Below are 57,671 nucleotides of genomic sequence, written 5' to 3'. Positions count from 1 at the left end.
CGCGTCAAAATTATTCCAGCAATCGCCAAATCCGGCGGAGTGCCTGCCATGCTTAAGAAAATGATCATAATGGTTTCATAAACGCCCGTCCCTCCAGGCGTAAACACGACAATCGCTGCCAATCCCGCCACGCCATATCCAACCATCAGAATCGCCGGATTAACAAAAACACCCAGAGATAGAAACGCCACGGCAAACATCGCCACATCAAAAACAGTATAAACAGTTCCCCAAATCATCGGTTTTATTAGAAGTTTCGGATGATTGGACAAATCTTGAAAATCGTCCTGCATGTCAACAAAAAACTCTTCGACTTTCTTCGACTTCATCACTCGTCGCTTCTTGCCCAAGGTTGCAATTTTTACCAACGTATTGATGAATTTAGACAATTTAGCAGCAGTCATTTGCATACGTCGCTTTGACGAAAACACGAAAATCAGACCAAACGTCAGCGCCAAAACCACGATAATCAGCAAAAAGCTAGCGGCAACGATATAACGATTAACCTTACCGTCAATAGCCAGCGCCAACACAGCAATCACCAACAAAACCAAAAGCGACAAAAATCCCGTGACGTAACGAATCACCTGCGCAAATGTCGAACGCGCCGAACTCACGCCAAGCTTATGCATTCGCCACGTCGTATACGAAATCCCACTAACTCCACCCGACGGAAAAATATGATTGACCAAATTAAGCTCCAGCGCAATCCTCGTCTGCTCCAGCCTGGAAATATGATGAATCAGATTCTTCTCTCTTAAATACGAAAAAATCATCTCGCCGCCAGCGAAGTACACGATAATTTGGAATGGCAACAATAAGAATAATAGCCATAAATCCGCATGCAGAAACAAATTCCACGCCTTCACTAGCTCATGCCGAGATAGAAAAATTATTATTGCCAAAACCGCCAACGTCAAAACGCTCATAATGGCTCGTGGCGATTTCAACAGTTGCAACACCTTCGGTAACATAACCTTCATTATACCACGATAAATGTTATAATTACGATATGTTTATAGCTATTCTTGGCCGTCAACCAGAAATCTCTATCGCTGAATTAGAGGCGGTTTACGGTGCTAAAAATGTCCAAAAAATCTCCAACCAAGCCGCCACGGTTAATTGCGACAATTTTTCAATTGACAATCTCGGCGGAACGATTAAATGCGGACAAGTTATCACGAAGATAAAGTCGCAAAAATCGGACCGCAACACCCTGCTCCAGGCGTCAAAAATTATTGTTGAAAAATACACAAAAAACCTTTCAAATAGTCAAAAAAAAATAACCCTCGGAATAAGTTTTTATGGCAATAAAACAGATCCGAGAAACGTCCAAAAAATCGGAATCATCTTAAAAAACAACCTGAAAAAATCTGGCGTCAGTTTGCGCCTAATTCCTAATAAAACCGCTGCGCTGTCCACTGCGACCTCTCACAATAATAAACTCGGCAGGTCTGAGGCGAAAATTGAAATTATCATAGCTAAGAACGTGTACGGAGATTTGATAATCGCTGAAAGTCGTGGCGCTCAAAATATCAATTCGTATACTCAGCGCGACCGCGGACGACCAAAGCGCGACGCCTTCGTGGGAATGCTTCCGCCCAAGCTTGCACAAATTATGATTAACCTGTCTGGCGCAAAACCTGATGATTATCTCTGGGATCCGTTCTGTGGCACAGGAACAGTACTGCAAGAAGCTGCGCTTATCGGCGTGAATGCTTATGGCAGCGATTTGAGCGATAAGATGATATCTTACACGACTGAAAATATGAGCTGGGTGGAAAAAACTTTTTCGACAAACACTTTCTGGCAAGCGCATCAGGCCGATGCCACCTCTGTAAAATTAACAGGTGAACAGAAGAGACAGATTTATCGCGTTGTTTGCGAAACATATTTAGGTCAGCCGTTTTCCGCACCACCCAGCCCAGAAAAACTTCACGAAGTAGTCGGAAATTGTAATCACATAATTAGCGATTTTCTACAAAATATCCACTCGCAAATTCGCCCAGACACGACGCTTTGTATAGCCGTTCCAGCGTGGCAAAATCGCGAAGGTAAATTCACTCATTTGCCTCTGATAAAAAATCTTAAAAAACTTGGATATCAGCAAATTATCGATAAAAACCTCTTATATTACCGTGAAGATCAAGTTGTTGCCAGAGAAATATTGGTATTAAAACCCGCAGATATAGCCAAAACCGCTTGACAACTGGCTTTATTTTCGATAAACTAGAACAGATTGTTTTATAGAAACTATAAGGAGTAAAGAATGTCAAAGGTTAAAGCTGGTGGTTCTAGTAAGAATATCCACAACAATGCTGGTCAACGTCTTGGCGTTAAGCGATTTGGCGGTCAAAAAGTTTCCGCTGGAGAAGTTCTAGTTCGCCAAACTGGTGCCACAAAGATCGCTGGTGACGGCACATACGTTAGCCGCAATTTCACCATCCACGCTGCAAAAGATGGCGTAGTTGGCTTTAAGTCAGTTAAGAAAACTAAGTTTACCGGCAAATCAGAACGCCGAACACAAGTTGTTGTTCTTTAATCGGTAAAAACTTTTTATTAAAATAGCTCCGGTAAACACGGAGTTATTTTAATATTAATCACCTCTCTTGATAATATCCCTCACTCTTAATTCTCTTAATACCGTCTACGATATTCTGACGGTGCCCACTAGCTGTCGACAAATCACTAATAATTTCACCAATCACCTGAGATATATTACTTTTATAGCCGTCGGCTCCCCATCTGTCATTCTGCCACCCCTCAATATAACGTCTTATTCTTATTAATTTATCCAACAAGTTATTAGTTGTATCACCCAGAACTACATTATCCTTACCCATCTGACCTACATACTCAGTTATCTTAACCAGACGCCTACGCTCGTCATCATTTTCAATCTTACTTTTTAGACTCTCCAGAAGACTCTTTATGTTATTCTTAAATTCATTCGCATCCTCAGCCCTAGAATCTTCAAGATTTCTAATTCTATCCGGCTCAGATGTTATCATCTCTGAGATCACAGGATCATTCATTGCTGCTGTTGGATTATATTTAATTAGCCCCCTAAACCGATCCAGCTCTCCAGTTATATATTGAACCTTTGCAAAAAACTTACCATTATTCTCTTCTGTGTCTTTTTCAAAATCATTCATCACAGACTTAAAGTCCTCAAGTAACATGTCTGCATTGGCTTCATTCGTTTCCATCGACTTTTCAACCACTGGGTTTTCAACTGATTTAGCTGCTGGCAAATCTGCTGGAGCAGCGCTTGCCTTATCCGTCTCCACCGGCTTTTTAACTGGTTCGGTTGCTACCAAATCCGCTGGATTAATACCCACCTTATCTATCTCCGCTGGCTTTTTAGCTGACTCAACCGCTGGCGAACCTACTGAGTCATTGACTTTGATCGCCCCAATCGACTCCAGAACTTCTTTAGTCATCCTCAAGGCTGGTGAACCGACGCCAGTCTCATTCGTCTTCACTGGCCCTCTAACTGGCTCGTTGATTTCTACCTTATTCGTTATCGGCTTTTTAATTCCAGTAGCCTCAACAGCCACACTTCCCATTGCAGGACTAACTTCATCCACTAAAGGCTTCTCATGATCAGAGGTATTATCTTCAACCAAGCCATTACTTGGGGTTTCTGCGCCTGAGTCTGAGCCTACCCCTGGAGCCAAAGACTCAATCCTCATACTATCCGGATGTTTCTGCCGCCAAATCTGCTTAGCTTCTTCAATCATTTCCTTGGGAGTTTTTCCGTAAAGATACTTAATATAATCTTCATTTAGACCCTGAATGTCCTCCAACGGCACAAACTCAGTTTTAATATCAGTTCCAACCAGTTTATATGCTTCCATAAGCAGCTTAATTGGACCAATACCCTCCTCAGAATCAGTGTCACACACGACCGACATACCAATAGGATTCCAACCTCTGTCATACTTAACGCCCTCTCCGTCTTGACCACTGCGAATAACGGTTAGTGGACGCCTTGCATTATCTGGATCGGTATCAACAGGAAAAGTCTTAACTGCATAGTCTTCCAATGTTTTTGGTCGTTCTTGTTCGTGGTTCTGTGCTGGTTTTGGTTTTTCCATATATAACTACTTTATATCAAAAAACAAGCAAAAAGTCAACCCCCGTAGAGGATGACTTCTTTTACTCAGCTTAGCTTCTATTGAATGCCCAAATGATGCTTTACGCGAGCCACAACGTCGCCAATTACAACCTGGGATTTCACCAAATAATCATCAACGCCCAAGCTCTCAGCGCGCTCCTTATCCTTTGGTTGGCTAAGCGCCGTCAGCATAATAATCCTCACGTTAGCAGTTTCTGGCGTATTGCGAAGAATGTCCAGGACATCAAAGCCGCTAATTTTTGGCATCATCACATCCAAAAGAATCAAATCTGGACGATATTCAACAGTTGCAGACAGAGCGTCTTCTCCATTGTTGGCTTCCCTAACGTCAAACCCCTCAATCTCCAGCCGCGACCTGTAAACCGCAGACAGAGCCATATCATCCTCAACTAGTAAAATCTTCTTTTTTTGTCCGTTCATACTATCTCCATTTTATGTTGTCCAGCCCAAAAACACAAGCTTTATAACGACTTCGCCTTATCCATCTGCGGATCTACGTTATTATTGACATCGTCCGACGAAAGATCAACTTTTACATCAGGTTCTATACCAGTTTTATCTATATTTTTACCCTTTGGCGTATACCATCTAGCTTCCGTAACCTTCATTTGCGACCCGCCAGGCAGCCCAAGCACAATCTGCACGCTTCCCTTACCGTAACTCTTCTGCCCAACCAGCGTGGCTTTTCCGTATTCACGAAGCGCCCCAGCCGTAATTTCGCTAGCACTGGCGCTATTGCCATTAATAAGTACCACCGTCTTCATATTGCCCAGAATTGGTGTTCCAGTTGTACGCAGCGTTTTAACTATTTCAGAGCCACGACGCTCGGTCATAGCTATTTGATTGTCCAGCCAAATACCCAATAGCCCTTGAGCAGCCCCAACCGTTCCACCAGGATTATTCCGTAAGTCCAAAATTACCTTCTTAACGCCTTTTTCAACAAATTCCGAAGCGTATTTTCTGGACAAGCTTACTGTATCATCGCCAAATCGATTAACTTTCAAAATACCAATCTCTCCATCAATTTCCGACTCTACTGCCGGAGAAACTATATTCTGACGCACAACCGACACCTCGCGCGTTTGACCGCCACTTAATAACGTCAATTTAACAGATGTACCAACTTCTCCACGAATTTTACTCACAACTTTTTCCACTGACCAGTCAGAAGAAGCCTCATCATTCACCTTAACAATTACCTCGCCAGCCTTAATTCCCGCCTTCTGAGCTGGACTGTTTTCCAGAGGTTTTATGATAGTTAGCTTATTATTCCTAAGACCAATCTCCGCACCAATTCCGCCGCCAATTTGCCCACTTAATGACTTGTCAAACTCCTTCGTCTCATCAGGATCCATATACGCCGTATGAGGATCCCCAGCTGCTTCAACTAGCCCACGATTGGCGCCATAAATTAACTTTTGAGTATCCAATTTTCCGTCATAATTAGCAACCAGTTCTTGATATGTTTTTTGAACGCTAGATAAGTCAATCGTCTTATTTGAAGTTCTAACGCCAAATACCGACGCCACGTTAGCAAACAGCGCATCAGAGCGAGCTCCCGCCACAAAGCTAACAATAGCCACAATAACAAGCGTCAAAAACCAACTTAATTGCTGTCTTTTCTCTCCCGTAACCATATACTTATTATACTACAAAACGCCCGTTTAACACGAGCGTTTTTGTATATCACTTTATGCCGATTAGAAGTAAACGTATGTCAATCCTGAAGCTGAGCGTGTGTAATGCCTATATAAACCGTCCCAGGCAAAGTTGTAGTCACTAACAGTAATGGTTCCATCGCCATTGACAGATTCAACATACATAACGTGTCCGTAATATCCAATATTCATCACGGCTGCCGCGCCAGCTTTTGGCGTTGAGCCGCTAGAAATACCATAGCGCGCTGCAGTTGACGGCCACTGATTTGCGTTGCCTGCGCCACCAAAATGCGGGACGTATCGTCCAGTACTATGAATTTTCCAAGCCACGTAGCTCACACACTCACGCGTGTATAGTCCCCATGGATCGACATAAGCGTCAAGTGGAGCACTCGCCCAGGCGCCAGGATAACCGCCGCCGCCAGGTACGCCGCCTGGAATAGAGACATTGCCGCCACCAAGAGCTCGTCGGTTGGCTGCAGCCTGCTCTTCTCGCAACTTCGCCACCTCAGAATTACGTTTCTGAGCTAACGCCGCATAGTTATTCTGATCGTTCTTCGTATCAGTAATCAGTTTCGCCTTCTCAGATTGCTTAGCCGCCATTGCATTGCGCTGCAATTCTTGGTCGCGAAGCGTATTCTCGACAGACTTCTTATTCTCTTCCAACTTTTTCTGCAAAGACTTAATTTCTTTAATCTTATCATTCAATGAAGTTTTCAAAGAATTACGCTGTTCTTGCTTGTCAATGTAATCGCTAATATTTTTTGAGCTAGCAAGCATCTCCAGCGGCGAAATCTGATCATCAACATACAAATCTGCCAAAATCCGCCCCATCGCTTTACGATTGTGCTTAATTAGCTCTTCGTTCTTTTTTATCTGGTCATTAAGGCTATTTATCTTCTTTTGGCTATCAGAAATCTGTGTCTGAATAGCTGATATTTGTCCGTTTATCTTATCAAGTTCCGCCTGCAAACTATCAGCCATCTCACCCAAGCGCGAAGCCTCAGAATTATAGTTGTCTGCTTCTTGTTGCTTTGCCTGAATTTCGGCGTTATAGTCGCGAGCCAATACGTGTGATGCCAAGCCAAAAATGCCCGATCCAGCGAGCAATGCAGACATCGCCACCAGAGACGCTCTGCTGACTAATGACGCCGAAACTGGTGTGGTGGACCGTAGTTTCATACGTCTATGTTAGCATAAGCATAATCAGTATGTCAAGGACTTTTACAACTTAAGGTATTTGCGAGTTGCCACCCAGGATGACGCCACGCCAATTGCCGCACCAACCAGAATCATACTCAAGAAAACCAACACGCCGTACATTTTTAGATGATTCAAAAGATTATCAATAGGAATTCCGTATTTCACCATCGGATCATGCGCAAGGATTAACAGTCCATACCCAACCACCGTTGCGATAATTGCCGCGATAAATCCGTACATTATGGCCTCAACGATAAACGGACCCCTGATGAAACTGCGTTCTGCGCCGATCAACTTCATCATTTCAATCTCGTCCTTGCGGTTGAAAATTGCCATGCGAATGGTATTAAAGACCACAAGCGATGAAATCACCACGAAAACAACTGTAGCGATTGACCCGCCGATACTCGCCAATCTCACCCAATTGCCAACTGTTTTAATAGCCTGCTGGCGTTCACCCGAGAATGACGGCTCCCTGTTAGGGTCTTTATATTTTTTATATAAATCATCAGTTTTAACAAAATTGTTCAATGATTGCTGGTTGTTCAATTCTTTCACGGAAACACGAAGCGTTGCTGACATCTCATTACTAGACTCGCGAATCGCCTCAAGTGTATCTGGATTGTCCTTGTACTGTTCAGCTTGCTTTTCACGCGCTTCTTCCGCGGAAATATACTTAACACTATCGACATTATCTAATTTTTCAATTCGAGATTTAATCGTTTTAATCGTTTTTTCTGGCGTGTCACCCTTTAAGTAAATTGACATATCGGCACGTCTGGAAACGTTTGAAACGGTATCAACCAAAACCTGACGCGCTGATAATGTTATAAACACAATAATCAACGTGACGCTCATCACCGCAGTCGCAGCAATCGTTAGCCAGGCATTACGACTAAAATTATTGATGCCATATCGACACATTCTGACAAACGTCAACCAACCTCGTCGGCGCTGACGTATACGAATAGTTTCTTTATTTTTGTTAGACTTTGATGATTTCATTACTGTTTATAACTCCCTCTCGCCTGATCGGAGGTGATTTTACCATGATCAATTGTAATAACGCGTCGCTTCAATTTGTTGACAATCTCCACGTTGTGAGTCGTCAAAATAACCGTCGTGCCATACTTGTTAATCTTTTCTAGCAAGCGAACAATATCCCAGCTGTGCTTCGGATCCAAGTTTCCAGTCGGCTCATCTGCAATCAGAATCTTCGGCTGGCGCACCACCGCACGCGCAATCGCTACACGCTGACGCTCACCACCAGAAAGCTGATGAGGAAAATGTTTTTCCTTCCCCTTAAGACCAACCAGCTCAATCACCTTCGGCACAGTCGCCTTAATTTCCCGATTTGTCATTCCAGCAATTTCCAGCGCAAACGCCACATTTTCAAACACCGTTCGATTCGGAAGCAACTTAAAATCCTGAAAAACCACGCCAATTTTACGACGCAACAGCGGAATATGCTTGTCCTTCAAATTGTCATAATCAATTCCGCCAACCACAATTTTTCCAGAGCTCGGCTTTTCTTCGCGAGTCAAAAGCTTCAAAAGCGTCGATTTGCCAGCACCCGACGTACCAACAATAATCACAAATTCACCAGCGCCAACATGAATGCTTGCTCGATTCAACGCCGGCTTATTATTTTTTCCGTAGTTCTTCGTTACCCTATCTAACAGAATCATTACTAGTATTATACCATAAGCTAAATATTTTTAGAATTAGCATTTTGTTCTAAATATGCCGTGATAAATTCGTCAATATCGCCGTCCAGAACACCTTGAGCGTTACTGTTTTCATGCTTTGTACGAGTATCTTTAACTAACGTATACGGATGCAAAACGTAATTTCTAATTTGGCTACCCCAGTTTGCCGATTCGCCAGCCCTGAGGTCAGACAAAGTTTCGGCGTGTTGCTCTAATTTCATCGCTAGCAATTTTGACCGCAAAATCTTCAGCGCCGTTTCCTTATTCTGAATCTGCGAGCGCTCATTCTGAATAGCCACCGTAATCCCTGTCGGCTCATGCGTCACCCGAACCGCCGAATCCGTCGTATTTACACCTTGACCGCCCTTGCCACCCGAACGATAGACATCAATTCTTAAGTCATTCGGGTCAATTGATATTTCATCGGGCGCGTCAATTTTCGGCAAAACCTCGACAAGTGCAAAACTAGTCTGCCGCAAGTTGTCCGCATTAAACGGACTTAATCGCACCAAACGATGTACGCCATTTTCCGACCGCAATTTTCCATAAGCAAAAGATCCAGAAATCTCCAAAACGACCGTTTTAATTCCAGCGTCGTCATTTGTCGAGCGTTCCAGCGTATCAATCTTCATTCCAGACTTTTCCGCCCAGCGCAAATACATTCGCTCCAACATCGCCGCAAAATCCTGCGCGTCCAACCCGCCCACGCCAGCGGAAATGCGCATAATTGCCGAGCGATTGTCATATTCGCCAGAGAATAGCAAATCGGTTTTATGCCCATCAAAACTCTTCTCAATCGCCGCAACTTGCGCCTGAAACTCTGGCAATAAATCGTCATCGCCAAGCTCCATCAGCTCCACCATATCACCAACCTGCACCGTCAAAGTCTGCCAAGGCTCGACGGTCTGACGAAGACTGGCGGCCTGTTTCGTTAATTCTTGGGCGTAATCAGGATTATTCCAAATTTCTGGCTGGTTTAATTGATCGTCCAGTTCCGCCAATTTCTGCTCCAAATCAGAAAACTTCAGCGCTTTTTTAGCCTGTTCAATTTCTTTTTCTAATTCACCAATTTTCTTTTTTAGCGGTTGCATATATTTTATTGTACCATTTTTCAACACTCAATTCTCTGTTAAAATAAAAAGATGGATAAAGATATTGAGAAAATTCTATTTACGAACGAAGATATAAAAACGGCAGTTCAAAAACTTGGGAAAAAATTGACCGAGGATTATCAAGATAAAAATCCTGTTGTCGTGGGCATTTTACGCGGCGCGGCGCCGTTTATGATCGACTTGATACAAGCGATAGATTGCTATATGGAAATTGACTTCATGGCGGTTTCCAGCTACGGTGACGACACAAAATCTTCTGGATCTGTAAAAATCATCAAAGATTTGGATACCGACGTGACGGATAGACATGTGTTAATAGTTGAGGACATAATTGACAGCGGTCGAACCGCCCAGGCGCTAAGAGAATTATTTGCCGCAAAAAATGCCGCATCGGTAAAAATATGCTCACTATTAGACAAACCAGCGCGGCGCGAAGTTGACGCAAAAGCCGATTATGTCGGCATCGATACGCCGAATGAATTTGTCGTTGGCTATGGCCTGGATTTCCGCCAGCAATATCGCAACTTGCCATACATCGGCGTCTTAAAACCAGAAGTCTATCAAGATTAAAGCTCTTCTACGGCGGCGACAAATTGCTCGCCACGATCAGAATAACTCTTAAACATATCAAAGCTGGCAGCCGCTGGGCTAAGAATCACCACGTCGCCAGATTGCGCTTTATTTTTGGCTGATTTGGCAACTTCTTTCATTCCCGCCATATTCAATTGGACAATCTCGCAATCAACTTTTTCTTCCCTTAAAACTTCCCTAATTTCATCAGCGTTAGCACCATTGATAATTATCGATCGCACGTTTTGTCGGGCAATTTCTTTCGCTAATTCAGAGTAGTCTGCGCCCTTATCTGAGCCGCCCAAAATCAAAATTTTCGGCTCCGCAAAAGCTTTTAATGCCGCAATCGCACTGCCCGGAGTGGTCGAAATGCTGTCATCGTAATATTTCACACCGTATTTTTCAGCAACAAACTTCAGTCGATGCGGTAACCCTGTAAACTCGCTAAGCCCCCTCTTTATCTCATCATCCGACACGTTCGGCAAAATCGACTTTACCGCCGCTATCGCTGCGCACGCATTGTCGACATTATGCCTCCCTGGCAAGCGAATCGCAGAAATTATATCGTCCGAAAGAGCAAATGGATATTCCTTTTTCTGCGCCAAACTCGTATCTGCAATCGACGAACTAAACTCATTTTGAGAATTATAGACAACATAATCGTCCGTGGTTTGGAACTTGGCAATATTCGCTTTTGCCGCCAAATAATCATTAAAATCAGCGTGGACGTTCAAGTGGTCAGGCTCAATCATCAGCGCCACAGCAACGTGCGGAGATTTCTGCAAATCCCACAATTGAAAACTGGACAATTCGTAAACAACAATGTCATTTTTCTCAATTTTTGGCAAAATATCCAAAGCTGGCACGCCAATATTTCCCACCAAATGAACAGTTTTACCCGCCGCACGCAAAATCGACGAGATAAAACTACACGTCGTACCCTTGCCTTTTGTGCCAGTCACGCCAATTATAGTCGCTGGGCAATTGGCAAAAAATTCATTAGTAGATGACCAAATTCGACCGTTAGTCTTTATCTTTTTTGGCGGAAGACTTGGCGACCTAACGATTAAATCCGCGTCATCCAGCCCCGAAAATCCCGTCTGATAAGCCACATTTTCCGGCAAATTATCTACTTTTTCACGCTCGTCCGCCACCAAAAAATCAGCTTCCGGAAACTTCTCTCGAAAATACCGCAAATTAGATTGACCTTCAACACCAAAACCAGCAATGACAATTTTCATAACCTGATTATATCACGGGCAATTTACGATTACACCCTAAAACAGCTTGTCGAGCTTATCGTACAGCTTTGTTAATAGCTCTTTTTCTTCCGAAGTAACTGCCGCCAACGTCCACGTGTTGGATGCAAAAAATTGACGAGCCGTTTCAATCAACTGATCAGGAGTTACCGCCAAAATAGAATCTGGAACGGCGGCATAATCTCTCACGAAATCATCAGCAAAATATCGTCCTACGTAAAAATTACTTACTTGCCCAACAGTTTGAGCGCCCATTTGATAACGACCCAACGAATATGACTTCACACTTTCCAAATCCTCTTCGGAAATAGATCCAGCCAAAACTTTCTTCAATTCTCTCACGATAATATCAAAGAGCTTTTCTGCAGTTTCAACATTTACTTGTCCACCAAAATCCCAAGCCGAATCGTAAAAACCAATCGACGTATCACTAAAAATACCATACGCCAAGCCTTTTTTACGAGCCGCGCCAAAAATCCTCGAGCTCATCGTGCCGGTCAGAATGTGATTCAATGCGTTCATGGCCGTGACTTCTTCATCACTTAACTCGCGCGGAATCATCATTGACCAGCCAAACGTCAAATTCGTCGCCTCTTTTCGCTTAACTAAGACTGGGTTAGCCCTGCGTGGTTCATCGCGCGGAATAACGAACCGCTCGCCCGTCTCTAATTGCCATCCCTCAAGATGTTCTTTAATAGCCGCTTTTCGTCCAGCCATTTTTCCAGCCACCACAAACCGCATATTCTTCAAGGTATGCGTTCGCTTGTGATGATTTTTAATGTCTTTCAGCTCAATATTAGCAATTGTTTTTAAGCGCTGATTATACGTCAAAATATCTTCACCCAGCGCCTGCTGAATGCGCGGCCACATCACGCGGTTATGATTGTTGAGATAGCCAGTCAATTCAGAGCGAACATTGCCCTTTTCCGCCTCAAGCTCATCAGCGTTGAATCGCGGCGTTGTAATAGCCAATCTCTGAAGCTCCAAAATCCTGTCCCACTCAAAATCCGCACAAATCGCTTCATAAACCATTGAATAGTCAGAAGTGTAAGCGTTGTGATAGGCGCCGTTCTTGGTAAATTCCTGCTCGTAATTGTGCTCCGAACGAAACTTTTCATTCGCACCGAACGCCATATGCTCCATAATGTGAGCAGTTTCATAAATATCTTTATTCAGAACGTAGCGATTTCCCGCCCTGAACTGCACCTGAAAACTCATTACCGTAGCATCTGGAACGTCAATCAACAAGCCGCGCGCACCATTCTTCAGTCTAATTTCCTCAACTGTATGTTTCATTGCCTAGTTCTCTGATTATTTACGATTTTTCTTACGGTTCTGTCGCTGAGCCTTTTTCTTCTTTCGAGCTTGATTCTTCGCACGATTTGATTCCGCGCTAGTCTTACCCTTTTTCACAGAGAAGTCATCGTCACGATTTTCCTCGCCCGAACCAATTTCATTTACGCCACGCTCAACGGCATTTTCTGCCAACCTAGTTAGCTCAGTGTCATATTCGTCGTCTTGAGATTGACGAACTGTAGCGTCGGCTTTATGGATATTAAATATCGTTGCTAGAACTTCATCGCGGAGATTAGCTTGCAAACTCTCAAACAACTTCTGGGATTCTGATCGATATTCCACCAAAGGGTCACGCTGTCCAACACTTCGCCAGTGAATGCCCTCGCGCAAATGTTGCATATTTTCCAAATGCTGCATCCACAATGTATCCAACACCGCCATATAAACTTCGCGCTCAACTCCACGCAAATCATCAGCGCCAATCTCACGCTCTTTCTCTGCGTAAGCTTCTTCGACCAGCTCCAGCGCCTTCTCATAGCGCAAACGATCTTTCTTCTCCTTGCCAACCTTTTCAATTTTTTCCTTATCAACCGGGAAAATAACCGAGAAATCCTCGACAAACTTTGGATTATTCTTTGATGGAAGAGTTGTCAATTCGTGAACTTTAGCCTTCAGCAAACGCTCAATTTCTGGCTTGATATTATCGCCTTCCAAAATCCTGCGTCGCATAACATAAACGACGCGACGATGACGGTTAATCACATTGTCGTATTGAACAACATTTTTGCGCGTATCAAAATTGTAGCCTTCAACTCTCTTCTGTGCCGCTTCCAATGTTTTCGATACGGCGCGAGTTCTGATTGGCGTATCATCATCAACACCCAATCTATCCATCAACGACGCAATTCGCTCGCCCTGGAAAATTCGCATCAAATCATCTTCGGTCGAAACATAAAACTGAGTCTCGCCTGGATCACCCTGACGTCCGCCACGACCGCGCAACTGATTGTCAATTCGGCGTGATTCGTGTCGCTCCGAACCGATAACAACCAATCCGCCCAATTCCTTGACACCCTCGCCAAGCTTAATGTCAGTACCGCGACCAGCAATATTTGTAGCCAAAGTAATCGCACCTTTTTCACCGGCTTTCGCCACAATCGCAGCCTCACGCTCATTGTTCTTAGCGTTCAGAATCTCAAATTTAATGCCTTCTTTTTCCAAATATTTGGCAATTTGTTCATTCTTTTCAATAGAACCAGAACCAACCAGAACAGGACGACCCTGCTTGTGGTAATCCTTAATCGCCTCAGCTACAGCTTTAAGTTTGGCCTTTTCAGTCTTGAAAATCAGATCTTCCTTATCCTCGCGAATAACTGGTTTGTTCGGTGGAATTTGAATAACGTCAAGTGAATAAATTTGCTGGAACTCTTCGGCTTCAGTGAACGCCGTACCAGTCATGCCGCTCAATTTATTATACAAACGGAAATAATTCTGGAATGAAATTGTCGCCAAGGTCATGCTTTCTTCCAGCACAGGAACACCTTCTTTCGCCTCAATCGCCTGGTGTAAGCCTTCGTTATAGCGACGACCCTGCATCAGACGACCAGTATGCTCGTCAACGATAATTACTTCGCCGTCATTAGTTACAACATAATCCTTGTCGCGCTTGAATAATGTCTGTGCTCGCAAAGCCTGATCCATGTGATAAACACTGCGCACGTGATCTGGTGTGTACAAGTTTTTTATTCCCAACAATTTCTGAACTTTTTCAACGCCTTCGTCAGTCAAAGCAACGCTTCGACGCTTCTCATCCAAAACGTAATCTTCTGGAACCAACTTCGCAGCGATTTTAGCAAACGTGTAATAATTGTCAGGATTTTCAGCCGCTGGAGCAGAGATAATAAGTGGCGTACGAGCTTCGTCGATCAAAATTGAGTCGACCTCGTCAACGATTGCGAAGTTCAATTCACGCTGCCTGAGCAAATCAACGTCATTAACCATGTTGTCGCGCAAATAGTCAAAGCCAAACTCGTTATTCGTGCCGTACGTAATGTCCGCAGCGTAAGCCTCTTTACGTGAAACTGGGCGAAGCTTGCGCATTCGAGGGTCGTCGTGATGCTCATTGTCATAATCTTTATCATAGACAAATGACGCTTCGTTAATAATCACACCGGTGGTCAAGCCCAGAAAATCATACACTTGACCCATCCAGCCAGCGTCGCGCTGAGCCAAATAGTCATTAACCGTCACCACGTGAACACCCTTGCCTTCCAAAGCGTTCAGATAAGTTGGCAATGTCGCCACAAGAGTCTTACCTTCACCAGTTTTCATCTCGGCAACGTTACCCTCATGAAGAACCATACCGCCAATCAACTGCACGTCATACGGACGCTCGCCAATCACACGCTTAGCAGCTTCCCTTGCTACAGCAAACGCGTCTGGCAAAATCGTATCAAGCGTCACACTCTTCTTCGACAAACGCTTTTTCAGCTCATCAGTCTGCGCCCGAAGCTCCTTGTCGGACATCTTTTCATATTTGTCATTCAGACCGTTAATAACGTCAACTTGCTTACGCAATCGTTTCAAAATCTTCTTCTGTGGATCGCCAAAAATCTTACTCAGCGCTTTTTGTTGTGTAATTGCCATAAACCTTAAAACTCCCTCACTTTCAGGCATTTTCAAAAACTTCTTTTATTATAACTTTTTTCGGGCAATTTGAAAAGAAAAAGCGCCCAGAATCTGAACGCTTTCCTGCTAATTTCATCTATCAATTATTTTCGGCCGAAAGTTTGCTTTAGCTTCGCCAAAACCCCACGACTTCCGCCAACGTGAGCCAGCACATCGTCTTTGTACTTACGAACTTGACCATTCAACCTAGCTTCAACAATATCCACTGCAGCCAAAACGTTCATGGTTGAATCCTTAGCTATAATTTTCTTATCTGGCACATTGATGATAACTTCAACTTCGTACTTGTTGCCGCCAGGATTGTCAATCTGCTTAATCTTAACGTCTGCAGACGCACTTTTTCGCGCGTGGCGTGGCAAGTATTTTCCCAGAGAACCAATTTTTCGCTCAACGTATTTTTTTGTTGTGGCGTTCAGCTCATATTTAACGCCAGTAATTGTAATATCCTTAATCATTTCTCCTCCTACTAACTAGTATGCTCTCTATTATATCACGTCACGACCATTCATATATGGACGAAGTACCTCTGGGACAGTCAAAGTTCCATCTGGATTCTGGAAATTCTCCAAAATCACTACCAGAGAACGAGCCAGCGACACCGCAGTTCCGTTCAAAGTGTGAACAGATTCAATTGCGCCGTTTTCTCGGCGAACTCGAATATTCAAACCACGAGCTTGATAATCGGTACAATTCGAACAACTCGTCAGTTCACGGTAAGTTTGATCAACTGGCGACCAATATTCAATATCGTACTTCTTTGCAGCCGGCGCACCCAAATCGCCCGCCGCAATATTAACCACGTGATAAGAAATCCCAATTTGCTGCCAAAGCGCCTCCTCAACGCTAAGAATTTTCTCATGAATTTCTTTAGACTGCTCAGGCAAACAAAATGCGTACATTTCCAACTTATTAAATTGGTGAACTCGGAACAGACCACGCGTGTGCTTGCCGTATGTTCCCGCCTCTTTTCGATAGCAAGGACTATACCCAGCGTATAACAATGGCAAATCTTTTTCGTCCAAAATCTCATCCGCGTGATAGCCGGTTAATGGCATTTCCGCCGTACCAATTAGCGTCAAATCTTCGCCGTCAACTACATATTCGTTACTGCCCTCACCCTTTGGAGTAAAACCTGCGCCCTCAGCTGTTCGTAAATTAACCATATGAGGCACGGTCATAAATGTGAAGCCTTTCTTTGTTACGTAATCCAAGGCAAATTGAGTTACGGCATTTTCCAGCAAAGCCAAATCGCCCTTCAAATAATAAAACTTCGCACCAGCCACCTTAGCGCCGCGCTCAAAATCCACCCAACCGCGACTTACGGCGTAATCCAAATGGTCTTTTGCACCAGTTTTACAATCGCCATAAACTTTTACCTCAACAGAATCTTCTTCACCACCCAAAGGCACGTCGTCAAAAGTGATATTCGGGACGTTTTTAAGAATTGCCGCAACTTTTTCCTCGGTCGATTTCAAATAACTCTCACGCTCTGCTAGCTCAACTTTCAATTGCTTGCCCTGATCAATTAACTCTTGATCTGGTCGACCGCCCTTCATCTTCGCTGAAATAGCATTGCGCTGTTCGCGTAACGCTTCAACCTGCTTCTGCAAATCGCGGCGCTCATCGTCTAATTGCAACAACGCCGCAATATCAACTTTATAGCCTTTATCATTTGCCGACTTTTGCACTAAATCGGCATTTTCTCGGATGAACTTGATGTCTAACATGTCTCAATTATATAACAACACAGACTATATATAAATAAACCCCGCCGGATTTAACAGACGGGGTTTTAGATAAGTGTAAATAATTTACTTACATAGCTGTGCCAGGTAACGTTGTTGGCCATGGAACATTGTCGTTTGGCACATACGATACACTAACAATCGGGGGAAGTGTTGGCGTTGGATTCTGAGCGCTAGCTGCTTCAGCGTTAATCATCCCGAAAGTTTGAACGATCCAAGTCAAATACGAGCCACCCCATCGTCCAGCAGAAGGACCTTGCATCTGGTCACTAGGACGCAGCCCATCTGGCAACGCAGCACCACCACCGTTCCAGCTGTTGGCCCAGCCTGTAAGAGCTGCATATAGATAAACAGTATTGTTAATTCGTCGAACCTTAACCACGCTAGCTTTCATGGATGTTGAGAGAATTTGAGGAACACTTCTCCATCCAGTGTCACCATATACAACCTTCCAACCTGTTTTATCACTACCACGAGTTTTAATCCAGCGAACGGCACCGTTTGTAGCAGCTGTATCGGTATAGTACGTACCAACACTAGCCTTAACATTGCCTTCAGGCATACCAGTCCCGCGAATTTCATACGAATCTTTCCATTCTACGTCGCAGTCGTCATCAGTTTTCTTACCGAGTACTTGATTTGTTTTACCACCCGCAGGAAGATTCTTACCTGTAAATTGTAAACCTAGATTGCTTGTACCATTTCCGGTAATAGTTAATCCAGTCGAGCAAGGCTGCGTACTATTAGTTACAGAAATTGTAGCATTTCGGCCAGCCGCTCCAGTAGCTCCAGTAGCACCTGTAGCTCCCGTGGCTCCAGCTACCCCAGCGGGACCCGCCGCACCAGTGTCGCCTTTGTCGCCTTTTTGACCATCTCTACCATTCTGACCATTAAGACCATCCTTGCCATCTCGACCGTTCCTGCCATTTTGACCATCAAGCCCGTCTCTACCGTCTCGACCATCCTTACCCTTTAAGTCTGAGTAGGCTATGATATTTTTCCATTCAGATTCCCCGGCATATCGCCACTGGATATATAGGGAGTTCTTCTGGATCTCAATTTCGCGACTATCAGATTTACTAGATTCTTTCTTGCCATCTTCCTTATTAGCGCCGTTATCCTTATTTTTCAAATCCTCAAGCGAAACTATTTTCTGCCAATTGCCATCAGCATACTTATATTGAATCTCGCCCGAATCCTGACGAATAGAAACTGCGTTTGGATCAATTACTCCACGTGGTGAAATCTTAATAAAAAACAATAATATTATGAGCATTATTGTGATCACAAAAAGACTTAGCACGAAAGCTTTTGACGCAGGCTTTCTTGTATTTTCTCGCTCCACTTAAAATATTCCTTTAAACTTTATTTGATATTGATTATGCTTTTATTTTACATGCAGCAATATGAAAAATCAATCATATCTAAACGTGAGAAATAACACCAAAGCCAAGCAGCATCAACAACACCAGACCTAATACAAATCGATAAATTATAAACGGTCGGAAATTATTGCGCTGAATAAATTTTAACAGCCACGACACAGCCAAATAACCGACGCCGAATGAAATTACCGTGGCGATTATGGTTGGAGTCCAGCCAACGCCACCAGAAATGTGTTTATATTTGGTGACAACTTCCAATAGTCCTGCTGCGACCAGCGCTGGAATACCCAAGAAGAAACTCAATTTCGTAACCGACACGCGATCAAATCCACGGAATAAACCGACTGAAATCGTTGCACCAGAACGGCTAATGCCCGGAATGAGCGATAGGCATTGCCCCGCGCCAATCGCCAAAGTGTCTTTCCAGCTCGTCTCAGTTTCGCCACGCTTGTTATTTACCGCACGATTGTCAGCCAGCCACATAACAACACTCCAGCCAATAAGCCCAAACGCCACAAACCACAAACTGCGCAGAACTGTCTCGACTTCATGTTTGAACAACAGCCCAACAATCGCAATAGGAATTGAGCCGATAATAATTGCCCAACCATATTTATAATCAAACTTTCGACGCGCTCGCTTCCACCATAAACCACGCCACCAAGCCTGTAAAATCCGCCAAATGTCGCTCCAGAAATAAATCACCGCCGCCAGAATTGCTCCGATCTGGATTATCGCGGTAAAAGCCACGACACTCGGATCGTCAATTCGCATACCTAACAATTTCTCAGCAATCGTCAAATGTCCAGTCGAAGAAATCGGTAAGAATTCCGTAATTCCCTCGATTACGCCGAGAATAATTGCTTGCCACCACGCCACGCTTAAAAATTACCTTTCATCCTTCAAGTGTAGCATTAGCGGTAAAATCATTCAAATGCGTGAGCCTAAGATTCGGAATTTTCTGCTTCAATCGAGTTTTGATAGAACAAGCCGCTAACATTCACGCCCGCAGGAGCATAAATTTTCAAGCCAGTTATCGGCTTATAAAACTTCAAGCAACCGTCAAAGAATATCACGTTACACTTCTCGGAAACGGACAGCACGATTTTATTGCCATCGCGACGCACGTTAATTTCTGGCTTATTCGCCTTTGGTAAATCCACAAACTCCGCTTCCACCTTAAATTTGTCAGAATTTATTCGCGAAACATTCCCCACTGGCATATCGATAAAAATTGAATTAGCGTTTGTCGTATCTGGAATATCGATATTCACTTTCTTCGTGAGTTGCTGAGATTCACGTGCATATTCCAAGCCAGCGTGCGCGCTAAATATTGCGGCGCTTGCCAAACTCATAAAAACAACGGATGCCGCCACGATCATTGTGATTACAGACATTCGATTGACCTTCCAAGCGAATATGCTACGCGTTACAATTGCGCCGAATACCACCGCCGCGATTCCGCCAATTGCTAAGGAAATCCATACTCCCCACGCCCATATTTGCATTCCCAAACCGCCGAGCATATTAACCATGGAAACGCCGAGCGCCCCGCTAACAATCAGCCCAAACATTATCGCTAGCGTCGTAAGTAGCACCATAACACCGACAAAATATTGGAAAAATTTCGCAATTGGAGTTTTTCTGACAGACGCAATTGAACTTCCATCAGCGGAAGCCTCCTTAAGTGCAATCAAAGTTACTGGCTTCCCGCGCATTCGTAATTTGTCCGACGCGGTTTTTGCTGGCGGCATTGACACCCACATCGCGAGGTAAACCAGCACCATCGTACCAAATGTTACGAACGGCGAGATAATTGCAATAAGTCGCACCCACAACGGATTGATATTAAAGTACGCCGCTATTCCCGCACACACGCCGCCAATGACAGCTCCGTCCGTGTCGCGCATCAATTGCTTTTCTGGTTTTTCATTATCATCCGTCAATTCATCCGTTGAGTCCTCGCTATCATCCGAAAAATCGCGCGGTTCGCCCATTTGATTTTTAATCGCCAAAACGTCATCGTCGCTAATAACACCCTCTTTCATCACGCCACGCTCGGCTAAAATCTCAACCATTCGCGCCTCTATTTCCCTCATCGCTTCCGCGTCGGCGTGCATATTTTTCTGAATCGAATTAAGGTATTTTTCTAGCGATTTCTTAGCGTCAATTTCCACGCTAAACGCTGTTTTTGCCAGATGAATCCTGGTTATTTCCTTCATTATTTTATTCCTTTCTCTAAGTTATCAAGCGAATTATTTAGCATATTTATGCGATCTTTAAGCTCGTGAATCAATTGATCGCCCTGCTCTGCTAATGAATAATATTTTCGCGGCGGACCTTGCTCGCTTTCCTGCCATTCGTGTTGCAAATATCCGTCCTTCTGCAGCCTATTCAGCAGCGGATAAATCGTACCTTCGACCACTGTTAAGTCCGAATCGTTCAATTGCTTAACAATGTCGCCAGCGTACTGCGCCTTATTAGAACAAACCAGTAAAACGCAGTAAACCAAAAATCCTTTTCGCAATTGGGCCGCCAAGCTTTCCGCATAGCTATCAACGTCCACTTTTACCTTCTTTCGGTATGTTAGAGCCCTTAATTTTGCCGTCTTTGATCAGGATTTGATAATCGCATTTTTTGGCCAAGTCAACGTCGTGCGTCACGATAATCAGCGTTGCGCCTTCTTGCTTGTTGTAATTGAACAGCAATTCTTCCACCTTCGCGCCAGTTTCGCTATCCAAATTTCCCGTAGGTTCGTCCGCAAAAATGATCTGAGGACTACCGACAATTGCCCGCGCAATCGCCAAACGCTGCTTCTGACCGCCCGACAAATCCTTCGCACGATTCTTGCGCTTCTCATACAAGTCCACCGCCTTCAGCGCTTCATTGATCTTGCTTTCCCTCAAGCCCCTTGGCATCTTCACAATTTCCAGCGGCAAACTCACATTGTCCGCCACGCTTTCATTGCCCTGGACAAAGAAACTCTGGAAAATAAAACCTATTTTTCTCGCGCGGAACTCGTCAACTTGCTTTTGTTTCAATTTCAGAATATCCTGACCGTCAATAATCACTTGACCTTGCTGCGGTCGATCCAAGCCAGAAATTGCGTGCATCAGCGTTGATTTTCCTGAACCAGATTTTCCCAAAATCGCCACGCTCACACCAGTTGGAATTTGCAGACTCACATCATTTAGAGCCACAAATTGGTTCTTCTTTTTGCCGTAAATTTTCGTCACATTTTTAAGCTCAATCATAACAATTCTCCTATTCCGTCCTTAACGCTTCAATTGGATCTAATTTTGTTGCCTTGCGGCTCGGCAGCCAGCCAGAAAGTACCGCCATAATCATCAGCCCGATTATCAAAAGTCCCATTTGCAGAGGATTGATGACTAATAGATTCGTACCCTGCTCCAACTTCAGAAAACTAGCAATCATAGGGTTGAGTAGCGACATCAAACTCGCCAAACCAACACCAATTAAGCCGCCAAGAAGTCCAACCCACGCCGCTTCATACCTGAACATTTTACCGATATCACGACCTCGCATTCCCAAAGCTTTCATTAGCCCAATCTGACTAGTTCGCTCCAGAACCGAAATGTACATCGTATTAACAATTCCAAACACGCTCGCAAGTAACGCCAAACCGCCAAACCCAATCAGCGCCATTTGAGCCATATTCACAAAAGTCAGCATAGCCTTGCGCACATCCTGAACCGAAGACGCCATGTAGTCCTTGCCAAGCTCACTCTTCACCGCCTCAACGTTTTTCTCATCATCAACCGACGCAATTACGTAAGAATAATCATTAGGCAAATTTTTGGCGTGACTGAAGGCGTAAATCTCCTTAGCGTCATCCACAGAAACGCGCACAGCTGGCTGATAAAACAGAATCGTGTCCGAAGGTTTATCGACTGCCGCAACTTTCAGAGATATTTCTTTGTCAGCGTTTTTGCTCGACGAATCTCCTTTTTTCAATCCTAGCGTAATCGTTTGTCCAATTGCCGATTTTGCATCACTAAATCCCATTTCTTTTACGTAAGATTCCGGAATAACAACTTCACCTTTTTTCGGCATAAAATTATCCAAATTACCAGCCGCAAACTCCATTCGGGTCTTATCAAACTTCACAGTTACGCTAGGCACGAATTTTTTGTCACTTGCCGAACTTTTGGCGTATAAAACTCCATACATAGAATAAGCTGGCGTCACTTTTTCTACGTGCGGAACTTTCTGTATTTTTTTCACGTCGTTATCAGTCATCGAATATTTTTCTATCGCCTTAGACTGATCCTTTTCCGTGTCTTCCGAGTCGCTATATTCCGGAAGATTGCTATCAGGTCCCGACGAGGTCACTTTTTTATAGACCGAAACAGATTTTTTATCGCCAGCCGCGTCGACCATACTGTTCGTATACAGCCGACCGCCTTCTCCAGCCATCAGCGCCAGACCAATCGTAAACGCTCCAACTGAAATTGCCAGCGCGGTTAAAATCGTGCGGCCTTTTGATTGTCCCAAATTTCGACCGGCGCGTTTAATAATGTCAATTCTTCTCACATTAAGCTCCTTGTTGATTTATTATACATAGTACTATGTTATACAAGGTACCTTAAATAGTCAAGGTATTTTTGAAAAAATATTCAAAAATCACAAATTCCGTCAGCTTAGGAATCGCTATTTTCGCTTAGCTTTAACTATCTTTGCCAAGCCATTAAGCGCGCGCCTATAAAAAGGCTCAGTGCTCACACGCTCCCGCAACCCGTCGTCGTTCACGCTGTCCTGAATCTCACGATCACCCGCGGAAACTCCATTATTTTCTATCGACTCATTATCTACCAAACCAGCCATATATCTAGCGGCATCAAAAAACATCGGATCTCCCCAAATCTTGACTTCTCTATCATCTCCGTAATCAATTACTGCAGAGATAACCTGCTCGTCGTCCTTATTGTAGACTTCATCATCAACTCCATCGTAATCATCAATCTCTTCGTCGCCATACTCAACATCAAAGCGTCCGCTATAAAATCGACAATCGGCGACAATACCACGACACAAATCACCTTGGTCATTTCTCTGCCATACGCTCATCAATATCACCAGATCAGAAGTAGACAGATCAGCCTCCTTAAGCAACTTAACAGACTGTCCTTTACTGATAATTAGACGACCACTCCCCTCTGCTCTAGACTCATCAATATACATCACATCCTGTGGCGATACGTCCGGATAAGTATCGAGTGTGTATAGCACTTCGGGAGACATTGTCTCGGCTGTAACTTGTCGTAATCTATCAGGCACTCCATTATTATATTTTTCAGACATTTTATGACCTCCTCAATTTAATCTTATTCCTCATCATACTCATCTTCAATCTCTTGGTCCAGAATCTCTTCAATCACGTCTTCCAGCGTAATAATTCCCAGCTCCGCCTCATCATCCATCACCACAAACAAATGATTCCGCGTTTGAATGAATCGACTTAAGACCGTATCCAGGCGCGACCTCTTGTCAATATCGTAAATTTTATCGCGGTACAATTGGCTAATTGGCAACGGCAAATCTCGTCCAACTACATCCTTCACGTATAAAACTCCGACCAATTCCCCGTCAGATTGAACCGGAATTCGCGAATGTCCAGCGTGCTTAATCTGAGCTAGTAGAGTCGCATCCAGCTCGTCATCCAAATCCACGACAAAAACCTCGCTCATCGGCGTAACCAAATCGCCAGCCGTCTTTTTACTAAACTGCAGCGCTCCCGCAGCAATGCGACTTTCGTCATAATCAACCGGACTATCAGACCTGACGGCGTGCTCGTGAATAATCTCCTCCAGCTCCTGGTGAGAATATAATTGCGGCGTTTCCTTACCCAACCAGCGATTCAACAATTTCGACATCGGCTGAGCAAGCGGCCAAAATAGTACGTAAATCACATCAAGCAGCCAAAAGAAATATCGCACAAATCGATATCCACGCTGTGAGAAAATCGCCTGCGGCAAAATCTCGCCAAACATCGTGATAAGAAGCGTCGCAATCAAGCCGCCAACCACGCCATTCGTCATATTGCCAAGCAAAATCGACATCGCGGTATTCACGCCGACATTGCCGAGCAAAATACAGAAAATCAAATAATAGCCGTCTTTTCGATATCGATACACTCGCGCCGCAATTTTGTCGCCTTGCCTGGCTTTTCGCTTCAAATCATCAGGTCGCGCCATCATTAGACCAATATTCAGACCGGAAAATAGCCCAGAAAGCGCCAATAAAACAGCCGCCGCCAGCCATAATAAAATATCAGACATAATTACAACCTCTATTCCTAATCACAACTAAAAACAGCCTGCCAGAAAATAACTCCAATAAAAAATCCATATCTTTAATTATAGCAAAATTACAAGTTGACTTGCGGATAAATTGTCCGAGTTGTTTCGTCAATTTCACTCTTAAGCTGCGGGAACGGCACACCTTCACGCGCCGTAACGCCCTCGAAAATCCAGAATACCCTTTCAGAATATCCCCAACCACAAGCCGGCGGCATTCCATATTCCAACATCTCGACGTAATCAATATCAAGCATCATCGCCTCCTCATCACCAGCGTCACGCATTTGCTGCTGCTCAAGGAAACGATTCAGCTGGTCAATCGGATCATTCAGCTCAGAGAATCCATTGCCCAATTCTGAACCAGCGATCACCGGCTGAAAACGCTCCACCGTCTCTGGATTTTCCGGATTAGTCTTTGACAACGGACTAATAAACTTCGGCGTGTTCACCAACCAAACCGGACCAGCAACATCTTTACGAATATTCTTCCATAATTTATCAATGCTGCGCGGAATAGAATCGGTTTTTTCGACTTCCAAATTATATTCTTTCAGTTTAGCGGCAACTTCTTCAATTGTCGTATTATAAACGTCGATTCCGTAGTGCTTGCGAATAACTTCAGCATAATCCCAGACTTCCCACTCGCCGCTCATATCAACGTTGAACTTGCCCAATTGGAATTGCAAGGTGCCAAAAGTCTTCTGAAGCACATCTTTATACATCGACTCCATAAAACGCATTCCCTGCTTCCAGTCCCAGTAAGCCGCGTACCATTCCATAGCAATATGCTCTGGCAAATGCTCGTCCGAATAATTTTCATTACGAAAACGCGGACCGAGGTCATAAACTTTCTCAAATCCAGCGCCAATCAATCGCTTCAATGGCAATTCGTGGCTAATTCGCAGATAAAACTGCTGATCGCCCAGCGCATCCATATGCGTCACAAATGGGTTTGCGTCCGCACCGCCAGTGGTGTGCTCCAAAACAGGAACATTAATCTCAATGAATCCATGACTATTCAAATAATCTCGCGTTGCCTGCCAAAACTTACTTCGGCGAATGAACCGCTCGCGAACTTCAGGATTGACGTTCATATCAACATAACGTCGACGCAAGCGCTCTTCCTTATTCTCTAATTTTTCTGGCATTGGCCTTAACGATTTAGTCAACAATCTAAGTTCGTGTACACCAACGGATTTTTCGCCCGTTTGCGTGGTGGTCATTACGCCCTTCGCCTCAATAAAATCGCCTGTATCTAGCAATTTAAGCTGCTTCATTCCAAGCACACCGCGCGCAGCATCTAATTCCGCCACGTCATCACGCTGAAGATAAAGCTGCACATCACCAGATTGATCGCGTAATTTAATAAACGCCAATTTGCCAAAACTGCGAATAGACGCCACACGACCCGCAACAACAACTCCCTTACCAGCTAGCTCATCATACTTAGACAAAACCTCAGCACAAGTGTGAGTTCGTTCTGATTTTGCCGGATATGGTTCAACGCCTAATTGACGTAATGTTTCCAGTTTTCGTAGTCGTTCGTTTCGATAATCTTGTAATGTGGCCATAACAGAGATAATTATAGCACATTATACGCTACAGATCTCGCCAGACTTAAGATATCGACTTAATAATGTAAGTAATTTCGGCTTTTGGCGTCTTAATCGTTACTTCATCACCGATTTTCTTACCAATCAATTCTTTACCAATTGGCGACTGATCTGAGATTCGTCCAGCCAACGGATCTGCTTCAACTGGTCCAACCACTGTGTAAGATACGGTTCTTTCTGGACATTGCAATTCAACTGTACTGCCCAAACCAACGCTTGAGCTACCGCTGGATTTAATAATTTCGGCGTTCTGCAGAATATCTTCAATTTCCAAAATTCGCGTTTCCACCAAACCTTGCTCTTCGCGCGCAGCGTCGTATTCCGCGTTTTCGCTCAAGTCGCCAAAATCTCGTGCTGCCGCAATTTTTTCAGCAATCTCGCCGCGTCGACCCTTCAACTCTGCCAATTCTTTTTCTAAATCAGCCTTTCCAGTTTCTGTAATTTGATAAGTTTTTTTCATAAAAATTTCCTCCTCTACTGTATGTAGTGGTATTAGTCTTACGATCTACACTAAATATAGTGTTTTTAATTAGTCTTAATTAAGTCTATCTGAGTATATCAATCGCTATTTATTATGTCAATATGATCAGCCTTACCGACTCAAGCAAAAATCCATCAATTGCTGATAATCCATTTTTCGCGTTTCGCCAGTTGCTCGTTCCGTCAATTCAAACAAGCCATCACCGTCAATCGCTCGATCGCCTATCGTTATCCGCCACGGCAAACCCATAAGTTCAGCATCAGCAAATTTCACGCCTGGACGCTCGTCGCGATCATCAAGCAGCGCATCGACGCCGCTGTTAGCTAGCTCGTCGTAAAACTTGCCCGCCAATTCCTGCCCTTTTTCACCAATTGCCACAATATGAACCTTAAACGGCGCAATATTTTCCGGCCAAACCAAACCTTTATCATCAGCGAACTTCTCAACAATCACGCCCATAACTCGCGTAATTCCAATGCCATAGCTTCCCATATAAGCGTATCGCTCTTTACCTTCGGCGTCGGTAAACACTAACTTCATTTCTTCGGATTTCTGCGTGCCGAAATTAAAGATATTGCCAACTTCAGCAGTTTTCACTTTTTCCAATTCACTACGATCGACGCCAAGCTCCTCAATTGCCTCGTCCAAAACTTCCTCATTAACAGCGATATTTTTACCACGATGCAAATAAATATAATCCTCACCAGCATCGCAAATCGTCTGAAACTCATGACTAAACTTCGTGAAAGCGCCGCCAGAAGCAAACGTCACATATGTTTCATCGCCAATCCCAAATCGGTCATAACAACGCTTATATGCCTCGATGACTGAATTGTAATAATTACCCAAACTCTCCTTGCTGTCGTGAATCGAATACATATCCTTCATCACAAATTCACGACCACGCATAATTCCACTCTTAGCGCGAAGCTCATTTCGCAATTTATTCTGGAATTGATAAACGCTAATTGGCAAATCTTTGTAGCTCTTTAAGTAATTGCGAAGAAGATCAACAATCGGCTCCTCGTGCGTCCAACCAAAGCCTATATCCGTGCCGTCTTGCAATTTAGACTTAAACCAAACGTCGACCAATTCATCACTCCAGCGACCGGTCTCTTGCCACAATTCCTTTCGCTGCAAAGTACTCATCACCAATTCCTGGCTATTAACCTTGTCCATTTCCTCGCGAACAATTTGCTTAATATTCTCAAGAACTCTCAAACCCAACGGCAAAAACGAATACACACCCGCCATCGTTTTATGCACGTAGCCAGCACGAATCAAAAGCTGGGCGTTTCGTGCAACCTCGCCAGCTGGCGCCTGCTTCAAAGTTCTAGTAAAAAGTTGTGTCATTCGCATAGTTCTCTCCTTTACATAAATATAAATGGCAATAACGATTCTGTCTGATTAATTGCGCCCGTATTGACAAACAAGAAATAAAAAGCTATTCCGTTTTTCGCCATATGCATCACAATCGGCACCCAAATTGCGCCAGTGTATTCCCTGGTCGCACACATCACCAGGCTTAAAGTAAATGTATCAATTGCCACCGCCCATTGCAATGGTGAATCTGGACCAACCCAAAGATGCGCCAGGCCAAATGCTATGCTCGTTACGATAATTGATAGCCAAATCGAGAAAGAATTGCGCAACTTGCCATAAAGATATCCGCGATACAAAAGTTCCTCAACAATCGGCGCCAGCACCACCAACACAACAAACGCCATGATAAATTGCCAATGAGTCGCCAGCATACTCTGACTGAACGGTATAGCTTGCTTTTGTTGCATATCCACTAAGAAAACAACTCTGGCAATGCTCATTGTAACCATTGTTAGTAAAAAGTACGCCACAAAAGCGAATGGAGAAATAAATATTTCCAAAAACGTTGGCCAGTCATTTACACCCAAATTACTCAAAGTTGTTCGGCGCTTCTTAACCAAAAACGGAACACCAATCACGACAATTAGCGACAAAATATATACAACAACCGAAAGCACCGTGTTAGAAATAACTGGATTCACAGAATTGAGTGGCACACCGATTTTTATCAAAGCACCGACCGCCAATGAAACAATAACTTCCACCGCCAAAAATACGCCATAAACCCAAGCTGGGAGCGCCAAAATCAGCCACCATTTGCGGTTTTTTATTTTCTTAGAAGAGTTTTCCAACATCACTGATCGTCACCAAAATTGTTAAGATTAATAGAATCAACATACCGGTTGCCTGAATATTTTCTTCACGCTCTTTCGTCAGATCTTTCTTAAATAAGCGGAAAATTGCCATCGTGAACCAGCGACCACCATCAAGCGCTGGGATTGGTAAAATGTTCATCACTGCCAGCGTCAGCGAGATTAACGCCGCCACGAAAATGATGTACTCAATTCCAGAACTGACAACTGACGGGAATAATACACCCAGTATGCCAATTGGTCCTGCTACGCTCCCGCTGACAGAGGCCAAATCAGCTCGTGCAGATTCTTTTGATTCCGCGGAACCAAATATTTGTCCGATTGATCCGTGCACGGTTTTTACCAATAACACACCAACGCCTTTGATAGTTTCATATGACAATTGCCCAGTAGTCGCCACACCCACAATAGGCGCCGACCAGGTGCTATACATTTTCTCCGTCTGCCCCGGAATAACACCCAAATATCCGCTTCCCTTCACGGACTTTTCATCATTCAACTGGACGTCAACAGCCGACTCTTTGCCATCACGCCTGTACTTGACGTTGATTTTTTTGCCAGTATTTTCCTTCGTTACAATTGGCAACTTTCCCGCCTCTGTAAGTGGCTGATCATTTATTTGCACCAATTGATCATTGATCTTAAGTCCAGCTTTATCAGCAGGCGAACCTGGCGTAACTTTCGCTATCGCCACCGGCGAACGCCTAACCTCTGTATCAAACGGCAATTGAACTTGGTTCGACAGGATTTTCGGCATGCCAATTACTGCAAGAATCGTGAACAAAACAATCGCAGTTATCCAGTTCATCACGACGCCAGCCAGCAATATTTTCGTCTTCACCCAAAACGTCGATCCGCCATATGTGCCCTCGCCTTTTGCGGAATCGTATTCACCTTTCAATCTGACAAATCCACCAAGCGGCAGCCAATTCAGGCTAAACGTTACGTTTTCACCTAAGAAATTTCGCTTTACTTTCCATTTTTTTGCGGCAGGCGGAAATCCGACTCCGAATTCCTCAACCTTAACGCCGTTTCTCTTGGCGACAATAGCATGACCTAATTCATGCAAAACCACCAATAAAATGAGAACAAATAGCCCTAAAAGTACTCCCCAAATAATCATTTTCCAAACCGCCTATTCCGATTAGCATATTCCTCTAAAATCACCGACACGTCATCCGTTGTCATGTCTGGCCAATTTTTCTCAATAAACATCAACTCACTGTACGCTGATCGCCACAACATAAAGTTGCTGAGCCGCTGTTCACTAGAAGTTCTAACAATCAAATCACATGGCGGCACCTCTGGCGCGTATATATTCTGAGCAATCAACTCAGGCGTAATTTCCTCAGGAGAAACTCCAGATTGAACAATTTTTTTAACCGCATCAGCAATCTCCAAATGCCCGCCATAATTTAAGCATAAAACCAATTCTCCATTTTTCAGATTGGCAGTTTTCTCCTCGGCTTCGTCAATCGCTTTGATCAATTGATCCGACAAGCCTTCCCTAGACCCAACAACCCTCAAGCGAACCTCGTTTTCAATAAATATCGGCAGGTCAGCCTTCAATATGTTCAATAGCAATTTCATCAAATGCCGGACTTCTTCCTCTGACCGCTTCCAGTTTTCCGTACTAAAAACATAAGCGCTCGCATATTTCACGCCTCGATGAAGAACCTCCAGCGCCACGTCTTTTAGCGCGTTATATCCCGCCAGATGTCCTTCGTATGTCGGCAAGCCATGCTGCTTTGCCCACCGCCGATTTCCATCAACAATAAACCCGATATGCCGCGGCAAATTAGCATTTTCGCTCATTATTCGCCCTCCATTCATCAATTAACTCAACATCTCGTACGTCTTTTTCACGTCCACGCCAGCTCTTCCATTTGCGCAGAAATTCCAAATCAACAAACCTCACGCAATCATATTTCACCGCATAATCAAGCAAATCGTCATAGCTAACAGCCTGCCCATCAAACTCCCAGCCGTCCCAAACTTCAGCCGAACCATCATCTTTTACAAAATAAAAACGCTGATTGTCATCAAACTTTTTAAGCCAATCGCCACTTTCCTCGGAGAGCTTTTTCATCAAATCAGAACTCGCCGCAAGATCAATATCACTAGCTGGACGAATCCCCAATTGATCCAAAATCCCGCTACCAATAACAATAATTTGATCCAACGGCAAATTCAACGCCTTCACTTTATCGGCAAAAGTTTCACTCATTAAACGGTTAAGACGTCCTTTTCTTTCGCCTTAAACGCCTCGTCAATTTGCGTCTGCATCTTGCTCATTAAGCCGTCAATCTCTTTCTCTACACGCTTCAAATCGTCTTCGCTCAGCTCTTTATTATCCTTCATTCGCTTAGCGTCCTTAAGAGCGTCTTGGCGAATATTACGCATCGCAATTCGAGCCTCCTCAACCTTCTCGCTAACCTGTTTCACCAGTTGGTGGCGACGCTCTTCCGTCAAAGCTGGAACTGGAACGCGAACTACTCGCCCATCGTCAGACGGATTAAAACCTAGGCTTTGGTTATCGCGAATTGCAGAAGAAATTGCCGTAATGTTACTCGGGTCAAATGGCGTAACTAACAACATTTGTGCCTCTGGAGCGGTTACGTTTGCAACCTGATTAAGCGGCATTTTTGAACCGTAAGCCTCAACCATAACGCCGTCGAGCATTCCAGCGTGCGCCCTGCCTGTTCGCACCTTCTTCAATTCATCTTGAAAAAAGCTAAACGCTGCATTCATTTTTTCTTCATAAGGGTTTGTGTCGAACATATTTCCTCCAATTTATCTATCCGTTATTATATCAAACTTCAAGCGTCTTGTCTGCTAATTTTGCCTTACGCCCCGTGCTATAATAACAGAGTGATTTCTAAGATTAAGTTATACAATTTCCGGTCTTATCATTTGCACGAAGCGACTTTTAGCAATTCTGGTACGGTAATCGTTGGACCAAATGGCACCGGTAAGACAAATCTGCTTGAAGCGGTTTATGTGGCGCTACGCGGCAGTAGTTTTCGTGGCAGCCTTAGCGATTGTATGACGCTGAACGCTCCGCAAACAATTGTTCATCTGGAGGGCGATTTTGGCGAGCGACGTATTAAGCTAGATTCAATTTCCGGAAAAATCAACAAAGAATTCATCATCAATGACAATAAATCAAAAGTCTTAACCAGAAAAAACCGCTTGCCAGTTGTTTTATTTGAGCCAAGCGAACTAAGATTAATTTCCTCCTCACCATCCCGACGACGCGATTTTCTGGATGGCTTAATTGCCCGACTTGACCCCAAATACGACACAGATTTAAGGGCTTTCAATCGCACTCTTTTACAGCGCAACGAACTCTTAAAATCCCACCAAGAAGACTCATCGATTTGGCGCGACAACCTGTTTGCCTGGGACATAAAATTCGTCCAATACGCAACCAACATTGCCCAAAAACGAGCCAAATTTCTCCAGATAAACGAGCCTCGCATAAAAAATTTATACGAATCTTTGGCGGGAAAAGATACGCAATTATCCATCGAATATGGCGCTATTGTACCTCTGGAAAATTACGACCAAGCCCTACTCAATCGCTTGGGAAAATCCCGCGAATATGAAATGGCTACGGGCTTCACTTCAGCTGGCCCACACCGCGAAGATTTCACAATTTTCCTTCATAATCAGCCCGCCATTAAAGTTGCTTCACGTGGTGAAATGCGAACCATTATGCTGGCGTTCAAATTATTAGAGCTAGAACTTCAGACAGAAGTCAGCCAATCTCGACCGCTCATTTTGCTAGACGACGTTTTCTCGGAACTAGACGCCACTCGCGAAAAGCTCCTCCAAGAAACCATCCAGAATCATCAATTCATCGTCACCACAACAGATGCGCGCCACCAAAAAGACGGCTGCTCAATAATTTCCACACAATAAAAATCCGCCCTCTCACACGAAGGCGGATCTATTTCTCCTACTAAATCCCTACTTACTCTGCAGGTCGCTCATTAACTCTTTTATTTGCTAATTCATTCCTACGCTCTATAAGAGCCTGCACCAACACGGATTGCTCCCTAGTAGCCTGCCGGACCTCATCGTCTTCTGGATTTTCTCTAGACAGGTCTGAAAGGTAAAACAACTCTTCCCTAGCAGCAATAACGTCCATCACAGCTTTTTTAAACTGTTCATTAGTCGTTTCTGGATTGGCCTGATTTACATCAGTCTCTTTATTATAATCTCCTTCTAAAGCACTCCAGTCAGTTGTTGTATTGGGAGAAGAATCTGTATTTTCGCCTAACTTTTCACTCATATTATTCCTTTTCGTTTCTTTACGGCTATATGCCGCTTTTTTGATATGTACCCATACTAGCACATATTTGTGATATTGTCAATATGCTTGTGGTAAATATTGACAAAATAAAAAATCGACCGCATTGCTACGGCCGACTTCTTCTCTGCGTGAAAATCTATTCGCTTACACCCAGCTCGATTCGCTTAAACTGACGAACTACGATGTTCTCGCCTAATTTCGCAATCGCTTCCTTAACGTGCTGCTCAACAGTCTTAGAATCGTCCAGAATGTACGCCTGGCTCATAAGAACCTGCTCAGCAAAATGCTTCTTCAATTGACCTTCAACGATCTTTTCGCGCATTTCTTCAGGCTTGCTTGCCAAAGATTCGCTCGCCATAAGCTCAGTTTTAACGCGCTCCATTTCCTCTGCCGGAATGTCAGATTCAGAAACATACTTTGGGCTCATCGCTGCAATTTGCATAGCAATTTCGTGCGCCAACGTCTTAAAGTCATCAAGTCGAGCCACGAAGTCGGTCTCACAGTTTACCTCAACGATAACGCCGATTCGACCAGAGTGAACATAACTTTCGATCAAACCTTCACGAGCTTCACGATCGCCCTTCTTTTCAGCTTTCGTCAAGCCCTTTTTGCGCATAGCTTCCAAAGCTTTATCGAAATCGCCCTCAGCTTCAACCAAAGCTTTTTTAGCGTCAGTCAAGCCTACGCCGGTCAATTCGCGCAATTTTTTGATATCGTCAACAGAAACGCCCATCCTATTTCTCCTCTTTTTTAGCTGGTTTTTCTTCAGCCTTTACGCTACCTGCACCTTCAGCAACAGCCGCGGTGAAGTAATCTAATAGCAATTGAATGCCCTTAACAGCGTCGTCGTTACCTGGAATTACGTAATCAATTCCTGTTGGGTTAACGTTGGTGTCAACAATTGCAAACACTGGCACACCCAAAGTTTGAGCCTCGCGAACTGCATTTGCGTCGGTCAATGCGTCAACTACAACAACAGCGCCTGGCTTGCCCATCAAATCCTTGATGCCGCCATATTTCATATTCAAGCTGTCGATTTCCTCTTGGAAGCGCTGCACCTCAAGCTTGTTATAACGCTTTTCCAAATCACCTGAAGCCATTCGCTTTTCAAGATTCTTCAGCTTCTTAATTTGCTGAGCAATAGTTGAACCGTTAGTCAGCATACCACCAATCCAGCGCTCAACTACGTATGGCTGGTTGATCTTTTCAGCTGCTTCACGAACAACGTCTTTAGCTTGTTTTTTAGTACCAACGAACAAAACCTTGCGGCCTGATACAGCAATCTTTGTCAATTCCGGCAAAGCCTTATCCAAAGCTTCAACGGTCTTAGTCAAGTCAATAATGTGACTGTCCTGACGCTTACTGTGAATATATGGCGCCATCTTTGGGTGCCAGCGGCTGGTTTTGTGTCCAAAATGAACACCTGACTCCAGCAAAGCCTTAATGTCTACCTTTACAGACATTCTCTTCTCCTTTTGCCTCATCCGCCCACGATTTGGAGTGTGAAACGGATTGTGTCATTAAAATTAGTTACCTGGCGATTATACCAAATAGTCAATAAATCTGCAAATATTACTCTCTTTCTAACAATTGTCTAAATCGCGATAAACCATCAAAATCTTCACCATTTCGATACGGTCGTACTATATTTACCAACGCAGGTAAAGTTAACCTATCAATTCTCTCCCCCTTGAGAATCCTCCCTTCGATAGCACAGCACGCTATACCATCAACTTCATAGCCAAATGTATTATCGGTCGAAGAATGTATGCCCGTCACTCTACTCATACCCCCAGCATCAGGACTATTCTTGAGTACGTAGCAAGCCTCTACAGGATATGTTGCTCCTCCATACTGGGAGTACGCACTTATGCTGCCATAGCCGCCATAACCAAAACGCTTGCCTCATGGCTCTCAGGATCATTATCCACTTCAAATCCTGCAATTCGCTCCTTTACCTGATCGCCGCTAATAATCCAATCATCGAGAAATAAAATCTTAGAGCTCTTGCCAATCTCACCCCTGCCGCCATACACTTTCAATCTACCTTTGTATTCTTCGAATTCATCGTCTGGAAATTTAGATAAGACCAGACTTAAAATATACTGACTACTTTTCATCTCGTTTTTAACACGACACTGACTTAGCGAATTTCCTACGTCAACATAGACCGGCTTATTATCAACTTCTAAATGATGCCTAAGTCTTTTTGCTAGCGCTGTTGCCGCAAAATGCAATTCCGACATGCCCAAAAACGCCAATTCATCTATTAATTCTTTAGCGCAATTCTCCATGTAATCAGGTAAATAATGTTTTGTCGTCTCTATAAATTGCACAAAATCATTTATCGCTTCGTATTCAGTCGTTTTATATCGACTTTTCATGAACGAAGGGTCGCTCGTTTCCGTGCCCAGATAATTATCCGCTTTTACATAGACCATAGGATTACCTCGACTAGCGTCTTGAGCCTGCGATAATAACTTTGGCGGCGCCACTGGACTTAACTCACTCAAAGCATCAGGACTGGTCGGTAACTCAATCATACCTATATTATGTCATAATTTCGCCAAAATAGCAAAGTTAGGGTAACGGACTTTTGACATTTTCCGATAAATTATGTACAATTGAACAGTTATGAAAAGCAGTATTCACCCACAGAACTATCGCCCTGTCGTATTTAGCGACGAACAAGCGGGCTTCGCGTTCTTGACTCAGTCAACAGCGCAAACAACCGAAACTATCAAATGGGAAGACGGCAACGAATATCCATTAGTTAAGGTTCACATTTCATCAGCTTCACACCCATTCTTTACTGGTGAAGAAAAGATTATCGACACCGAAGGTCGTGTTGATCGCTTTAAGGCTCGTCAAGCAGCCGCTGAAGCTCGTAAAGCAGCTTTGGCAAACAAAGCAAAGAAAGCTAACGCTAAAAAAGCAGCTAAAACTGATTCTCCAAAATCAGACAAAAAGACTAAATAATCTGACGAATTAGTCCGACAACTCAAAAACCGCTCAATCACTGGGCGGTTTTATTTTACGTTAGTTCAATCTGACAATACTTATCTCGCGACATAATATTTCACGGTCTCCCCGCATTTTTGCAGCACATAAGCGGTGAGCACCATCGCCTTGCAAAGCCAAAAATACTCCGCCGTCAGAATCCACTACAATATCTACGCTGCGTATTGGAGGGCTAGTTTTCGGATTCATTTCTGCGTATTGCCTAATAATATCGCGACTACTTTTCCCACCTTTCGACTCCGACATTCGCCCTTCTCGCCAATCTTTAATCATCGGTGCAGCCACAAATAATTCAACCGGTAACGGAATATCAGATCCCGGAATCGCTCTCATATCAGGCCACTCACCCTCATATATAGATATTTTCGTTTCACTGGCAATATTATCTTTAATTAATTCATTTAAATCGCGTAGTGAAACTGGCTTCTCTATTGGATGAGCGTCAATCTTAAACAAACTCTTCACAATTAATTCAACTCTCGGATCGTTTGCTGGGATATCCTCTGGAAGATCTTCAATACACTGCACCAGCTCAGACGATTTTCCAACATCGACCAACTTATCAGTATTTTCGTAAACCAAATCACGCGAATCAACCTTGCATTCTCTCATTATCACCATATAATACAATACTGAGAAACATTTGTCAATGTATGATATAATTTTATAGATATGGCAAAGATTTCTTTAGATATGGATTCTCTGAAAAATGAACGAGCTGATTTGAGCAATTTTTTAGCGCAACCTGATGCTTACAGCTCACCAGATTTTACGGTAAAAAACAAACGATTTTCAGAATTAGAAACGCTTATCTCCAAAGGCGAAGAGCGAGAAAACCTGGAAAAAAACTTAGTAGAAGCCAAAAAATTAGCTAACGAAGGCGGCGAATTGGCTGCCCTGGCTAAACTTGAAATTACCGAAACTGAAACTCGATTGACCGAATTAGAAGAAGAATTATTCATCCTGCTTACCCCGAAAGACCCCAACGATGAAAAAAATATCATCATGGAAATCCGCGCTGGCGCGGGTGGCGATGAAGCGTCATTGTTTGCGGCGGAACTATACCGCATGTATTTACGTTGGTGCGAATCTAACGGCTATAAAGTAGAATTAATTAGCGAATCAGCCAATGATTCTGGCGGCTATAAAGAAGTTATCTTCATGATCAAGGGTGACGCACCATACTCTAAATTGAAGTTCGAAGGTGGCGTACACCGAGTTCAACGAGTTCCAGTCACTGAAAGTCAAGGTCGCGTCCACACCTCAACCGTAACTGTGGCAGTTTTACCGGAAGCAGAAGAGGCTGACATTGAAATAAATCCGAACGATTTGCGCGTTGATATTTACCGCTCCAGCGGACACGGCGGTCAAAGTGTGAACACGACAGACTCAGCAGTACGAATCACCCACTTGCCGACTGGAATGATCGTCACAAACCAAGACGAAAAGTCGCAAATTAAAAACCGCGAAAAAGCCATGAGCGTGCTTCGTTCGCGATTGTTACAGATGAAAATTGACGAGGAAAACGCCAAATTAAGTGCCGAGCGACGCTCGTTGGTCGGAACTGGCGACCGCTCGGAAAAAATTCGAACGTACAACTTTCCGCAAGACCGAATCACCGACCACCGCATTCACTACAGCCGCAGCAATATCCCCGCTGCAATGAACGGGGATATCGACGATTTGATTGAAAATCTACAGAGATATGAGCGCGAGTTGAAAGCTCAGAATGCTGGTAATTAGTACGGCTTACGCGGCTCAGCAGACTCCAATAGTTTTGCCAACTTACTTATTTCGTCCACACCGACTGGTTGACGATTTAGCCCCATTTGTTGCTCTAATTTACGATTCTCTACTTCATTTCTACACATATCGAGCGCACGCTTTATGCCCTCAATACTGATACTTTCTTCGGGGCGCAGCGCTCCCCTTAACTCTCGCGAGCGCTCAGCAAGATTGTCATCGTACCTCAAAACCTGATCATCTTCTATATAATAATGATGTCTCTCTTTATCTCCCCCATCCGACTCAATAATTCGTACGGATCGTTCTTCACCTCCCCCATCAAACGTAGCGGACTCCACTTCGACCAATACACAAGATCCGTCTTCTTGAGGAATTTCTAAAAGAATACTCGACTTTATCCCATCTTCTAGTACAGTATGGTCATAAGTTTTCGCATCTCCCGCGAATCTAAGAAACGTCGATAGAACCAGACCCTCAAATTCTGCTGCCGCCCGTATTTTTTCTTCAGTAGTCAGTTCAGGATTAAATCCTTCTGCTACAGACTTCATTTGCTTTGCGGCTTCGCTACTGTGCGTATTATTTGGCAATTCCATTATATATTCATTCCTTTCGCTAATGATATGAAGCCTATAATACTCTCTCTCTTGATTTGTCAATACTTTTTACCATTTTTCTCAGTTTTTGCAAGCATTTTACTTTTTACATTCCATAGATATATGTTATAATTAGCCACATGATTATCTCTGAATGGCTAAAAATTGCCACAAAATCCTTAAAAACGGCAAGCATCCCGTCCGCCAGATTAGACGCTGAATTGATATTAGCCAACACTTTGCGAAAAAACCGCACTTACCTACACGCTCACCTGGACGAAAAAATTGACCCCAGAAGATTTGACATCGCAAATGCCAGACTAGATCTAAGGTTAGACCGCGTACCAATCGCCTACATTCTGGGCTATAAAGAATTTTACGGGCGTAAATTCACCGTATCTCCCTCTGTTTTAATTCCCCGCCCTGAATCCGAAGATCTAATTTCATTATTCTTAGAACTGACCGCCAGTGAAATTGCCGAAAAAGTTTTAATTGACGTTGGCACAGGGTCTGGCTGTCTGGGAATTACTGCCAAATTAGAGAGGAGCAACTTGTCGGTAATCCTATCCGACATCAGCAAACCAGCTTTAAACATTGCAGAAAAAAATGCGAATGCCTTAAATGCGGACGTCCATATTCAACAGCAATCATTACTTAATGGCCAGCTCAAACCAGTCGACTACATTTTTGCCAATTTGCCTTACGTCGATAAGAATTGGGACGTATCTCCAGAACTCCAATACGAACCAGATATTGCGCTTTTCGCCGAAGACGAAGGGCTGAAGTTAATATTGCAATTGATCTCACAAGCACCGCGATGTCTCACCTCAGAAGGTTTACTATTTATCGAGGCGGACCCTCAGCAGCACAATAGAATAATTGACGAAGCCGTGAAAAATGGTTTTATAAAAGAGAGTGTTCTCAATTACATCCTAGTCCTGCGTTTCACTGGCGCCCAAGATTAAATTACTACAGAATTTAAGAACACTAGCATCACTAAGATGATTCCGGCTGTAAGAATCACTGGAGCGGATATGTCCGAGAATCGAATAGCTTTATGTTTGTTATAAGATTGGTAAGCCTTACTGGCGACAAGCGAGAATAGTAATAAGATTATTGTAACCTGTGAAACGCCGCCAAATAGTGATTTTCCGTAACTGTAAGTCCAATAATATGACAGCCAGCCCAGTTCAGCAAAGACGAGCCCCCAAATTGCCGAAAGTAAAACCGTTTGTTCTTCGTCATAGCTGTGCAAGAAATGGCGCGCAGAACTATAACCAATCAAGAACATCAGAATAACAACTACAGAAACTGGCCACTCGTATGACACCACCATCAGAGCAGTTACGCCGACAAAAATAGCGATCAACGACTGCATGGCAACCTGCCAGCGCTTAGACATCGGCTTAATCACGACTAGCCAAATTGCATATAATACAGCCAATGCTACGCGGAAATAAAACACCGACGTAGGTAGATACATAAGGCCAACAACACCAATTCCGACCGTTAAGTCAACCAAGTTAGCCTGAATGTTTGCCCACCAAAAACGCGGACGAACAGCAATTATGCGCCATTTACTCAGCACGACAAGCGCTAACGCTGGAAACGGAGTCTGAAACGCTTGAGCAATAACAAGTAGTGCAGCCGCCAAGCCAATATTTAAGACATAGTAAACCAACTCGCTCCAAAACGTTCTTCGCTTAACAGTTTTCAGTAACTCCATAACTTACTCTATTATACCAAATTATGAGCCAGTTCCCACAACAACGATAAATTGCGCATCAACATTCAAATTATACTTCGAGGAATCTGACGAAACCGAGCCGTACAACTCCTTAAATTTATCTTTTGTAGCAGTTTTTTCTTTACCAGCTGGCAATTGATAAACTTGGGTTTTTGCTACTTTCTCACCACCTGGAACATTGCCAACATGAACAACTTTCATTCCTAATTCTGTCAAGTTGTCCGCTTCTTTCTGCGCTGCGCCAGCCACACCAGAGCCGTTCAAGACAGCAACTGTGGCTTTTTCCTTAGATAGCGGAGTTGCGTAAATCTCAGACTTTATATAAGCGCGGATGTCGTCATAATCATACAATCCCGCAGCTGGCTGGACTATGCTTGCGCCACCCGCCGTGCCAGTGGTCATAAGCACGTTATTTTCCTCCACAAAACTCAATCTGTGAATATCAGATTCTTTTATCTCCGAGCCAAGGTTCATAATTGTGCGGATTTCTTTCGTGTCAATGTTTGTGCGCAAGTTTTTGCCCATGGCATCCATCAGAGACGTCACCTTACCAAAATCAGTCAGCGTTCCCGTGGAAGTAGCTTTGTTTTTCAGTGCCATCATAACCAACTGCTGGTTTCTCTCTCGGTCAAAGTTGGATTGTTCCAATCCGTAAGTTGGCGCCACCAAACCACGCGCTCGAGAGAACCACATCGCTTTTTCACCGTCCATTTCGTGCTTGCCGTTAGTTAATTGCATATAGTGACCTGTTGGACATCGTTCGCGACGTTGCTGATAATTCAACTCCTTCGCTCGACACATCCAGTCCATACTTGGATCAAGAATTCCTCGTGGATCACGACTCTGTACGTCAACGGTAACTCCGCCGACCGCATTGACAGCATCACGAATCACCGCAGTATTAATATGCGCCACGTATTGAATATCCATACCGAATATATCGCCGATGAATTTCTTAGTTTTATCCATTCGTTCGGCTTCTGCCTGCGCGCTATCTCCACTGTTTACACAACCAAAATATTCATTGATTTTACCAGCGTAGCCAGAATTACACGCCATGCCAAATTTTACATACAAGTCACGCGGAATGCTAAACATATACGCGTCCTTCTTTGTCTGATTGACGCTAAGAATCATCATCGAGTCAGTCAATGTCGCACCTGGATGGTCCGGATCGTCATCTGTTGTACCTAAAATCAACACATTACTTCGACCATAAGCATCCTCTTTCAGTTTCTGCTGCGAGAATAGCCCTAAGATTCCGCCGTTATGAAACACCGAGTTCATCGTCTGCCATAATTTTAATAGCAGCCAGCCAGCCACAATTGCAATAATAATTCCGATAACCGCAAGAATAATCCTGGTAATTAACTTTTTCTTACGCTTCTGTTTGCGCTCCTGTCGATGAGAAGGCTTAGTATTTTCATCAATCGCCGCCAACGATTCGCTAATATTCTGCTTTAATTTATTAGCAGAAGTTGGTTGCTGGATACTCCTTGTCGCATTATTCGACACTTGTGGACTATCTTCGTTGCTACGAGTATGCCCGAGCGTAGTCGTTTTTTTGCTAGTAATTTCCCCCAACGAAGTTCGCTGTGGTCGCTTGGCGACAAATCCGTCCATCGACTGTTTGCGTGGTTTCATATCTATTGATTATAACACACAAAACGCTTATAATTGAAACAATGGACGCTACTTTTATGGATCGTCATCCAAAATTACAAGATGGCCTGGGAATGGTCATTTTCGTTGTTGGCGTGGTGATCGGTACACTTTTATTGAACACTTTTGTATTTCAAACTTTCAATGTTGAAGGCGCCAGTATGGAAACAACTATGTACACCGGTGATCGTCTGATCGTCAATAGATTGCCCGTCACTGGTTCAAAATTACAGAATAAAAATTATATTCCAAAGCGCGGACAAGTAATTGTGTTTAAGAATCCGAATTTTAACGCCTCGACAGGCAAAGATGAGTACATCGTTAAGCGTGTAATTGCCTTTGCTGGTGAACGAGTTACTGTAAAAGACGGCACCGTAACTGTTTACAATACAGAGAACCCCGACGGATTTAACCCTGACACCTCAGTTAATAAAAATGAGCCAGGACAGCCTACTTCTGGCGATGTCGATACTACCGTACCGGAAGGCACGATATTCGTCATGGGCGATCACCGCCAAGGAAGCTATTCTTGCGACTCTCGAAACTGCATGGGACCAATCCCCCTTTATGACATCGTCGGGCCAGTTAGTCTACGAATATTCCCATTCAATAAAATTCGCTCGTTCTAATAAAAATTATTTTTCGAGTAATTCTCTTATTCGTTCAAATTCAAGATTATCCTTAAACTTGATACTAATCTGACCAGCTCCACGACCGTTTGTACGAATTTTCACCCCTGTTCCAAATCGCTTTGAAAGACTTTCAACAGCATCCGCGTGAGGCATATCTGCTGGGCGGCGTTTGTTCTCGATTGGACTAGCCTTCGCTTGCTTCCACAAAGTAACAACTTGCTCAATCCGTCGCGCTGACCACTCCTCACGAATAGCTCGCTCCATAATATCTTCCGCAGCGTCATCAGGTAAACCAATTAGAGGTCTTGCTTGTCCTTCATTTAATCGTCCCTCAAACAACGCCTGCTGCACAGACTTCGGCAATTTCAGCAGCCTCAACGTATTACTGACCGCACTTATAGATTTGCCGCCCAGACGCTTACCAATTTCCTCCAGCGTCATATTGAATTGGTCGCGCAATTTTTGATAAGCGGTCGCAGTTTCAAGCGCATTCAAATCATGTCGTTGCAAGTTTTCAATCAAAGAAATCTCCAAGCGATTTTGGTCGCTCATGCTCCTGACAATACACGGCACCTCTGTTAAATTCGCCCTATTCGCCGCACGCCAACGTCGCTCGCCCGCCACGATCAGATATTTATCGCCTTTTGGCGTCACAACAATTGGCTGAACTACACCATGCTCGCGCACCGATTCCGTCAACTCATTCAAAGCATTCTCATCAAAAAAACGGCGCGGCTGATCTGGATCTGGGACAACTTGATCAATAGCAATATCTCTAAGATGAGAAACTTTCACGTCCTGTTGTGCTGTCGGGTCGAACGTTTCATCAATCAAATTGGTTGGAATCAATGACCCAAAACCTCTACCTAAACCTTTTTTCATCGTTCCACCCTCTCTATAATTTCTTTCGTTAGCGCCTTATAAGCCCGAGAGCCTTTTGAAAAACGATCATATGCACCAACTGGCGCGCCATGACTAGGGGCTTCAGCCAAGCGAATGTTTCTCGGAATGCTATTCTTAAAAATCTTATCTGGGAAATATTTTTTAACCTCAGCGTGAACTTGACCAGACAAAGTCGTCCTGGAGTCCATCATCGTCAGTAAAACGCCCAGTAATTCCAGAGGCGGATTAAGCCCCTTCTTTATCAATTTCATACTTTCCAAAAGCTGCCCCAATCCTTCCAATGCGTAAAATTCTGTCTGAACTGGAAGCAATACGTAATTAGCGGCAATCATACCGTTGACTGTCAACAAACTCAAGCTAGGCGGGCTATCAATAATAATATAATCGTAATCCGTCGCCTTCTGTAAAGCCTCTCGTAAGCGGACAAACCTTCCCTGCGCCTGCGCCAATTCCACTTCCGTATTCGCCAAATGAGGTGTAGCTGGAGCGATTGATAAGTTTTTATATTCCGTTGGCAATATGATATTCGATAGGTCAATTTGTCGCATAATCACCTCTGATGTTGTTGCGCCCAAATTTTGCTTATCTATTCCAAGTCCACTGGTGGCATTGCCTTGTGGATCAAAATCCACCAACAATGTTTTCTTGCCAGCTTTTGCCAAAAAATATGCCACATTAATTGACGTCGTTGTTTTGCCGACGCCACCTTTTTGATTTGTCACCGCAATGATTTTTGTCATTCGTTCCCCTTTTTACCTGCCTTAATTATAGCATGAGCAGAACATAAATAACAGACATCAAAAAACCGCTTCCTTTGCGAAAGCGGCTCTTTGGATTATTTGATTGACGTAATTTCAATCTTCGTGTACTTCTGGCGATGACCAGTTTCTTTGTGTACACGCTTCTTACTCTTGTAGCGGATAACGCGAAGCTTGTCGCCCTTAACTTCCGCTTCTACGACCTTAGCTTTAACGCTAGAGCCTTTTACAGTTGGCGCACCAACCTTGATTTTATCACCATCAATCACTAAAAGTGCGTCGAGAGTGAGTTCTTTTGTGCCTTCAGGGAGGAGATCCACCAAGAGGGACTCTTTTTCGCTGACAAGATATTGTTTGCCAGAGATTTTTACGACTGCTTTCATTTCGTTCCTTAATTATTATGAATTAACTCTAATAATTCTATCAAAAACTAGCAATAAAATCAAGTACACATCAGTAGCAATTACTTATAAAGTGATGCCTGCCCAAAAGGTCCAGTATATAACCTATCGTCTTTATGTTCAGACGACAGCAGACTTCCTAAATACGCAATGACATCTTCTGGATTTGACTGAGATTTACCTTCGGGCAGATATGGAATATAGCCATTAATTATAAAGCCGCCACGCTCCCTTGCGATATATCGAGATTCAGAAACTATACCGTAATTATTCTCCCATCCATCATCATATTCCTCGTGGAATATGGAACCTACAATTCGAGCCGTTCTACCGTTGCCGTCCCGAAACGGATGAAGCAGCACAATACCAAGCGCAGCCACATCGCCAAGCCGTTCTGGATTAACATCATAAGAAGATTCTTTTATCAATCTCATCAATTCGCTCATCACCTCGTAGCGATACTCAACAGGTATAGTTTCCTTGTCGCCTATTTTCATAACGCCATCTTCTAAAATCAATGAATCAGCAGACCCCTGAACTCCCCTATTAATATTATCGATAAGCCCAGCAAAATCCTCAAGGCTAGCATTCTTAAATTGATTCGCCCGCTCCTTTGGCGTAGAGCCATCAATACCAGCCTCAGCTACAAGATTCTTAAGACCCTCCGCAGACAACACCTCGCCAGGATTCTTAATTTCGACTCCGTTCATAGTTGTTTGTTTTGGATGTTTTTCCATGTACGAACTATACAATAGCACAAAAGATCGATATAGTCAAGTTAGCAAGTAGCGTTTTTCGCCATGGCGTTATTCGCCTTCAACCAACCGCTCGGTGAGCCGCATTCCATATATTCGCCCTTAGCTTCGCCGACAACAATCACGCCGCCGCCATCGATGTACGCATTAATCGCGTCCGTTAGCTCAAACTCGCCTCTCTTAGGATTCGCCGGCAAAGTTCGCGCCAACTCGAAAATCTCTTTGTTCAAGACGTAAAAACTTGAATTACTGAGGTTACTTGGAGCTTCTTCCAATTTTGGCTTTTCAATTATTCGCACAAAATTGCCCTGATTGTCAGTTTCAATAATCCCTGTTTGCGGAATAAATTCCTCTTCGACAGGATTTCCTAATAGCCCAGCCGACAATCCGCGCGACTCCACTAACTCCGCCAAATCTGCCGCGTTTGAGCCACCGTCATCACGCCAAAAGAATTGATCGCCCATAATCACAAAGGCCGACTCGCCCTGTTCGATAAATTCGCTCGCCAGACCAACTGGAATGCTTGTGCCGTAACCACCAGTTCCCGGCTGAGTTAAAAAATGTATTCGGACATCTTGAAGTGGCGCCACCAGAGGAAGCTTATCCTGTTTGCCCGCTCGACGTAAATAATCGTTCAATTGAATATTCGAACGATAATAGCTCTGCACCTGTGTGCTCTGTTCACCCACCACAAAGTAAATATCCTTTACGCCCGCTCGTACAACATCTTGCACAATATAATCAATCACTGGATGAGTACCAACTGGCAACATACACTTTTCAATAGATTTGGTAATCGGCAGCATCCGCGTTCCCCAACCAGCGACCGGAATAATAGCTTTAGTAATCATAGCACCTCCTACATTTTCAGCTCTTTATGAGCTCTTCTTAAAATCTCCAACATTTCCGCATAGCGTTTTTCATCAGAAGAAACCCGGGCATATAGAATAACTATATTATCCATCACTTCAATGTTAGCTTTTATATCCTGGTCATACAGCCACGCCATAAAACTCGGATTTAATAACTCGAAGCTCGCCGCCTGATCTTCGTTTGTGGCAAAAATGGTATAGCGTTTATTAAAATCACCCCACTCCATTTTGACTTTTTTGTATCCAAACGGAGCTATCACGCGCTTCCTAAAAATGCTATTATCACCCCTGTCGACCAAAATTCCACCGTAAGATTTGGGCAGCATAATCTGACCGATAAGATAGTTAACCTCATCTTTGTTTTTACCCTCGTCCGTAAATCCATTGCCGTTTTTAAGCACACAAGTATAAAGCTGAACAAGAATGCCACCATCCCAAATACCAATAACGTGGTTATTTACGTCAGCAGAGTTAAAATAGCGCGGCAAAAATAAGTTACCACCCTTCGGAAGAAGTAGCCTACCCCAATCCAGGCTAAAATACATGCCGTTATCCTTAGCAAACTTATTCAGCGAGCCAACTAATGTATTAATGTCCTCAGTTGGCTGATTTATACCATCTAATTTCCACTCATTGCCTTCACGAACAAAGTTCCACTTCTCCGCAAATTCTTCGTTAGTACTTCGGATTTTCTTACCTGTAGCAACCTCCTCTAGCCTATCGTCTGCTTCCGCCAAAAATGCTACACTCACCCGATCACTTTGATTATTAGCGTCGTCATGCGCGTCAGCAAAAATAGCCTCATTTATCCGCACGTTATCGACGATATTCCTACGACCCATTTGACGCAAAGCCTGCATCACTAGTCCAATGTGATTTGAATATCTCTGTGTCGTGTACCTACGAATTGACTCATAATCTAAGTTACTCCAATCATACTGAAACCTCTCGAAAACTTGCCTAGCGTAATTAGTAAGATTATCTGGCTGCCATAACGAATCAGCGGAGGAAGCTTGGCGAACTGTATTCGTAGCCGCCTCACTATTTTGGCGAAATAATTTGAGCTTATCAACAAATACAGAGATAGCAGCCCCCACGAAAGTAGAAATAACTGCACATATGAACCACATTAAATCAGCTAAATACAGTAAACTAAAAACTAGTCCAACAGCAACGCCCACCAAGAAGCCTGCTATTTTTGATCTAGTCTTCCTTTTTACAAAACCTGCCACACCGCCCGATACAGCCGCAGGTAGCATCAAAATTAAGGACCCTCCAGAAGAACCCGACCCTCCTCCGCCGGCTCGAGCAAAAAACGTAAAAAACTCAATTAGCATGAGCTAATTATACACTATTATCTGTCAAAATCGCCATCCGCACGAGACCAAAACTTACGAATATCCTCTATATCGTCGGCATCCAGACGAATCGCCTGCGGCTCCCGCTGCTCTTTAATAATTTCTTCAGCAAGTCCGTCTGCCAGCGGGTCGATTGGCGAAAACCCTATTTTACTACCAAATAATTTGTTGAATAAATTTTGCATAACTTTTTTATTTTTATCAATTAACAATGATATATTAGCATAAGTACGATTAAAAGTCAATAGAATATCCTCCCCGTGAAGAGGAGGATATTTTTACTGAAATTCTTACGAGAATCTACAAGATTACGATCGCTTAATAATCGCAGCACCGCCAGCGGTAATTGCCGTAATAGCAGCGACAATAACTGAGTATACACTCGCGCCAGTTTCAGCTAAAGTCTCAGTAGGCTTATCTTCTTTGCGTGGAGAAGCTGGAACTGAGGTTGATTCTACTAGAACTGGAGTAGCCGCTACATTAACGCTTTCTGATTCAGTTGAAGCTTCAGGATTTACTGGATTTGCTGGAGTAGCTGGATCTGGATTAGCAGGAGCTTCCGGCAAACTTTCTGGGTTTTTCAATGTTGCCGATGTCTGGCTCAACTTCACTGCCTTTGTCAGATTGCCACCAACAGTCAATGCGACAGTTTGGCGCAATGAGTTGTCGTAAGTGCCTTCTTTGTCGAACCAGTATGTGTCAATTAAAATAGGAGTATCGTATGGTATTGAATTGGCAGAACTTGGGTAATACTTCTTCACCAAATCCTCGATCGACAGCTCACTGCCCTGCATCAATTCTTGACGAATTGGGCTTCTCAACTGAATCTTATTTGTACCACTCGTTAGCACGAATCGATAGTGGTCGTTAGCAACCCCTTCGAACTTAATTGTGTTTTTCTCACCTTTATACTGAGCGGTGGAAATTGTTATTTTTGGTGCAGCTGGCGGATTAGCTTCTAATGCAGATGCAGATGCGGTTACGTTGCCGAATATTACGCCAACGGTAGCCAATGCAGCAATAGCTCCAGCCTTAATCAAGTTAATCATAGCTTATCCTTTCAAATTATTATGCTATGAACTTATTATACTAGCTGCCCTTGACTTTTGCAAGCATAGACGTTATAACTTGGTTTTTTACGCCTTTTTCAAGGAAATTTCCGCCAATTTACCCTCGATTTTGGCATCATATTTTTCCGATTCATCGACTGCAGAATTTAATTCCACAGCAAGAGTTTCAGATTTAATGACGTCAGCGAAAGCGTCGATAGCTTGAGATATCTCAGAATCGTCACTGGAAATACTCAGTACAATTCGATCATCTATCTGTAAACCAGCCTGCTTGCGTGCGCTTTGAACGTGGCGAATGATTTCACGCATCAAGCCTTCGCGCTTTAATTCAGGGGTGATTGTTAAGTCATAAACAACACTCGGTTGCGCCGGCTCAGACTCTGAATCTGTAACAATTTCAACCGATTTCACGTTCAATTCATCTTTAGCGATATCAATCAAGAATTGTGCAACTTCCGCTGGCGTATCTTGAGAAATAGTGTTGATAAGTTTCACAGATGCCAACGGCTGACGCACCTTAATTCCCTCCGATGCGCGCTTCGACAAGCCATCATTCACCGCAGTACGCAACGCATTCATGTCGCGTAGCATTGAATTATCTATTTTACCAGCCGGCAACCAATCTTTAAGATGAATCGACTCGTTATCACCCGTCAAATTATGGTACAATTCTTCCGCTAAGAATGGCGTAAACGGCGCTAGCATATAACTGAGTCGCACCAAAACATAATGGAGCGTGCGGTAAGCGTCATTTTTATCACCGTCATCTTCAGATTTCCAGAAGCGACGACGACTACGTCGAACATACCAGTTACTTGCGTCGTCTAAGAATGGCAAGATCGGCTTAGTTGCATCCTGAAGATTGTAATTATTAAGACCTCGCTCGACCTCTGTTATCAATTGATGCAACCTCGACACAATCCAAATATCCAACGGATTTGTTAAATCGTGAAGCGGATCTGACAAATCGCCATTAAACTCCCAGCCATCAACTTCAGCATACATCGTGAAGAAGTCGTACATATTCCAGATCATACCAAGCTTACGCGCTACATCCATCACGTCCTTATCTGCCAAGGCAAAGTTTTCGCCGTTTGTTAGTGGACTTGAAAGCATCAAGAATCGGAAGCTGTCGGCCGAAGTCTTATTCATCAATTCCATCGGATCGGTATAATTCTTTAGCTTCTTGCTCATTTTTTTACCGTCGGCAGCATTGATAAATCCAGTACAAATCAAATTCTTCCATGGAGATTTACCAAACAAAGCCACGTTTACCGCCGTTAAACTATAAAACCAGCCACGAGTTTGATCAATCGCTTCAATGATAAAGTCAGCCGGAAAACTTGTTTCAAATTTTTCCTTGTTCTCAAATGGATAATGGAATTGAGCAAACGGCATCGAGCCAGACTCAAACCAACAGTCCAAAACTTTACCAATGTGATGCATTTCTGCGCCGTCGCACTCAAACGTAACGTCCATAACTTGCGGCAAATGATAATCGTCCAACTTGCGACCCGTAACTTCTTCAAATTCTGCAAAGCTTCCAATCACCTTCACTACTTCCGTGCCATCATTTTTCACGCCCTTCCACACTGGAATTGGTGTTGCCCAATAACGATCGCGGCTCAAATTCCAATCTGGCGCCTGCTCGATGATGTTATGGAATCGTCCAGTCCTCAGATTATCTGGCGTCCAGCTTGTTTGCTCGTTCGCCTCCAACATTTCCTTTTTCTGGCTCTGAATATCCATAAACCAACTTGGGTGAGCACGGTACATCAATTTCGTGCCACATCGATGACAATGCGGATATTCGTGGCGAATATATTCAATTTTCAGCGCCCGACCCTCTTCCAGTAAAGTCTTCGCTATCTCTTTATTCACCTCCCAGATATTGCGACCCAGCCACCTGCCCTCTGTGTAATTTCCATCGCCATCGACCAACGACAGTACTGGAACGTCATTTTTTCGACACAATTCATAATCGTCCTCCCCGTAAGCTGGCGCAATATGAACAATTCCCGTACCATCCTCAGTCGTCACAAAATCGGCATGAAGAATCTTATGCGCAGCCGGCCCACGATTTTCGAATAGCGGCTCGAATCTTTTACCCACCAATTCAGAACCTTTAATCGTCTTAACAATTGAATATTCCAGCGGCTGATGTTTTTCATCCGTCATAACTTTCTCAACACGGTCGCTCGCAACGTAAAACTTTTTATCGCCGTACGCCACCAAAGAATAATCAACGTCTTGATTTACCGCCAAGACCATATTTGCCGGCAAAGTCCACGGCGTTGTCGTCCATGCAAGCAAATACTCATCCTCATCCTCCAGCTTAAAGTAGACGAACAAGCTCGGGTCGGTGTCCATTTGATAACTATTCTCCATAGCCACTTCACTCTTAGAAATTGGCGTCGCGTCCTTTGTGCAATAGACCAAAATCTTTTCGCCTTCATAGATTTTGCCTTCTTCGTAAAGTCTCTTGAACGCCCACCAAACAGATTCCATGTAATTATTATCCATGGTTTTATAAGCGCCCTTAAACTCGACCCAACGTCCAATTCGCTCAATCGTGTCTTCCCACTCAGTGCCAGTTCGCACCATAGCCGCTCGACATTCCTTGACATAGTCTGAAACGCTAATTTTCGTGCCAATCTCTTTTTTGTTAGAAATGCCTAGCGTTTTTTCGACGTAAACCTCCGCTGGCAGTCCGTGACAATCCCAACCCCAACGGCGCTCAACTCGCTGACCTTTCATTGTGTGAAATCGTCCCATCGTATCCTTCACAGTACTGACCAACAAATGTCCGTGGTGTGGCGTTCCCGTCAAAAACGGAGGACCGTCATAAAAAACCCAAGAATTATCAGCGGGACGTTGCGCGACCGACTTGTTAAATGTGTCGTCATCTTTCCATCGCTGCACCCAATCTTTCTCATATTCTGCAGCTCGACGACGTGTTCCATGTTTGAATTTCATTGCAATTTCTCCTTATTCTTATTTTTACTATCTCGTGATTCAATCTGATCTTTAATTCCCTCTGGCAAACCTTCAAATAATTCATTTATCTGATTCTCCTGGGTAATAAGCCTGTCGGTAACATAGTTCATTAGCCCATACATTTTGTGCACCAGGTCAGGATCTTCATCAAGCTTAATCTCCCCAGGGTGAGCTCCACTATTACCAAACACCCTTAGAATATCTAGAGCCCTTTGTGTTTCAGGTTCAACACCCAACGCAACTATTTTCTTTATATCATCATTTATATTTTTACCGTCACCCCCCACAGCACCGAGAAATATCTGCAATCCTAGTCTCAGCAGTGCTGCAGCCGCACGTGGTGAAATAGACAAAACTTGAGCTGATTCTCTATATAGTTTTTTAACCTCATCCGGCATATCATCATTCGGGTCTTCCACTGTAATTTGTGCCGGATAAACTAAAGACTCCTCAATCCAGATAGACCATTTATTACAATGTGTACATTTTGATGCGGCAAATAAATCTGACGGCAAGAGCTCCTCACTAGGATTATAGGGTAAATTGAGAGTCATCACATTAACTAGTTCGCCACACAAATTACTGATCCATGTTTGATGTGCAAATACCTTACAGTGTGCACAATTAAATTCTTTCTTTCTGTATTCTGGTGGATAATATGCTGTTTTTGTCATAATTCTCCTAAATTAAAATCACCTCTTTTGACTTCGAGAATCCGCTCAGGTGTTTTATGCGGACGGTACCATCTCGATTCCAAAAGAAGTGATTCTTTCAGCTCTTTATTTGCTATTTACGCAAGCTCACGGCAGGTTCTAATCTCGACTTTATGTCGATTTCTTCCCGCAGACTTCACGGCTGATAACCGCTCATTTCACGCCAATTCAACATACGCGAAAACGCCCTACTGTTATTGTAGCGCGTTTTCATCAAAATCCCAAGAACTTTATTTAATTTCCAGACCGCCTAAAATACACTCACCCTTCAGATATAGAGTCTTTTTCGCAGAATCTTTAGGTAGAGTTTTATCATCAGTTCCACCCAAAAATCCGCGTACTTCGTTCTCGATAATCACATCGTCTGGCAAAGTAATATTAACGCCACCGCAAAATGTAAAAATTTCAATCACAGAACCGTCTTTAATCTTTGCTTGACGCAAATCCAAATCCACGCCACCAAATATCGCAACCAACGAACCGCCAGTATAATCACCTTTTACAGAGTCTTCTTCGCCCCAAAAACAAGCAATTTTCTCATTACCTGCTCCGTCTTTGTCCAACTTTTTGGAGCGCTTAACACCCTTAGGGCTAGTATTGAACATCATTGCCAAACCAGCAGCAATCAAAACTACAGGCCAAAATACCTTCCAAATACTAACGTCAACTATTCCGTAAGAATTGAAGCCAATCAGAACGCCAATCGCAACCAGCAATAATCCCCAAATCCACGCCGTTTTATTTCGATAATTGAATATATTCACCAGCCCAGATAATACAAATCCTGCAGCCCAAACTGTACCCCAGAAAATGTCCCAGCTAATGTTAATAACTTCGAGGTTTTTCAGTAGTAAAACCCCACCGAGCGCCACGATTACAATGCTCAAAAACGCTCTAATCAGAGAACTTTTCTTCATACATCTATTCTATCACTTTTTTCATAAACTCAACGTTTTTTAAATTGAACAGTTTTTTTGTTCCGCTTTGATTTTATGATAATTATCACTATCAAAATAATGAACAAAAGTATTCCGCCGCCAATCATCATTAACGCTGTAGTTGATGGCCAGAAGAACAATTCTTTTGGTTCGGCGGTTTTTGTGATTAGCTCATTTTTATCCTGACTAATTCCCCACTCGCCAGCCTTCTTTTTATAGGAAATCGACAACTCTACTTTATATTTTCCACCCCAAAATGGCGCCAAATTGCTATCAAAATTAAACTGCCGCGTTTCATTCGCAATCATCGCGTTCACGCCACCGTTTTTATAAACAACATTCCCCATCGGGTCTTTCACAACCAGCTTTACGTCAACATCAGCCGACACATTGCCAGAATTTTTTAAGGCGATTTCATACAATTGACTGCTGTTAGAATTCTTAACATTAAACTTCTCAATCGTCACGTCACGGTGAATATCGCCAGGAACGGTTATTGCCATACGGATAGCCTGACGAGTCTGAACTTGAATGCCGCCAGCATTATTTGACGACTGCTTAGCCTTCCGCTGAACAACCATACATGCATTATGCTCGCCAACATCTGCTTTGCTTGGAACATTTACCGTAAAATCAACAAGCGTGTTCTCGTTCGCACCAAGAGTCACCTCTTTTTTAGAGACAGAAACCCACTTGCCCGCACCAACTTTATCCTCCGACTTCTCTTTGCAAGTCATATCACCAGTCGTCGTAACCGTACCGTCAACCGAATAAACTTCAATCGTTTCTTCTTTATCAGACCCGTTTTGAACATACAATTGGTCAGATTTCGAAGCGCCACCAGAAAGATTATAGATGAAAATTGAGCTTGTCCTGGGATTATTCGGATCAGGATTTGCTGGTCGACCACCAATACCATTAGCAGACACCGACATAGGCAAAATCAGCCCTGCAATCATCGCCACTCCAATAACTTTACTCCACAACGAATTCTTCATATCCCTCCTTAAAAACCTATTATGCTTATTATATCAATGTCGCACATAAAAGAATAGACATCCATCAGAATGCCTATTCTCGTTTAACAATTTAAGTCCGCTAAAGAGCCGTAATCGTTTGAACCATTGGCAATACGTATGTACCTGCTGCCTGACCAGCTGGGATGGTTTGGGCTAATGAGGTATTAGTTATATATCCAGCCCATACTTTACTAGCAGTCGCTGAAGCGCTCATTAGTGTTACGGGGCTAGTACCAGAAAAGGTCGTAGAAGTACCCTTGGTAATACCTGCAGCTGCACCAATTACAGGAGTTACCGTACCGCCAGCTGGATTAACTGTTAGGCGACCTTCGTTAATGGTTCCATTGTATTTATACTGTTTTCCACCGCCTGCAGACCAAACACCAGTTCCTGGAGTCGCTACGTTTAGTGTCAACGTCCAGCCATTATCTGCGGCACCTGGGTTTTCGGCATAAATTCGATTGTCGTTATTCCCAAAAACACCAGTTCCCGATCCTAATGAAGATGACACTGTCGTAGCGCCCATAGCGAATGTTGGATTATTAACTAAGGAATTCGTTGAATCACGGATATCAGTACTCAAAACTCCAGGATTAATTGTCTGAGAGAGTTTAGAGTTAGCAGTAGTTGCGGCATTAGCTACAGAAGAGTTTGTCATATTATACAACCCCAATAGACCAACTACGCCTACGCTCGCAACGATCAACAACGTTAATTTTTTCATTTTTTCTCCTTACTTAATTTATTACATTATAACTTATTATGCTTATTTTTTCATTCATCCCTCTTTTTCTGTTTTTTAACAATAAATAACATAATGAACGCCGCAACAATTACACCAATACCAGCAGCCATAATCATCCATAAATTAATTCCCGTATTAGCCAAAGACTTACTTATCTCTTTAACAATCTTTGGAATAACAATAACATCTTCAGTGGTCTTTTTCGGAGTCGTAAATGAAAAATCAGCAATCCGCACTACTTCTGGGGATGTTGCATTATCCTTCAGCTTAGTCGTAACACGACCGTTATAGGTATGTTCTGGAACTGGCGGCATAAAATTATCACCCGGATGATTATTCTGCCAATTTGAAAAATCCAACACCCATATATTTCCGTTAACTTTAAGCTCGCTATCCCGTCCCAAAACAAAAGTCCGACCATTAAACTCAACCTTCAAATCGTGCTGTCCTGTCGCGGGATCAGCTATTGTATGTACCGCATCATAAACACCATATACCAACAAATCTTTCCCATTTACCAAATCAAATTTAGAGAATTTTGGCAGAAAAATCGGACAAATTGACTCATTCATCTGGCTACCATTTTCCAGAGAATCATGAGTACAATCAGTGATCACTTGCGACAAATTAGAATTAGCCGACGAATCCGCAAGAGCCGAATAAGGACTACTCAAAGTAGCTAGTATTGTTATGGCGATGAATAATTTTTTTACTCTATTTTTCATACTCAACCTTACTGCGCTGTTACCGTTAATGTCATTGGCAATTCATAAGTTCCTGGTTTTTGATATGCTGGAATAGTCTGATTTAATCGAACATTCTGTAGCAAAAATGCGCATCCCAATTGACCAGTTGATCCACTGCTGCTCATCAATGTAACGCCGTTAGCCGTAGCAGTCCCCACCTTAAATTGAGAATCAACACCCTTTGATATTCCTGATGTTTGACAAGTTGAACCGCTCAATGAATTGCCCGAAGCTAAGACAGATGATGTCCCAAAATTAACAGACAGAAATCCCTGATCACCATTAGTGCCGTTGAACATATACGATTCTGTGCCGCCAGTTCGCTTCCACTTGGCGGTCACACCGTCAGATGCCGACAACACAACGCTCCACCCAGAGCTGGTCTGTGTATTCGTAACTTCAATTTGTTTCGAGCTTGAGTTGGACAAGAGGGCGCTGGTAATTACACTACTGCTACCAATAATGGAATTATCAAAATTCGTGACAGGATTCGCGACCGTAGTGCCAGCATTATCCCTAAAACGAATGTCTAACGACCCAGGAGCGGTCTTAAATTCTGGATACGTTGTGTAGCTGTCAATACTAGATCCAGGAGCGGCAGTCGTGTCGGTTACCACACGGACACAATAGCTGGTGTTTTGTTCCAAGCCATTATCTGCCAAGACAAGGTCCCATAAACCAGTCTGCCCTGACTCAATGCCTTGATAATTAGTAAAAGTTAACGATGAATCAGTTGTTGGACGAACAATCGATTGGTGGACGTAATTGTGGCTGTTGGTGGGCAGCACTGGATTGTCAGAGATAGCACTAATGGCTGTTTGATGCGCTGGACCAGTGGCAGCATAACGCAGACTGGAGTTTGTAGTAATATTTTGCCAATCACCAGACGGCACAGCACTACAACTGGCGGCAGTTTTCTTGGCATATTGAGCGCGAAGTTTCATGTTGCCAGGAGGAACTGTGGTGTTCTGAAGAGTTTTATTGCCGTCCGCCGTCAGACCCACCCTAATCCGGAACGAACTGCCAACTTCTGGTAAAGTGGCCACCGCATTGGTTGCAGCCAATGGCATTCCTGGCTGAACGGCATTATTCCATTTATATAACCGACTAGCTGATTGCTCAACTGGCACATTAACGCCAGCTGAACTAACTGCCAACGGAGTTAGCGAGCCAGTGATCGAGTCGCCGCCTAGTTCCAGCCCCCAGCAGTAGGCTTTGTTTTGGGTGGTGAGGGCGCAGGTGTGGATGCTGCCGGCAGCAATGGACTGGAAGCTGACGCCGGCTGGCATTTGGACGGCGACT

At 43.6% G+C, this 57,671-nt stretch carries 59 protein-coding genes and 1 pseudogene (1 of these 60 running past the window's edge); 8 read left to right on the top strand and 52 right to left on the bottom strand.

The features are described 5' to 3' along the window. Positions 1-974, bottom strand: partial view of a lysylphosphatidylglycerol synthase transmembrane domain-containing protein gene (locus LRM47_RS03520; RefSeq protein WP_178143240.1) — the 5' portion only. Its footprint begins 94 nt before the window's first position; 974 of the gene's 1,068 nt are visible here — the first part of the coding sequence; it begins with the start codon at positions 972-974; the stop codon falls past the left edge of the window. Between the two features lie 38 nt (positions 975-1,012). On the opposite strand from LRM47_RS03520, the gene LRM47_RS03515 reads away from it, so the two are divergent. Continuing rightward, the gene (locus tag LRM47_RS03515) at positions 1,013-2,206 is read left to right on the top strand and encodes a TRM11 family SAM-dependent methyltransferase (RefSeq protein ID WP_243822809.1); all 1,194 of its coding nucleotides are present in this window, start codon (positions 1,013-1,015) and stop codon (positions 2,204-2,206) included. Positions 2,207-2,269: 63 nt separating this feature from the next. Further along, positions 2,270-2,542: a 50S ribosomal protein L27 gene (locus tag LRM47_RS03510; protein ID WP_129632482.1), complete on the top strand. Its 273-nt coding sequence runs from the start codon at positions 2,270-2,272 to the stop codon at positions 2,540-2,542. A 58-nt stretch (positions 2,543-2,600) separates the two neighbouring features. Here the strand turns inward: LRM47_RS03510 and LRM47_RS03505 are convergent, their stop codons facing one another. The 7 genes from LRM47_RS03505 to prfB all read right to left on the bottom strand — a co-directional run bounded on the left by LRM47_RS03505 (position 2,601) and on the right by prfB (position 9,802). After that, complete coding sequence (locus LRM47_RS03505; protein WP_243822808.1) at positions 2,601-4,100, bottom strand: hypothetical protein; 1,500 nt, start codon at positions 4,098-4,100, stop codon at positions 2,601-2,603. 77 nt (positions 4,101-4,177) lie between these two features. Then, positions 4,178-4,561, bottom strand: a complete 384-nt coding sequence (locus tag LRM47_RS03500) for a response regulator (protein WP_129632476.1) — start codon at positions 4,559-4,561, stop codon at positions 4,178-4,180. 41 nt (positions 4,562-4,602) lie between these two features. Then, the gene (locus LRM47_RS03495; RefSeq protein ID WP_243812518.1) at positions 4,603-5,778 is read right to left on the bottom strand and encodes a S41 family peptidase; all 1,176 of its coding nucleotides are present in this window, start codon (positions 5,776-5,778) and stop codon (positions 4,603-4,605) included. Positions 5,779-5,841: 63 nt separating this feature from the next. Beyond that, on the bottom strand, positions 5,842-6,981 hold the full coding sequence (locus LRM47_RS03490) for a CHAP domain-containing protein (RefSeq protein ID WP_243812519.1): 1,140 nt from the start codon (positions 6,979-6,981) through the stop codon (positions 5,842-5,844). A gap of 42 nt (positions 6,982-7,023) precedes the next feature. After that, positions 7,024-8,007 (bottom strand): cell division protein FtsX, encoded by a 984-nt coding sequence (locus LRM47_RS03485; RefSeq protein ID WP_243812520.1) that lies wholly within the window; start codon positions 8,005-8,007, stop codon positions 7,024-7,026. After that, positions 8,007-8,690, bottom strand: a complete 684-nt coding sequence (gene ftsE / locus LRM47_RS03480) for a cell division ATP-binding protein FtsE (RefSeq protein WP_129744749.1) — start codon at positions 8,688-8,690, stop codon at positions 8,007-8,009. The genes LRM47_RS03485 and ftsE overlap by 1 nt, the downstream gene beginning before the upstream one ends. Before the next feature lie 20 nt (positions 8,691-8,710). Beyond that, on the bottom strand, positions 8,711-9,802 hold the full coding sequence (prfB, locus tag LRM47_RS03475; RefSeq protein WP_243822807.1) for a peptide chain release factor 2: 1,092 nt from the start codon (positions 9,800-9,802) through the stop codon (positions 8,711-8,713). Positions 9,803-9,853: 51 nt separating this feature from the next. Between prfB and hpt the strand changes: the two genes are divergently transcribed. After that, positions 9,854-10,393, top strand: a complete 540-nt coding sequence (gene hpt, locus LRM47_RS03470) for a hypoxanthine phosphoribosyltransferase (RefSeq protein WP_243822806.1) — start codon at positions 9,854-9,856, stop codon at positions 10,391-10,393. Here hpt and murD read toward each other — a convergent pair. The 21 genes from murD to frr form a co-directional block, all read right to left on the bottom strand. Continuing rightward, positions 10,390-11,634 (bottom strand): UDP-N-acetylmuramoyl-L-alanine--D-glutamate ligase, encoded by a 1,245-nt coding sequence (murD, locus tag LRM47_RS03465; RefSeq protein WP_243812523.1) that lies wholly within the window; start codon positions 11,632-11,634, stop codon positions 10,390-10,392. The two genes, hpt and murD, sit on opposite strands and share 4 nt — an antisense overlap. Before the next feature lie 36 nt (positions 11,635-11,670). Further along, on the bottom strand, positions 11,671-12,948 hold the full coding sequence (locus LRM47_RS03460; RefSeq protein WP_129637201.1) for a M16 family metallopeptidase: 1,278 nt from the start codon (positions 12,946-12,948) through the stop codon (positions 11,671-11,673). A 15-nt stretch (positions 12,949-12,963) separates the two neighbouring features. After that, the gene (gene secA, locus LRM47_RS03455) at positions 12,964-15,594 is read right to left on the bottom strand and encodes a preprotein translocase subunit SecA (protein ID WP_243812524.1); all 2,631 of its coding nucleotides are present in this window, start codon (positions 15,592-15,594) and stop codon (positions 12,964-12,966) included. Between the two features lie 125 nt (positions 15,595-15,719). Beyond that, a complete protein-coding gene (gene hpf / locus LRM47_RS03450; RefSeq protein ID WP_129744703.1) occupies positions 15,720-16,091 on the bottom strand; it encodes a ribosome hibernation-promoting factor, HPF/YfiA family in 372 nt (123 codons plus the stop codon). Between the two features lie 30 nt (positions 16,092-16,121). Continuing rightward, positions 16,122-17,363, bottom strand: a complete 1,242-nt coding sequence (gene serS, locus LRM47_RS03445; protein WP_243822805.1) for a serine--tRNA ligase — start codon at positions 17,361-17,363, stop codon at positions 16,122-16,124. An 88-nt stretch (positions 17,364-17,451) separates the two neighbouring features. After that, positions 17,452-18,642, bottom strand: coding sequence for a hypothetical protein (locus LRM47_RS03440; RefSeq protein ID WP_243822804.1), 1,191 nt, complete (start codon positions 18,640-18,642; stop codon positions 17,452-17,454). A 163-nt stretch (positions 18,643-18,805) separates the two neighbouring features. Next, the gene (locus LRM47_RS03435) at positions 18,806-19,645 is read right to left on the bottom strand and encodes an undecaprenyl-diphosphate phosphatase (RefSeq protein ID WP_243822803.1); all 840 of its coding nucleotides are present in this window, start codon (positions 19,643-19,645) and stop codon (positions 18,806-18,808) included. 65 nt (positions 19,646-19,710) lie between these two features. Continuing rightward, the gene (locus LRM47_RS03430) at positions 19,711-20,988 is read right to left on the bottom strand and encodes a PspC domain-containing protein (protein ID WP_243822802.1); all 1,278 of its coding nucleotides are present in this window, start codon (positions 20,986-20,988) and stop codon (positions 19,711-19,713) included. Next, a complete protein-coding gene (locus LRM47_RS03425) occupies positions 20,988-21,332 on the bottom strand; it encodes a PadR family transcriptional regulator (protein ID WP_243822801.1) in 345 nt (114 codons plus the stop codon). Before LRM47_RS03425 ends, LRM47_RS03430 begins: the two co-directional genes overlap by 1 nt. Next, entirely contained in the window at positions 21,322-22,026 is a 705-nt protein-coding gene (locus tag LRM47_RS03420) for an ABC transporter ATP-binding protein (RefSeq protein WP_164999989.1), read from the bottom strand. Before LRM47_RS03420 ends, LRM47_RS03425 begins: the two co-directional genes overlap by 11 nt. A 4-nt stretch (positions 22,027-22,030) precedes the next feature. Next, positions 22,031-23,320 (bottom strand): ABC transporter permease, encoded by a 1,290-nt coding sequence (locus LRM47_RS03415; RefSeq protein WP_243822800.1) that lies wholly within the window; start codon positions 23,318-23,320, stop codon positions 22,031-22,033. A gap of 117 nt (positions 23,321-23,437) precedes the next feature. Continuing rightward, complete coding sequence (locus LRM47_RS03410; RefSeq protein WP_243822799.1) at positions 23,438-24,088, bottom strand: hypothetical protein; 651 nt, start codon at positions 24,086-24,088, stop codon at positions 23,438-23,440. Positions 24,089-24,111: 23 nt separating this feature from the next. Beyond that, positions 24,112-25,065, bottom strand: coding sequence for a CNNM domain-containing protein (locus LRM47_RS03405; protein WP_243822798.1), 954 nt, complete (start codon positions 25,063-25,065; stop codon positions 24,112-24,114). Between the two features lie 89 nt (positions 25,066-25,154). Next, entirely contained in the window at positions 25,155-26,657 is a 1,503-nt protein-coding gene (locus LRM47_RS03400; RefSeq protein ID WP_243822797.1) for a lysine--tRNA ligase, read from the bottom strand. Between the two features lie 46 nt (positions 26,658-26,703). Then, on the bottom strand, positions 26,704-27,159 hold the full coding sequence (gene greA / locus LRM47_RS03395; RefSeq protein WP_243822796.1) for a transcription elongation factor GreA: 456 nt from the start codon (positions 27,157-27,159) through the stop codon (positions 26,704-26,706). Between the two features lie 132 nt (positions 27,160-27,291). Continuing rightward, positions 27,292-28,533: an aminoacyl--tRNA ligase-related protein gene (locus LRM47_RS03390; protein ID WP_243822795.1), complete on the bottom strand. Its 1,242-nt coding sequence runs from the start codon at positions 28,531-28,533 to the stop codon at positions 27,292-27,294. Between the two features lie 17 nt (positions 28,534-28,550). Continuing rightward, on the bottom strand, positions 28,551-29,357 hold the full coding sequence (locus LRM47_RS03385; protein ID WP_243822794.1) for a CPBP family intramembrane glutamic endopeptidase: 807 nt from the start codon (positions 29,355-29,357) through the stop codon (positions 28,551-28,553). Next, positions 29,338-30,498, bottom strand: coding sequence for a M50 family metallopeptidase (locus LRM47_RS03380; protein ID WP_243822793.1), 1,161 nt, complete (start codon positions 30,496-30,498; stop codon positions 29,338-29,340). The genes LRM47_RS03385 and LRM47_RS03380 overlap by 20 nt, the downstream gene beginning before the upstream one ends. Further along, positions 30,495-31,190 carry a polyprenyl diphosphate synthase gene (uppS, locus tag LRM47_RS03375; protein WP_243822792.1) on the bottom strand — a complete coding sequence of 232 codons (696 nt, stop codon included), beginning with the start codon at positions 31,188-31,190 and terminating at the stop codon, positions 30,495-30,497. The genes LRM47_RS03380 and uppS overlap by 4 nt, the downstream gene beginning before the upstream one ends. Continuing rightward, the gene (locus LRM47_RS03370; protein WP_243822791.1) at positions 31,174-31,602 is read right to left on the bottom strand and encodes a hypothetical protein; all 429 of its coding nucleotides are present in this window, start codon (positions 31,600-31,602) and stop codon (positions 31,174-31,176) included. The genes uppS and LRM47_RS03370 overlap by 17 nt, the downstream gene beginning before the upstream one ends. Further along, complete coding sequence (frr, locus tag LRM47_RS03365) at positions 31,602-32,156, bottom strand: ribosome recycling factor (RefSeq protein WP_232273069.1); 555 nt, start codon at positions 32,154-32,156, stop codon at positions 31,602-31,604. Before frr ends, LRM47_RS03370 begins: the two co-directional genes overlap by 1 nt. A 90-nt stretch (positions 32,157-32,246) precedes the next feature. Between frr and recF the strand changes: the two genes are divergently transcribed. Continuing rightward, complete coding sequence (gene recF / locus LRM47_RS03360; RefSeq protein WP_243822790.1) at positions 32,247-33,299, top strand: DNA replication/repair protein RecF; 1,053 nt, start codon at positions 32,247-32,249, stop codon at positions 33,297-33,299. Positions 33,300-33,351: 52 nt separating this feature from the next. Here the strand turns inward: recF and LRM47_RS03355 are convergent, their stop codons facing one another. The 4 genes from LRM47_RS03355 to LRM47_RS03340 all read right to left on the bottom strand — a co-directional run bounded on the left by LRM47_RS03355 (position 33,352) and on the right by LRM47_RS03340 (position 36,236). Continuing rightward, a complete protein-coding gene (locus LRM47_RS03355; protein ID WP_243822789.1) occupies positions 33,352-33,672 on the bottom strand; it encodes a hypothetical protein in 321 nt (106 codons plus the stop codon). 157 nt (positions 33,673-33,829) lie between these two features. Beyond that, positions 33,830-34,426: a translation elongation factor Ts gene (gene tsf / locus LRM47_RS03350; protein WP_243822788.1), complete on the bottom strand. Its 597-nt coding sequence runs from the start codon at positions 34,424-34,426 to the stop codon at positions 33,830-33,832. 1 nt (position 34,427) lies between these two features. Then, complete coding sequence (rpsB, locus tag LRM47_RS03345) at positions 34,428-35,156, bottom strand: 30S ribosomal protein S2 (protein ID WP_243822787.1); 729 nt, start codon at positions 35,154-35,156, stop codon at positions 34,428-34,430. Between the two features lie 405 nt (positions 35,157-35,561). Further along, positions 35,562-36,236, bottom strand: a complete 675-nt coding sequence (locus LRM47_RS03340) for a phosphoribosyltransferase-like protein (RefSeq protein WP_243822786.1) — start codon at positions 36,234-36,236, stop codon at positions 35,562-35,564. 91 nt (positions 36,237-36,327) lie between these two features. Here LRM47_RS03340 and LRM47_RS03335 point away from each other — a divergent pair, with 91 nt between their 5' ends. Further along, positions 36,328-36,672 (top strand): type B 50S ribosomal protein L31, encoded by a 345-nt coding sequence (locus LRM47_RS03335; protein WP_129636941.1) that lies wholly within the window; start codon positions 36,328-36,330, stop codon positions 36,670-36,672. Positions 36,673-36,732: 60 nt separating this feature from the next. On the opposite strand, the gene LRM47_RS03330 is transcribed toward LRM47_RS03335, so the two are convergent. Continuing rightward, the gene (locus tag LRM47_RS03330; protein ID WP_243822785.1) at positions 36,733-37,326 is read right to left on the bottom strand and encodes a hypothetical protein; all 594 of its coding nucleotides are present in this window, start codon (positions 37,324-37,326) and stop codon (positions 36,733-36,735) included. Between the two features lie 60 nt (positions 37,327-37,386). Here LRM47_RS03330 and prfA point away from each other — a divergent pair, with 60 nt between their 5' ends. Next, complete coding sequence (gene prfA, locus LRM47_RS03325; protein ID WP_320412898.1) at positions 37,387-38,457, top strand: peptide chain release factor 1; 1,071 nt, start codon at positions 37,387-37,389, stop codon at positions 38,455-38,457. Here the strand turns inward: prfA and LRM47_RS03320 are convergent. After that, positions 38,454-39,053, bottom strand: a complete 600-nt coding sequence (locus LRM47_RS03320; RefSeq protein WP_243822784.1) for a hypothetical protein — start codon at positions 39,051-39,053, stop codon at positions 38,454-38,456. The genes prfA and LRM47_RS03320 overlap by 4 nt on opposite strands. 140 nt (positions 39,054-39,193) lie before the next feature. Here LRM47_RS03320 and prmC point away from each other — a divergent pair, with 140 nt between their 5' ends. Beyond that, the gene (prmC, locus tag LRM47_RS03315; protein WP_243822783.1) at positions 39,194-40,018 is read left to right on the top strand and encodes a peptide chain release factor N(5)-glutamine methyltransferase; all 825 of its coding nucleotides are present in this window, start codon (positions 39,194-39,196) and stop codon (positions 40,016-40,018) included. On the opposite strand, the gene LRM47_RS03310 is transcribed toward prmC, so the two are convergent. Next, on the bottom strand, positions 40,015-40,779 hold the full coding sequence (locus LRM47_RS03310; RefSeq protein ID WP_243822782.1) for a hypothetical protein: 765 nt from the start codon (positions 40,777-40,779) through the stop codon (positions 40,015-40,017). The genes prmC and LRM47_RS03310 overlap by 4 nt on opposite strands. Positions 40,780-40,800: 21 nt before the next feature. After that, positions 40,801-42,444: an LCP family protein gene (locus LRM47_RS03305; RefSeq protein ID WP_243822781.1), complete on the bottom strand. Its 1,644-nt coding sequence runs from the start codon at positions 42,442-42,444 to the stop codon at positions 40,801-40,803. A 41-nt stretch (positions 42,445-42,485) separates the two neighbouring features. On the opposite strand from LRM47_RS03305, the gene lepB reads away from it, so the two are divergent. Next, positions 42,486-43,091 (top strand): signal peptidase I, encoded by a 606-nt coding sequence (gene lepB, locus LRM47_RS03300; RefSeq protein ID WP_243822780.1) that lies wholly within the window; start codon positions 42,486-42,488, stop codon positions 43,089-43,091. A gap of 6 nt (positions 43,092-43,097) precedes the next feature. Here lepB and LRM47_RS03295 read toward each other — a convergent pair whose 3' ends face one another. From LRM47_RS03295 to LRM47_RS03225, 15 genes and pseudogenes are all read right to left on the bottom strand, one after another. Further along, positions 43,098-43,976 carry a ParB/RepB/Spo0J family partition protein gene (locus tag LRM47_RS03295; protein ID WP_232736371.1) on the bottom strand — a complete coding sequence of 293 codons (879 nt, stop codon included), beginning with the start codon at positions 43,974-43,976 and terminating at the stop codon, positions 43,098-43,100. Then, a complete protein-coding gene (locus LRM47_RS03290; protein ID WP_243822779.1) occupies positions 43,973-44,737 on the bottom strand; it encodes a ParA family protein in 765 nt (254 codons plus the stop codon). Before LRM47_RS03290 ends, LRM47_RS03295 begins: the two co-directional genes overlap by 4 nt. 95 nt (positions 44,738-44,832) lie before the next feature. Further along, positions 44,833-45,138 carry a 50S ribosomal protein L21 gene (gene rplU, locus LRM47_RS03285; protein ID WP_243822778.1) on the bottom strand — a complete coding sequence of 102 codons (306 nt, stop codon included), beginning with the start codon at positions 45,136-45,138 and terminating at the stop codon, positions 44,833-44,835. A gap of 80 nt (positions 45,139-45,218) precedes the next feature. Beyond that, positions 45,219-45,893, bottom strand: a complete 675-nt coding sequence (locus LRM47_RS03280) for a Fic family protein (protein WP_243822777.1) — start codon at positions 45,891-45,893, stop codon at positions 45,219-45,221. A 41-nt stretch (positions 45,894-45,934) separates the two neighbouring features. Further along, complete coding sequence (locus LRM47_RS03275; RefSeq protein ID WP_243822776.1) at positions 45,935-46,762, bottom strand: sugar phosphate nucleotidyltransferase; 828 nt, start codon at positions 46,760-46,762, stop codon at positions 45,935-45,937. Between the two features lie 8 nt (positions 46,763-46,770). Next, positions 46,771-48,120 carry a TIM44-like domain-containing protein gene (locus LRM47_RS03270; RefSeq protein WP_243822775.1) on the bottom strand — a complete coding sequence of 450 codons (1,350 nt, stop codon included), beginning with the start codon at positions 48,118-48,120 and terminating at the stop codon, positions 46,771-46,773. A gap of 17 nt (positions 48,121-48,137) precedes the next feature. Next, the gene (locus LRM47_RS03265) at positions 48,138-48,386 is read right to left on the bottom strand and encodes an acyl-CoA reductase (protein WP_243822774.1); all 249 of its coding nucleotides are present in this window, start codon (positions 48,384-48,386) and stop codon (positions 48,138-48,140) included. A gap of 63 nt (positions 48,387-48,449) precedes the next feature. Beyond that, positions 48,450-49,190, bottom strand: coding sequence for a hypothetical protein (locus LRM47_RS03260; RefSeq protein WP_243822773.1), 741 nt, complete (start codon positions 49,188-49,190; stop codon positions 48,450-48,452). Positions 49,191-49,277: 87 nt separating this feature from the next. Then, the gene (gene ileS / locus LRM47_RS03255; protein WP_243822772.1) at positions 49,278-52,187 is read right to left on the bottom strand and encodes an isoleucine--tRNA ligase; all 2,910 of its coding nucleotides are present in this window, start codon (positions 52,185-52,187) and stop codon (positions 49,278-49,280) included. Further along, positions 52,184-52,882 carry a DUF4145 domain-containing protein gene (locus LRM47_RS03250; protein WP_243822771.1) on the bottom strand — a complete coding sequence of 233 codons (699 nt, stop codon included), beginning with the start codon at positions 52,880-52,882 and terminating at the stop codon, positions 52,184-52,186. Before LRM47_RS03250 ends, ileS begins: the two co-directional genes overlap by 4 nt. Positions 52,883-53,151: 269 nt before the next feature. Further along, positions 53,152-53,838 (bottom strand): LiaF transmembrane domain-containing protein, encoded by a 687-nt coding sequence (locus LRM47_RS03245; RefSeq protein ID WP_243822770.1) that lies wholly within the window; start codon positions 53,836-53,838, stop codon positions 53,152-53,154. 29 nt (positions 53,839-53,867) lie between these two features. Further along, the gene (locus tag LRM47_RS03240; protein WP_243822769.1) at positions 53,868-54,857 is read right to left on the bottom strand and encodes a WxL protein peptidoglycan domain-containing protein; all 990 of its coding nucleotides are present in this window, start codon (positions 54,855-54,857) and stop codon (positions 53,868-53,870) included. 100 nt (positions 54,858-54,957) lie between these two features. Next, a complete protein-coding gene (locus LRM47_RS03235) occupies positions 54,958-55,602 on the bottom strand; it encodes a hypothetical protein (RefSeq protein WP_243822768.1) in 645 nt (214 codons plus the stop codon). Positions 55,603-55,652: 50 nt separating this feature from the next. Then, positions 55,653-56,348 carry an LPXTG cell wall anchor domain-containing protein gene (locus LRM47_RS03230; protein WP_243822767.1) on the bottom strand — a complete coding sequence of 232 codons (696 nt, stop codon included), beginning with the start codon at positions 56,346-56,348 and terminating at the stop codon, positions 55,653-55,655. Positions 56,349-56,356: 8 nt separating this feature from the next. Next, positions 56,357-57,671, bottom strand: a pseudogene (locus LRM47_RS03225) (RCC1 domain-containing protein); the annotation flags it as partial.

The organism is Candidatus Nanosynbacter sp. TM7-076, assembly GCF_022828325.1.
Lineage (GTDB): Bacteria > Patescibacteriota > Saccharimonadia > Saccharimonadales > Saccharimonadaceae > Nanosynbacter.
The sequence above is the reverse complement of the archived record's forward strand: the minus strand, read 5'-3'. Positions and strand labels throughout refer to the sequence as shown.

Coding starts and splice junctions, on each gene's coding strand:
- LRM47_RS03495 (WP_243812518.1), bottom strand. CDS start 5,778: ATGGTTACGGGAGAGAAAAGACAGCAATTAAGTTGGTTTTTGACGCTT.
- LRM47_RS03230 (WP_243822767.1), bottom strand. CDS start 56,348: ATGAAAAATAGAGTAAAAAAATTATTCATCGCCATAACAATACTAGCT.
- LRM47_RS03240 (WP_243822769.1), bottom strand. CDS start 54,857: ATGAAGAATTCGTTGTGGAGTAAAGTTATTGGAGTGGCGATGATTGCA.
- LRM47_RS03235 (WP_243822768.1), bottom strand. CDS start 55,602: ATGAAAAAATTAACGTTGTTGATCGTTGCGAGCGTAGGCGTAGTTGGT.
- LRM47_RS03295 (WP_232736371.1), bottom strand. CDS start 43,976: ATGAAAAAAGGTTTAGGTAGAGGTTTTGGGTCATTGATTCCAACCAAT.
- ileS (WP_243822772.1), bottom strand. CDS start 52,187: ATGAAATTCAAACATGGAACACGTCGTCGAGCTGCAGAATATGAGAAA.
- uppS (WP_243822792.1), bottom strand. CDS start 31,190: ATGAGCGAAAATGCTAATTTGCCGCGGCATATCGGGTTTATTGTTGAT.
- LRM47_RS03290 (WP_243822779.1), bottom strand. CDS start 44,737: ATGACAAAAATCATTGCGGTGACAAATCAAAAAGGTGGCGTCGGCAAA.
- LRM47_RS03355 (WP_243822789.1), bottom strand. CDS start 33,672: ATGAGTGAAAAGTTAGGCGAAAATACAGATTCTTCTCCCAATACAACA.
- LRM47_RS03310 (WP_243822782.1), bottom strand. CDS start 40,779: ATGGAGTTACTGAAAACTGTTAAGCGAAGAACGTTTTGGAGCGAGTTG.
- greA (WP_243822796.1), bottom strand. CDS start 27,159: ATGAAAAAAACTTATCAAATTACAGAAACTGGAAAGGCTGATTTAGAA.
- hpf (WP_129744703.1), bottom strand. CDS start 16,091: ATGATTAAGGATATTACAATTACTGGCGTTAAATATGAGCTGAACGCC.
- LRM47_RS03280 (WP_243822777.1), bottom strand. CDS start 45,893: ATGGAAAAACATCCAAAACAAACAACTATGAACGGAGTCGAAATTAAG.
- LRM47_RS03380 (WP_243822793.1), bottom strand. CDS start 30,498: ATGATTATTTGGGGAGTACTTTTAGGGCTATTTGTTCTCATTTTATTG.
- LRM47_RS03390 (WP_243822795.1), bottom strand. CDS start 28,533: ATGACACAACTTTTTACTAGAACTTTGAAGCAGGCGCCAGCTGGCGAG.
- LRM47_RS03305 (WP_243822781.1), bottom strand. CDS start 42,444: ATGAAACCACGCAAACAGTCGATGGACGGATTTGTCGCCAAGCGACCA.
- LRM47_RS03515 (WP_243822809.1), top strand. CDS start 1,013: ATGTTTATAGCTATTCTTGGCCGTCAACCAGAAATCTCTATCGCTGAA.
- LRM47_RS03250 (WP_243822771.1), bottom strand. CDS start 52,882: ATGACAAAAACAGCATATTATCCACCAGAATACAGAAAGAAAGAATTT.
- LRM47_RS03400 (WP_243822797.1), bottom strand. CDS start 26,657: ATGGCCACATTACAAGATTATCGAAACGAACGACTACGAAAACTGGAA.
- LRM47_RS03485 (WP_243812520.1), bottom strand. CDS start 8,007: ATGAAATCATCAAAGTCTAACAAAAATAAAGAAACTATTCGTATACGT.
- LRM47_RS03505 (WP_243822808.1), bottom strand. CDS start 4,100: ATGGAAAAACCAAAACCAGCACAGAACCACGAACAAGAACGACCAAAA.
- ftsE (WP_129744749.1), bottom strand. CDS start 8,690: ATGATTCTGTTAGATAGGGTAACGAAGAACTACGGAAAAAATAATAAG.
- LRM47_RS03320 (WP_243822784.1), bottom strand. CDS start 39,053: ATGGAATTGCCAAATAATACGCACAGTAGCGAAGCCGCAAAGCAAATG.
- serS (WP_243822805.1), bottom strand. CDS start 17,363: ATGTTAGACATCAAGTTCATCCGAGAAAATGCCGATTTAGTGCAAAAG.
- lepB (WP_243822780.1), top strand. CDS start 42,486: ATGGACGCTACTTTTATGGATCGTCATCCAAAATTACAAGATGGCCTG.
- murD (WP_243812523.1), bottom strand. CDS start 11,634: ATGAAAATTGTCATTGCTGGTTTTGGTGTTGAAGGTCAATCTAATTTG.
- LRM47_RS03460 (WP_129637201.1), bottom strand. CDS start 12,948: ATGAAACATACAGTTGAGGAAATTAGACTGAAGAATGGTGCGCGCGGC.
- hpt (WP_243822806.1), top strand. CDS start 9,854: ATGGATAAAGATATTGAGAAAATTCTATTTACGAACGAAGATATAAAA.
- LRM47_RS03430 (WP_243822802.1), bottom strand. CDS start 20,988: ATGAAGGAAATAACCAGGATTCATCTGGCAAAAACAGCGTTTAGCGTG.
- LRM47_RS03270 (WP_243822775.1), bottom strand. CDS start 48,120: ATGCTAATTGAGTTTTTTACGTTTTTTGCTCGAGCCGGCGGAGGAGGG.
- LRM47_RS03340 (WP_243822786.1), bottom strand. CDS start 36,236: ATGATTGAGTTACCGACCAGTCCTGATGCTTTGAGTGAGTTAAGTCCA.
- LRM47_RS03410 (WP_243822799.1), bottom strand. CDS start 24,088: ATGTCTGAAAAATATAATAATGGAGTGCCTGATAGATTACGACAAGTT.
- LRM47_RS03260 (WP_243822773.1), bottom strand. CDS start 49,190: ATGATTAACTTGATTAAGGCTGGAGCTATTGCTGCATTGGCTACCGTT.
- LRM47_RS03510 (WP_129632482.1), top strand. CDS start 2,270: ATGTCAAAGGTTAAAGCTGGTGGTTCTAGTAAGAATATCCACAACAAT.
- prfA (WP_320412898.1), top strand. CDS start 37,387: ATGGCAAAGATTTCTTTAGATATGGATTCTCTGAAAAATGAACGAGCT.
- prfB (WP_243822807.1), bottom strand. CDS start 9,802: ATGCAACCGCTAAAAAAGAAAATTGGTGAATTAGAAAAAGAAATTGAA.
- LRM47_RS03370 (WP_243822791.1), bottom strand. CDS start 31,602: ATGAGTGAAACTTTTGCCGATAAAGTGAAGGCGTTGAATTTGCCGTTG.
- LRM47_RS03490 (WP_243812519.1), bottom strand. CDS start 6,981: ATGAAACTACGGTCCACCACACCAGTTTCGGCGTCATTAGTCAGCAGA.
- LRM47_RS03405 (WP_243822798.1), bottom strand. CDS start 25,065: ATGTCTGATATTTTATTATGGCTGGCGGCGGCTGTTTTATTGGCGCTT.
- tsf (WP_243822788.1), bottom strand. CDS start 34,426: ATGGGCGTTTCTGTTGACGATATCAAAAAATTGCGCGAATTGACCGGC.
- LRM47_RS03385 (WP_243822794.1), bottom strand. CDS start 29,357: ATGTTGGAAAACTCTTCTAAGAAAATAAAAAACCGCAAATGGTGGCTG.
- LRM47_RS03275 (WP_243822776.1), bottom strand. CDS start 46,762: ATGATTACTAAAGCTATTATTCCGGTCGCTGGTTGGGGAACGCGGATG.
- LRM47_RS03335 (WP_129636941.1), top strand. CDS start 36,328: ATGAAAAGCAGTATTCACCCACAGAACTATCGCCCTGTCGTATTTAGC.
- rplU (WP_243822778.1), bottom strand. CDS start 45,138: ATGAAAGCAGTCGTAAAAATCTCTGGCAAACAATATCTTGTCAGCGAA.
- LRM47_RS03330 (WP_243822785.1), bottom strand. CDS start 37,326: ATGAGAGAATGCAAGGTTGATTCGCGTGATTTGGTTTACGAAAATACT.
- secA (WP_243812524.1), bottom strand. CDS start 15,594: ATGGCAATTACACAACAAAAAGCGCTGAGTAAGATTTTTGGCGATCCA.
- prmC (WP_243822783.1), top strand. CDS start 39,194: ATGATTATCTCTGAATGGCTAAAAATTGCCACAAAATCCTTAAAAACG.
- frr (WP_232273069.1), bottom strand. CDS start 32,156: ATGTTCGACACAAACCCTTATGAAGAAAAAATGAATGCAGCGTTTAGC.
- LRM47_RS03245 (WP_243822770.1), bottom strand. CDS start 53,838: ATGAAGAAAAGTTCTCTGATTAGAGCGTTTTTGAGCATTGTAATCGTG.
- LRM47_RS03500 (WP_129632476.1), bottom strand. CDS start 4,561: ATGAACGGACAAAAAAAGAAGATTTTACTAGTTGAGGATGATATGGCT.
- rpsB (WP_243822787.1), bottom strand. CDS start 35,156: ATGTCTGTAAAGGTAGACATTAAGGCTTTGCTGGAGTCAGGTGTTCAT.